The 57,671-nt window shown below is 69.6% G+C and carries 50 protein-coding genes, 2 tRNA genes and 1 pseudogene (2 of these 53 only partly in view); 30 read left to right on the top strand and 23 right to left on the bottom strand.

Annotated elements, in window-relative coordinates; genetic code table 11:
• Positions 1–995, bottom strand: the 5' portion of a protein-coding gene (locus AB0I53_RS00710; RefSeq protein ID WP_358594256.1) for an acyl-CoA dehydrogenase. Its footprint begins 931 nt before the window's first position; the window shows 995 of its 1,926 coding nt (coding positions 1–995); the start codon lies at positions 993–995; the stop codon falls past the left edge of the window.
• A gap of 241 nt (positions 996–1,236) precedes the next feature.
• Between AB0I53_RS00710 and AB0I53_RS00705 the strand changes: the two genes are divergently transcribed.
• Positions 1,237–1,779 (top strand): ester cyclase, encoded by a 543-nt coding sequence (locus tag AB0I53_RS00705; protein ID WP_358594253.1) that lies wholly within the window; start codon positions 1,237–1,239, stop codon positions 1,777–1,779.
• Between the two features lie 64 nt (positions 1,780–1,843).
• Here AB0I53_RS00705 and leuS read toward each other — a convergent pair whose 3' ends face one another.
• Positions 1,844–4,732 (bottom strand): leucine--tRNA ligase, encoded by a 2,889-nt coding sequence (gene leuS, locus AB0I53_RS00700; protein ID WP_358594250.1) that lies wholly within the window; start codon positions 4,730–4,732, stop codon positions 1,844–1,846.
• Between the two features lie 193 nt (positions 4,733–4,925).
• Positions 4,926–5,990 (bottom strand): esterase-like activity of phytase family protein, encoded by a 1,065-nt coding sequence (locus AB0I53_RS00695; protein ID WP_358594248.1) that lies wholly within the window; start codon positions 5,988–5,990, stop codon positions 4,926–4,928.
• Positions 5,991–6,056: 66 nt separating this feature from the next.
• On the opposite strand from AB0I53_RS00695, the gene AB0I53_RS00690 reads away from it, so the two are divergent.
• Together AB0I53_RS00690 and AB0I53_RS00685 are read left to right on the top strand one after the other, a co-directional pair.
• Positions 6,057–6,470 (top strand): SdpI family protein, encoded by a 414-nt coding sequence (locus AB0I53_RS00690; protein WP_358594245.1) that lies wholly within the window; start codon positions 6,057–6,059, stop codon positions 6,468–6,470.
• A gap of 64 nt (positions 6,471–6,534) precedes the next feature.
• Positions 6,535–7,500, top strand: coding sequence for a magnesium and cobalt transport protein CorA (locus AB0I53_RS00685; protein WP_358594242.1), 966 nt, complete (start codon positions 6,535–6,537; stop codon positions 7,498–7,500).
• A gap of 155 nt (positions 7,501–7,655) precedes the next feature.
• Here AB0I53_RS00685 and AB0I53_RS00680 read toward each other — a convergent pair whose 3' ends face one another.
• On the bottom strand, positions 7,656–8,231 hold the full coding sequence (locus AB0I53_RS00680) for a YqgE/AlgH family protein (RefSeq protein ID WP_358594239.1): 576 nt from the start codon (positions 8,229–8,231) through the stop codon (positions 7,656–7,658).
• Positions 8,232–8,434: 203 nt separating this feature from the next.
• A complete protein-coding gene (locus AB0I53_RS00675; protein ID WP_358594612.1) occupies positions 8,435–9,883 on the bottom strand; it encodes a CCA tRNA nucleotidyltransferase in 1,449 nt (482 codons plus the stop codon).
• Positions 9,884–10,144: 261 nt separating this feature from the next.
• Here AB0I53_RS00675 and AB0I53_RS00670 point away from each other — a divergent pair, with 261 nt between their 5' ends.
• The 9 genes from AB0I53_RS00670 (at position 10,145) to AB0I53_RS00630 (ending at position 21,425) form a co-directional block, all read left to right on the top strand.
• The gene (locus AB0I53_RS00670) at positions 10,145–10,702 is read left to right on the top strand and encodes an NUDIX hydrolase (protein WP_358594236.1); all 558 of its coding nucleotides are present in this window, start codon (positions 10,145–10,147) and stop codon (positions 10,700–10,702) included.
• Entirely contained in the window at positions 10,699–12,975 is a 2,277-nt protein-coding gene (locus AB0I53_RS00665; RefSeq protein ID WP_358594233.1) for a DUF6049 family protein, read from the top strand. The genes AB0I53_RS00670 and AB0I53_RS00665 overlap by 4 nt, the downstream gene beginning before the upstream one ends.
• 103 nt (positions 12,976–13,078) lie before the next feature.
• Complete coding sequence (gene murJ / locus AB0I53_RS00660; protein ID WP_358594230.1) at positions 13,079–14,944, top strand: murein biosynthesis integral membrane protein MurJ; 1,866 nt, start codon at positions 13,079–13,081, stop codon at positions 14,942–14,944.
• Between the two features lie 97 nt (positions 14,945–15,041).
• Entirely contained in the window at positions 15,042–16,616 is a 1,575-nt protein-coding gene (locus AB0I53_RS00655; RefSeq protein ID WP_358594227.1) for a protein kinase family protein, read from the top strand.
• Positions 16,617–16,812: 196 nt separating this feature from the next.
• Positions 16,813–17,421 carry an RNA polymerase sigma factor SigM gene (sigM, locus tag AB0I53_RS00650; RefSeq protein WP_358594224.1) on the top strand — a complete coding sequence of 203 codons (609 nt, stop codon included), beginning with the start codon at positions 16,813–16,815 and terminating at the stop codon, positions 17,419–17,421.
• Positions 17,418–18,233: a hypothetical protein gene (locus AB0I53_RS00645; RefSeq protein WP_358594222.1), complete on the top strand. Its 816-nt coding sequence runs from the start codon at positions 17,418–17,420 to the stop codon at positions 18,231–18,233. Before sigM ends, AB0I53_RS00645 begins: the two co-directional genes overlap by 4 nt.
• A 400-nt stretch (positions 18,234–18,633) precedes the next feature.
• On the top strand, positions 18,634–19,623 hold the full coding sequence (trxB, locus tag AB0I53_RS00640; protein ID WP_358594219.1) for a thioredoxin-disulfide reductase: 990 nt from the start codon (positions 18,634–18,636) through the stop codon (positions 19,621–19,623).
• Positions 19,624–19,658: 35 nt separating this feature from the next.
• On the top strand, positions 19,659–19,988 hold the full coding sequence (trxA, locus tag AB0I53_RS00635) for a thioredoxin (RefSeq protein WP_358594216.1): 330 nt from the start codon (positions 19,659–19,661) through the stop codon (positions 19,986–19,988).
• A 288-nt stretch (positions 19,989–20,276) separates the two neighbouring features.
• Positions 20,277–21,425, top strand: coding sequence for an N-acetylmuramoyl-L-alanine amidase (locus AB0I53_RS00630; protein WP_358594214.1), 1,149 nt, complete (start codon positions 20,277–20,279; stop codon positions 21,423–21,425).
• Between the two features lie 101 nt (positions 21,426–21,526).
• Here the strand turns inward: AB0I53_RS00630 and AB0I53_RS00625 are convergent, their stop codons facing one another.
• Positions 21,527–22,153 (bottom strand): GNAT family N-acetyltransferase, encoded by a 627-nt coding sequence (locus AB0I53_RS00625; RefSeq protein ID WP_358594211.1) that lies wholly within the window; start codon positions 22,151–22,153, stop codon positions 21,527–21,529.
• A 489-nt stretch (positions 22,154–22,642) separates the two neighbouring features.
• Between AB0I53_RS00625 and AB0I53_RS00620 the strand changes: the two genes are divergently transcribed.
• Positions 22,643–23,986: a PLP-dependent aminotransferase family protein gene (locus tag AB0I53_RS00620; RefSeq protein ID WP_358594208.1), complete on the top strand. Its 1,344-nt coding sequence runs from the start codon at positions 22,643–22,645 to the stop codon at positions 23,984–23,986.
• A gap of 192 nt (positions 23,987–24,178) precedes the next feature.
• Positions 24,179–25,129, top strand: coding sequence for a D-alanine--D-alanine ligase (locus AB0I53_RS00615; RefSeq protein WP_132479445.1), 951 nt, complete (start codon positions 24,179–24,181; stop codon positions 25,127–25,129).
• Between the two features lie 122 nt (positions 25,130–25,251).
• Here the strand turns inward: AB0I53_RS00615 and AB0I53_RS00610 are convergent, their stop codons facing one another.
• The 8 genes from AB0I53_RS00610 to rpmH form a co-directional block, all read right to left on the bottom strand.
• Complete coding sequence (locus AB0I53_RS00610; protein WP_358594205.1) at positions 25,252–26,256, bottom strand: ParB/RepB/Spo0J family partition protein; 1,005 nt, start codon at positions 26,254–26,256, stop codon at positions 25,252–25,254.
• Entirely contained in the window at positions 26,253–27,152 is a 900-nt protein-coding gene (locus AB0I53_RS00605; protein ID WP_358594609.1) for a ParA family protein, read from the bottom strand. The genes AB0I53_RS00610 and AB0I53_RS00605 overlap by 4 nt, the downstream gene beginning before the upstream one ends.
• Positions 27,153–27,253: 101 nt before the next feature.
• Entirely contained in the window at positions 27,254–27,952 is a 699-nt protein-coding gene (gene rsmG, locus AB0I53_RS00600; protein WP_358594202.1) for a 16S rRNA (guanine(527)-N(7))-methyltransferase RsmG, read from the bottom strand.
• Positions 27,953–28,272: 320 nt separating this feature from the next.
• Positions 28,273–28,857, bottom strand: a complete 585-nt coding sequence (locus tag AB0I53_RS00595; RefSeq protein ID WP_358594199.1) for a R3H domain-containing nucleic acid-binding protein — start codon at positions 28,855–28,857, stop codon at positions 28,273–28,275.
• A gap of 32 nt (positions 28,858–28,889) precedes the next feature.
• Positions 28,890–29,822 (bottom strand): membrane protein insertase YidC, encoded by a 933-nt coding sequence (yidC, locus tag AB0I53_RS00590; protein WP_358594196.1) that lies wholly within the window; start codon positions 29,820–29,822, stop codon positions 28,890–28,892.
• A gap of 5 nt (positions 29,823–29,827) precedes the next feature.
• Complete coding sequence (gene yidD, locus AB0I53_RS00585; protein WP_358594194.1) at positions 29,828–30,166, bottom strand: membrane protein insertion efficiency factor YidD; 339 nt, start codon at positions 30,164–30,166, stop codon at positions 29,828–29,830.
• On the bottom strand, positions 30,166–30,612 hold the full coding sequence (gene rnpA, locus AB0I53_RS00580; protein ID WP_358594191.1) for a ribonuclease P protein component: 447 nt from the start codon (positions 30,610–30,612) through the stop codon (positions 30,166–30,168). Before rnpA ends, yidD begins: the two co-directional genes overlap by 1 nt.
• 12 nt (positions 30,613–30,624) lie before the next feature.
• Entirely contained in the window at positions 30,625–30,768 is a 144-nt protein-coding gene (gene rpmH, locus AB0I53_RS00575; protein ID WP_083822226.1) for a 50S ribosomal protein L34, read from the bottom strand.
• 620 nt (positions 30,769–31,388) lie between these two features.
• Between rpmH and dnaA the strand changes: the two genes are divergently transcribed.
• The 12 genes and pseudogenes from dnaA (at position 31,389) to AB0I53_RS00515 (ending at position 47,083) form a co-directional block, all read left to right on the top strand.
• A complete protein-coding gene (gene dnaA / locus AB0I53_RS00570) occupies positions 31,389–33,095 on the top strand; it encodes a chromosomal replication initiator protein DnaA (protein WP_358594188.1) in 1,707 nt (568 codons plus the stop codon).
• A 1,359-nt stretch (positions 33,096–34,454) separates the two neighbouring features.
• Positions 34,455–35,579, top strand: coding sequence for a DNA polymerase III subunit beta (gene dnaN, locus AB0I53_RS00565; protein ID WP_358594186.1), 1,125 nt, complete (start codon positions 34,455–34,457; stop codon positions 35,577–35,579).
• 151 nt (positions 35,580–35,730) lie between these two features.
• Entirely contained in the window at positions 35,731–36,618 is an 888-nt protein-coding gene (gene gnd, locus AB0I53_RS00560) for a phosphogluconate dehydrogenase (NAD(+)-dependent, decarboxylating) (protein ID WP_358594183.1), read from the top strand.
• 268 nt (positions 36,619–36,886) lie between these two features.
• Positions 36,887–38,062 (top strand): DNA replication/repair protein RecF, encoded by a 1,176-nt coding sequence (gene recF, locus AB0I53_RS00555; RefSeq protein WP_358594181.1) that lies wholly within the window; start codon positions 36,887–36,889, stop codon positions 38,060–38,062.
• A gap of 106 nt (positions 38,063–38,168) precedes the next feature.
• Positions 38,169–38,735 (top strand): DciA family protein, encoded by a 567-nt coding sequence (locus AB0I53_RS00550; RefSeq protein ID WP_358594178.1) that lies wholly within the window; start codon positions 38,169–38,171, stop codon positions 38,733–38,735.
• Between the two features lie 362 nt (positions 38,736–39,097).
• A complete protein-coding gene (gene gyrB / locus AB0I53_RS00545) occupies positions 39,098–41,071 on the top strand; it encodes a DNA topoisomerase (ATP-hydrolyzing) subunit B (RefSeq protein ID WP_358594176.1) in 1,974 nt (657 codons plus the stop codon).
• A gap of 49 nt (positions 41,072–41,120) precedes the next feature.
• Positions 41,121–43,616: a DNA gyrase subunit A gene (gene gyrA, locus AB0I53_RS00540; RefSeq protein WP_358594173.1), complete on the top strand. Its 2,496-nt coding sequence runs from the start codon at positions 41,121–41,123 to the stop codon at positions 43,614–43,616.
• A gap of 54 nt (positions 43,617–43,670) precedes the next feature.
• Entirely contained in the window at positions 43,671–44,450 is a 780-nt protein-coding gene (locus AB0I53_RS00535) for a DUF3566 domain-containing protein (RefSeq protein ID WP_358594171.1), read from the top strand.
• 115 nt (positions 44,451–44,565) lie between these two features.
• A tRNA-Ile gene (locus AB0I53_RS00530) sits at positions 44,566–44,639 on the top strand.
• Between the two features lie 64 nt (positions 44,640–44,703).
• Positions 44,704–44,811, top strand: a pseudogene (locus AB0I53_RS00525) (DLW-39 family protein); the annotation flags it as partial.
• Positions 44,812–44,907: 96 nt separating this feature from the next.
• Positions 44,908–44,980 (top strand) — tRNA-Ala (locus AB0I53_RS00520).
• Positions 44,981–45,835: 855 nt separating this feature from the next.
• The gene (locus AB0I53_RS00515) at positions 45,836–47,083 is read left to right on the top strand and encodes an aromatic acid/H+ symport family MFS transporter (RefSeq protein WP_358594168.1); all 1,248 of its coding nucleotides are present in this window, start codon (positions 45,836–45,838) and stop codon (positions 47,081–47,083) included.
• A gap of 12 nt (positions 47,084–47,095) precedes the next feature.
• Here the strand turns inward: AB0I53_RS00515 and AB0I53_RS00510 are convergent, their stop codons facing one another.
• The 4 genes from AB0I53_RS00510 to AB0I53_RS00495 form a co-directional block, all read right to left on the bottom strand.
• Positions 47,096–47,641, bottom strand: a complete 546-nt coding sequence (locus AB0I53_RS00510) for a Clp protease N-terminal domain-containing protein (RefSeq protein ID WP_358594166.1) — start codon at positions 47,639–47,641, stop codon at positions 47,096–47,098.
• A 2-nt stretch (positions 47,642–47,643) separates the two neighbouring features.
• Positions 47,644–47,853: an HTH domain-containing protein gene (locus AB0I53_RS00505; RefSeq protein ID WP_358594164.1), complete on the bottom strand. Its 210-nt coding sequence runs from the start codon at positions 47,851–47,853 to the stop codon at positions 47,644–47,646.
• Between the two features lie 47 nt (positions 47,854–47,900).
• On the bottom strand, positions 47,901–48,395 hold the full coding sequence (locus AB0I53_RS00500; protein ID WP_358594161.1) for an SRPBCC family protein: 495 nt from the start codon (positions 48,393–48,395) through the stop codon (positions 47,901–47,903).
• A gap of 106 nt (positions 48,396–48,501) precedes the next feature.
• Positions 48,502–49,077, bottom strand: a complete 576-nt coding sequence (locus tag AB0I53_RS00495; RefSeq protein WP_358594158.1) for a hypothetical protein — start codon at positions 49,075–49,077, stop codon at positions 48,502–48,504.
• 140 nt (positions 49,078–49,217) lie between these two features.
• On the opposite strand from AB0I53_RS00495, the gene AB0I53_RS00490 reads away from it, so the two are divergent.
• Both AB0I53_RS00490 and AB0I53_RS00485 read left to right on the top strand, forming a co-directional pair.
• A complete protein-coding gene (locus tag AB0I53_RS00490; protein WP_358594155.1) occupies positions 49,218–49,766 on the top strand; it encodes a peptidylprolyl isomerase in 549 nt (182 codons plus the stop codon).
• A gap of 215 nt (positions 49,767–49,981) precedes the next feature.
• Positions 49,982–50,911 (top strand): rhomboid family intramembrane serine protease, encoded by a 930-nt coding sequence (locus tag AB0I53_RS00485; protein WP_358594152.1) that lies wholly within the window; start codon positions 49,982–49,984, stop codon positions 50,909–50,911.
• Positions 50,912–50,915: 4 nt separating this feature from the next.
• Here AB0I53_RS00485 and AB0I53_RS00480 read toward each other — a convergent pair whose 3' ends face one another.
• Positions 50,916–51,323 (bottom strand): PH domain-containing protein, encoded by a 408-nt coding sequence (locus AB0I53_RS00480; RefSeq protein WP_358594149.1) that lies wholly within the window; start codon positions 51,321–51,323, stop codon positions 50,916–50,918.
• Between the two features lie 167 nt (positions 51,324–51,490).
• Complete coding sequence (gene crgA / locus AB0I53_RS00475; protein WP_358594146.1) at positions 51,491–51,757, bottom strand: cell division protein CrgA; 267 nt, start codon at positions 51,755–51,757, stop codon at positions 51,491–51,493.
• A 183-nt stretch (positions 51,758–51,940) separates the two neighbouring features.
• Between crgA and AB0I53_RS00470 the strand changes: the two genes are divergently transcribed.
• Together AB0I53_RS00470 and AB0I53_RS00465 are read left to right on the top strand one after the other, a co-directional pair.
• Complete coding sequence (locus AB0I53_RS00470) at positions 51,941–52,768, top strand: class E sortase (protein WP_358594143.1); 828 nt, start codon at positions 51,941–51,943, stop codon at positions 52,766–52,768.
• Positions 52,769–53,179: 411 nt separating this feature from the next.
• A complete protein-coding gene (locus AB0I53_RS00465; protein WP_358594140.1) occupies positions 53,180–53,821 on the top strand; it encodes an aminodeoxychorismate/anthranilate synthase component II in 642 nt (213 codons plus the stop codon).
• 6 nt (positions 53,822–53,827) lie between these two features.
• On the opposite strand, the gene AB0I53_RS00460 is transcribed toward AB0I53_RS00465, so the two are convergent.
• The 3 genes from AB0I53_RS00460 to pknB form a co-directional block, all read right to left on the bottom strand.
• Complete coding sequence (locus tag AB0I53_RS00460) at positions 53,828–54,964, bottom strand: hypothetical protein (RefSeq protein WP_358594138.1); 1,137 nt, start codon at positions 54,962–54,964, stop codon at positions 53,828–53,830.
• Positions 54,961–56,382, bottom strand: a complete 1,422-nt coding sequence (locus tag AB0I53_RS00455; protein ID WP_358594135.1) for a hypothetical protein — start codon at positions 56,380–56,382, stop codon at positions 54,961–54,963. Before AB0I53_RS00455 ends, AB0I53_RS00460 begins: the two co-directional genes overlap by 4 nt.
• A gap of 232 nt (positions 56,383–56,614) precedes the next feature.
• A protein-coding gene (pknB, locus tag AB0I53_RS00450) for a Stk1 family PASTA domain-containing Ser/Thr kinase (protein WP_358594132.1) crosses the window boundary here: on the bottom strand, positions 56,615–57,671 show its 3' portion. 899 nt of this gene lie beyond the right edge of the window; 1,057 of the gene's 1,956 nt are visible here — the last part of the coding sequence; its start codon lies beyond the right edge, outside the window; its stop codon occupies positions 56,615–56,617.

Below are 57,671 nucleotides of genomic sequence, written 5' to 3'. Positions count from 1 at the left end.
AGCTTCCGCTGGTGCGCCAGGTAGTCCAGCACCACGGTCTCCTCGCCGGTGCCGGGCCGCTCGAACTGGCGGCGGGCGTCGCCGTAGCGCAGGGCGATCTCCAGCGCCAGCTTGGTCGCGCCGCCCGCGGTGCCTGCGACCGAGATCCGGCCGCGGATCAGGGTGCCGAGCATGGTGAAGAACCGCTTGCTCTTGCTGGCGATCGGGCTGCGGTAGGTGCCGTCCGGCTCGACGTCGCCGTAGCGGTTGAGCAGCGCCTCGCGCGGCACCCGCACCTGGTCGAAGCAGAGCCGGCCGTTGTCGACGCCGTTGAGGCCGGCCTTGCGACCGCAGTCCTCGATCCGCACGCCCGGCAAGGCCTGTCCGGCCTCGTCCCGGATCGGCACCAGCAGCGCGTGCACGCCGTGGCTCTCGCCGCCGGTGATCAGCTGCGCGAAGACCACCGCCAGCCGGCCGTCCCGCGCGGCGTTGCCGATGTACTCCTTGCGCGCCGACTCGTGCGGCGTGTGCACCACGAACTCCTGCGCCGCCGGGTCGTAGGTGGCGGTGGTGTGCAGGTTCTGCACGTCGGAGCCGTGGCCCGTCTCGGTCATCGCGAAGCAGCCCGGCAGGTCCAGGCTCATGATGTCGCGCAGGTAGCGCTCGTGGTGGCGCTCGGTGCCCAGCGCGACGACCGCCCCGCCGAACAGTCCCCATTGGACACCGGCCTTGACCATCAGCGACAGGTTGCCGGGCAGCATTTCCAGCGACACCACGGAACCGCCGGTGTCGCCGCGGCCGCCGTAGGCGACCGGGAAGCCGAGGTCGGTGATGCCGGACTTGGCCAGCAGGCGCAGCTGTTCGAGGGTCTGCGCGCGGTGGCTCTCGGTGTCGAGGCCGTCGGCCGGCGGCAGCGGGACGCCGTCGAGGGTCTCGCGGACCTGCCTGCGGACATCGGCCCAACGGCCGTCCAGCAGCGTCGCGAGCTCGCCTGCGTCGAATCCGGAGCAACACATCGCAGCCTCCACTCGTAGGTACCGGCTACTCCGAGCGTAGTTACTGACCAGTAACACTGCCATGTGACCTAGCCCTCCGCCCCCTCGGGTGCCACCGGCCTAGGTGAGCGTCCCGTTGGGGGAGTGCGCGGCGGCCGAACGCGGCAGAGGATCACAGGGGCGCCTGCACCGGCGACCACCGGATACACCCCGTTGCAGTTCGACACCCGCTGTTCTCACGAGGTTCAGGAGGTGCAGTTGCATGAGCTCGAACCCCGGCAAAGCCGACCTCGGCGCGATCTTCGACGAGCACTTGGCCGACGAGTTCGTCATGAAGGACGTCTCCGCGACGATGACGACGATGACCAAGAAGCCCGTGGTCAACCACGTGCCGACCACGGCGGGCGGCGCCGGCCGGGCAGCCGTTTCCCGGTTCTACCGCGACCACTTCATCGGCCAGTGGCCCGACGACATCGACATCACCCGGCTGTCGCGAACCGCCGACGCCGAGCGCGTGGTCGACGAGATGGTCATCACCTTCACCCACGACCGGGTCATCGACGCGCTGCTGCCCGGCGTCGCGCCGACCGGCCGCCGGGTGGAGATCGCCGCGGTGGCGGTGATCGGTTGCGAGAACGGCAAGGTCGCCTACGAGCACATCTACTGGGACCAGGCATCGCTGCTGGTCCAGGTCGGGCTCCTCGCCCGCGACGGCCTGCCGGTCACCGGCGCGGAGCAGGTCAAGACCCTGCTCAACGACGGGCCGCTGAACGTCCTGCAGCCCGCGAAGGCGAAGAGCAGGTGAGATCCCGCCGAAGGGCGCCTTTCCCGGGTGAACCGGCGAGAAGGCGCCCTTCGACCGAGCAGCGTCAGGCGACGACGTTGACCAGGCGGCCCGGGACGACGATGACCTTCCGCGGGTCCTTGCCGTCCAGCGCAGCGACGATCTTCTCGTCCGCCAGCGCGGTCGCCTTGACCGCGTCCTGATCCGCCGAGGCGGGCACCACGACCCGAGACCGCACCTTGCCGTTGACCTGGATCGGGTACTCCACGGTGTCCTCGACCAGGTACTGCTCGTCGGCCACCGGGAACGGGCCGTGCGCCAGGCTGTCGCCGTGGCCCAGCCGGGCCCACAGCTCCTCGGCCAGGTGCGGCGTCAGCGGCGCGACCATCAGCACCAGCGGCTCCACCATCGACCGCGGCGTGCCCGCCGCCGACGAGTACGCCTTGGTGATCCGGTTGTTGAACTCGATCAGCTTCGCCACCGCGGTGTTGAACCGCAGCGCCGAGTAGTCCTCCCGGACCCCGGCGATGGTCTTGTGCAGCGCGCGCAGAGTCTCGGCGTCCGGCTGCTCGTCGGTCAACCGCAGCTCACCGGTGTTCTCGTCGACGACGTTGCGCCACAACCGCTGCAGGAACCGGTGCGAACCCACGACGTCCTTGGTCGCCCACGGGCGCGAAGCCTCCAGCGGGCCCATCGCCATCTCGTACAGCCGCAGGGTGTCGGCGCCGTAGGAGTCGGCCATCTCGTCCGGGGAGACGGAGTTCTTCAGGCTCTTGCCCATCTTCCCGTACTCCCGCCGGACCTCCTGGCCCTGGTGGAAGTACTTGCCGTCGCGCTCCTCCACCTCGTCGGCCGGGACGTAGACGCCGCGCGAGTCGGTGTAGGCGTAGGCCTGGATGTAGCCCTGGTTGAACAGCCGCCGGTACGGCTCCTCCGCCGACAGGTGGCCCAGGTCGAACAGCACCTTCTGCCAGAACCGCGAGTACAGCAGGTGCAGCACCGCGTGCTCCATGCCACCGATGTACAGGTCCACGCCGCCCGGGTCGCTCGGGCCGTGCAGCTCCGGCCGCTTGCCCATCCAGTACTGCTCGTTGGCCGGGTCGACGAACCGCTCGGTGTTGTCCGGGTCGATGTAGCGCAGCTGGTACCAGCAGGAACCAGCCCACTGCGGCATCACGTTGGTGTCCCGCTCGTAGTGCTTCAGCCCGTCGCCCAGGTCCAGCTCGACGTTCGCCCACGCGGTGGCCTTGGCCAGCGGCGGCTCCGGCCTGCTGTCGGCGTCCTCCGGCTCGAAGGTGCGCGGCGAGTAGTCCTCGACCTCGGGCAGGACGACCGGCAGCTGGTCCTCGGGCAGCCCCAGCGGCAGGCCGTCCTCGCCGTAGACGATCGGGAACGGCTCGCCCCAGTAGCGCTGCCGGGCGAACAGCCAGTCGCGCAGCTTGTACTGCACGGTGCCGCGGCCGTGGCCGTGCTCCTCCAGCCAGGCGATGACGTTCTTCTTCGCGTCGTCCAGGCCCAGCCCGTTCAGGTCCAGGCCGACGGCCGGGTTCGCGGAGTTGATCCGCGGCCCCACGCCGGTGTAGGCGCCGCCCTCGAAGTCCTCCGACGGCTGCACGGTGCGGACGATCGGCAGGCCGAAGACCTCCGCGAACTCGTGGTCGCGGGTGTCCTCGCCGGGCACCGCCATGATCGCGCCGGTGCCGTAGCCCATCAGCACGTAGTCGGCGATGAACACCGGGATCTGCGCGCCGTTGACCGGGTTGGTCGCCCAGGCACCGGTGAAGACGCCGGTCTTCTCCTTGTTCTCCTGGCGGTCCAGGTCGGACTTCATCGACGCCGCCCGCCGGTACTGCGCGACCGCCTCCGCCGGGGTCGCCGCGCCGCCGGTCCAGCGGTCATCGACCTCCGCGGGCCACGCCGCCGCAGTCAGCTCGTCGACCAGCGGGTGCTCCGGGGCCAGCACCATGTAGGTCACGCCGAACAGCGTGTCCGGGCGGGTGGTGAAGACCTCGATGCGGTGCGCGGAACCGTCCAGCGGGAACACGACGTTCGCGCCCTGCGAGCGGCCGATCCAGTTCCGCTGCATGGCCTTGACCTGCTCCGACCAGTCCAGCCGGTCCAGGTCGTCGACCAGCCGGTCGGCGTAGGCGGTAATCCGCATCATCCACTGCTTCAGGTTGCGGCGGAACACCGGGAAGTTGCCGCGCTCGGTCAGGCCGTCGGCGGTGACCTCCTCGTTGGCCACCACGGTGCCCAGGCCCGGCGCCCAGTTGACCGGCGCTTCGGACACGTAGGCCAGGCGGTGGGAGTCGATGGTCTCGCGCTGCTCGGCGCGGCTCAGCTCCGCCCACGCGCGGCCGTCCGGAGTGGCGCGCTCGCCGCTGGCGAACTGCGCCTCCAGCTCGCTGATCGGCCGCGCCTTGCCCTTGCCGCCGTTCGCCTCGGCGTCGTACCAGGCGTTGAAGATCTGCAGGAAGATCCACTGCGTCCAGCGGTAGAACTCGATGTCGGTGGTGGCGACCCGGCGGCGCTCGTCGTGGCCCAGGCCCAGGCGGCGGATCTGCCCCAGGTAGCGCTCGATGTTCTGCTCGGTCGTGGTCCGCGGGTGCGTGCCGGTCTGCACCGCGTACTGCTCGGCGGGCAGGCCGAACGCGTCGAAGCCCATCGTGTGCAGCACGTTGCGGCCCAGCATCCGGTGGTAGCGGGCGTAGACGTCGGTGCCGATGAAGCCCAGCGGGTGGCCGACGTGCAGCCCGGCGCCGGAGGGGTACGGGAACATGTCCTGGACGAACAGCTTGTCCTCGGGGACGTCGCCCTTGAGTGACCCGACCGGGTTCGGCGCGTGGAACGTGCCGCGTTCCTCCCAGAGGCGCTGCCAACGCTGCTCGATCTCGGTCGCCGTGTCCGCCGTGTAGCGGAACTGCGGGACCTCTTCGGTAACGCCGGTCGTCGAGCCCTCTGCCTGGCCACTCATCGTGTTGCGTCCTTCCCTGCCTTCTCGCCCGAACGCGCGGGTCATGCGCCCTTAGTGTGCCGTCTCCTGAAAATGGAAAACCCCCCAGGCCCTGGTGGGCATGAGGGGTCGCCGCGTCGAAGCGTCGCTACCGGACGTTCAACGCGGCCTCGCAAGAAGCAGACGTGCGCTCACGAGTCCAGGGTAACGCACGTCACCTCACGGCCAGCGTGATGACCTGCGTGGTCTGGTTCGGGGCGAAGTTGTCGTCGCTGACCAGGACCAGGCTGCGGCGGCCGTCCGGCAGCCGCGGGCCCCAGGTCATGCCCTCGACGTTGTCGATCGTGCTCAGGCCCAGGTCGGCGAGGTCCACGACCAGCTCCTTGTGGACCGGGCGCACCTTCGCGTCCTGCAGCGACGAGAGGTGCTGCACGTCCGTCGCGCCGCGGGTGGTGATCCGGTAGATCCGGATCGAGTTGCCGACGCCGGTCACGAACGAGCGCTCCACCACCAGGTACCCGTCGCGGTCGGCCAGCAGCGCGCTGACCCCGTTGTTGGCGAAGCCGCCGGTCGGGGACTCGGCGAACACCGGGTCCAGCGGGTAGGCGTACTGGCCCTGCACCCAGCCGGACCTGGACTGCACGGTGATCCGGGACAGCGCGCCGTGCTCGGCGGTCGGCGACTCGCCGTCCTGCAGCAACGGCCCCTCCATCGCGGTGACCACCCGGCTGCCGCCGGCGGCGAAGGTCAGGCCCTCCAGCACCTCGTTCTGCTTCGGCCCGGTGGCCGGCTCCATCCGCAGGTTCTCCGGCAGCGGCAGCTCGTGGGAGAAGTGGCCGCCCGCGCCGACGCTGGAGATCGACGGATCGATCAGCTGCGCGGCGCGCTCACCCTCGCTGGTCCACCAGATCGTGTCGGACCACGGGTCCCACCGGACGTCCTCCGGGTCCACGGTGCCCTTCGGGTAGGTCGTGCCGTCCGGCCGCAGCAGCGGCTTGGTGCCGGTCAGCCGGAAGTCGGCGCCGTCGAAGCGGCCGGTGTAGAACCGCGCGGGCTGCCGATCGGAGCGATCATCGCTGATCAGCACCCATTCGCCGGTCCGCGGGTTGTAGTCGATGCCGGACAGCCCGCCGACCGTGGTGCCGTCGAACTCCATCGCGTGCGGCAGGGTCAGCTCGCCTACCAGGGCGACCTCGTCGGTCTTCGCCGCCGCCGGTGCCGCCGCGGCGACCAGCAGTGCGACGGCCAGCAGACCGGCCGGGACAATCTTCTTCGCCATGTGTGTCAGCACACCTGACCAGGGTGTCCGGCAGGTAGCGATCAGATGGCGGCTTACGCTGTCCGAGTGTTCGCTGTTCAGGTGATCCTCTGCGCGCTCCTGGTCCTGGGTGGGGCGGCGCTGCTGCTCCTCGGTTTCCGCGGACTGCGGGGCCAACTGGTCCGCAACCGCTACATCGGTGTCCGCACTCCCGCCGCCATGCGCAGCGAGGACGCGTTCGAGCTCGCCAACCGGGCCGCCGGGCCCGCGATGCTGGCCGGCGGCGCGATCGCGGTGCTCGCCGGCGCCTCGATGCCGATGCTGGCCGCCACCTCCAGCGTCGTGATGGTCGCGGTGTTCGGGCTGGTCGGCGCCTTCGCGCTGATGACCGTCGGCGGAGTGGTCGGCAACCGCGCCGCCGAGGCGATGCCCGCACCGGCGGCCGCCGCCGGCTGCGGTGGTTGCGCGGGCGGCTGCTGCGGCGTGCCCAAGCAGAGCTGAATCGCCGGCGAACACGGGCCGGTGCTGCGCCGAGGCGCGGCACGGCCGTGGCAACGTGACCGGCATGCTGAGGTGCACCCGCTTCCGCGACGGCCGCCCCGAGGACATCCCGGGCGGCGAAGCTCTCGACGCGCTGCGCGACGTGCCGGACGACGCCTTCGTCTGGCTTGAGGTGCCACCGGAGCGGTTCGACCTCCTGCACGAGGTGGCGCGGCTGCTGGAGCTGCCCGCGCTGGCCGTCGAGGACGCGGTGCGCGCGCACCAGCGCGCCAAGTTCGAGCGGTACCCGGGCTGCGAGTTCGTCGTCCTCAAGGTCCTCGGCTACGCGGAGGAGACCTCGACGGTCAGCACCTCGGAGCTGATGATGTTCCTGACCGAGCGGGTGCTGATCACGGTGCGGCACGGCGGCCAGGATCCGACCACCGAGGCCCATCGACGGGCCGCCGACCGGCCGGATCTCGTCGCGCTCGGCACGCGGGCGATGGTGTACCTGCTCACGGACGCGGTCGTCGATTCTTACCTGGCCATCGCGGCGGAACTCGGCGAGGACCTCATCGCGCTGGAGCAGCGGGTGTTCGCCCCGAACCGGGACGACCCGACCGAGGACCTGTACTCGCTGAAGCGCGAGGTGCTGGAGTTCCGCGACGCCGTCGAGCCGCTGCTGCCGGTGGCGCACCGACTGATCCGGCAGGACAACGGCGTGCCCGGGCTGCTCGGCCAGCACTTCCGCGACGTGGCCGACCACGTGTTGCGGGCCGGCCGCCAGGTCGGGTCCTACGACGAGCTGCTCAACTCGGTGCTCGCCGCCCAGTTCGCCCGGGCCGGGCTGTGGCAGAACGAGGACATGCGCAAGATCTCCGCGTGGGCGGCGATCGCGCTGATCCCGACCGTCGTCGGCGCGATCTACGGGATGAACTTCGAGAACATGCCGGAGCTGCACTGGGCCTTCGGCTACCCGCTGGCGCTGCTGTTGATGGTCTGCCTCTGCTGCGTCATCTACGCGTTGCTCCGCCGAAACCGCTGGCTCTGACTTGTCCACAGGAAGCTGTCCACAACTCTGTGGATAACTCTCAGATCTGGGGATAACTCACCCAGTACTCCACAGCTCCGACCACGTTCGTGGGCCGTGCGCACTTCGTGCTGCTATGGCGACACAAAGTACTCACGGGTACTGGCCAAGCAGAACTAGTTGAGTTTGACGTCGCCGGGGTGGGTCGCGAGGAAGGCCAGCGGCGGGCCCTGGCGGCGGAGCACCCGGCCCCAGAGCTCGGTGCCCGGATCGGCGATGACGTCGTCCGGCAGGGCCGGCACGACGATCCAGTCGCCGCGCTCGATCTCCCCGGCGAGCTGGCCGGGCTCCCAGCCGGCGTAGCCGGCGAAGAAGCGGAGGCCGCGGGCGCGGGGGACCAGTTCGGCGGGATCGCCGTCGAGATCGACCAGGCCGACCGGGCCGCGGACGCCGACCATGCCCGCGATCGCGCCGACGTCCTGGCCCGCGCGGAGCGTCGCCAGGCAGATCGCCGTGCGCTGCTCGACCGGCCCGCCGACGAACAGCGACTGCGGTTCGCTCGCGTGCTCGCCCCACTTCGGCAGCACGTCGTGCACCGCCACCTCGCTCGGCCGGTTCAGCACGACGCCCAGGGTGCCCTCGGCGCGGTGGTGGATCACGTAGACCACCGTCCGCCGGAAGTTCCGGTCCAGCAGCTGTGGGGCAGCGACGAGCAGCGTCCCCGGTTCCACGTCCGCGTCTGATCCCACCATCGCATGATCTCACTGGTTGCCCGCGCACGAACCACCCTGACCGAAACGAGGTCCGCCGACCCCGCCCAGCAGCTCCGATGTCGGCAGCAACAGCTGCTGAGCAATCATCGATCACACGGAGACGTACGCTTCACTATTAATATAACTCGCTGACCTGCGTAAATTCCCCACCAGTCAGGCGAGCGAGGCCTCACATCGATGCCTCAGGGAACCTCGATGCCCTGTTCGCGGGCCCAGTTGTACAGCTCCTCGACGGCCTCGTCGTGGGACATCGGGCCGCGGTCCAGGCGTAGCTCTTTCAGGTGTTTCCAGGCCTGGCCCACGACCGGCCCGGGCTCGATGCCGAGCAGCCGGATGATCTCGTTGCCGTCCAGGTCCGGCCGGACCTTCGCCAGGTCCTCCGCCTCGGCGATCCGCGCGATCCGCTCCTCCAGATCGTCGTAGGCCCGCTGCAGCGCCGACGCCTTGCGCTTGTTCCGGGTCGTGCAGTCCGCGCGCACCAGCTTGTGCAGCCGGGGCAGCAGCGGGCCAGCGTCGTTGACGTAGCGGCGCACCGCCGAGTCGGTCCACTGGCCATCGCTGTAGCCGTGGAAGCGCAGGTGCAGGAACACCAGATCGGCGACGTCCTTGATGACGTCCTTCGGGTACCGCAGCGCGCGCAGCCGCTTGCGGACCATCTTCGCGCCGACGACCTCGTGGTGGTGGAAGCTCACGCCGCCGCCCGACTCGAACCGGCGGGTGGCCGGCTTGCCGATGTCGTGCAGCAGCGCCGCCAGCCGCAGCACCAGGTCCGGCTCGCCCTCCGGATCGGCGGCCCGCTCCAGGTCGATCGCCTGGTCCAGCACGGTCAGCGAGTGCCGGTAGACGTCCTTGTGCTGGTGGTGCTCGTCGATCTCCAGCTTCATGGCCGGCACCTCGGGCAGCACGTGGTCGGCCAGCCCGGTCTCCACCAGCAGCTCGATGCCGCGCCGCGGGTACTCGCCGCACAGCAGCTTGGCCAGCTCGACCTGCACCCGCTCCGGGGTGATCCGGGTGATCTGGGTGGCCATGTCGGTCATCGCCGTCACCACCCGGTCGGCCGCGGTGAAGCCGAGCTGGGAGACGAAGCGGGCGGCTCGCAGCATCCGCAGCGGATCGTCGGCGAAGGAGTCCTCCGGCGCGGCCGGGGTGTCCAGCCGCCGCTCCGCCAGGTCGGCCATCCCGCCGTGCAGGTCGACGAACGTGCGGCCCGGCAACGCGATGGCCATCGCGTTCACGGTGAAGTCGCGGCGCACCAGGTCGCCCTCGATGGTGTCGCCGAAGGCCACGTCGGGATTGCGGCCCACCCGGTCGTAGATGTCCGCGCGGAACGTCGTGATCTCCACCGTCGTGCCGCGCCGGAACGCGCCGAGCGTGCCGAACTGGATCCCGGTGTCCCAGATCGTCTCCGCCCAGCCGGTCAGCAGCTCGCGGACCTGCTCCGGGCGGGCCTCGGTGGTGAAGTCCAGATCGGTGCCCAACCGGCCCAGCAGCGCGTCCCGCACGCTGCCGCCGACCAGGTACAGCCGGTGGCCCGCCGCGGCGAAGCGCTGCGCGAGCTCCTCGGCGACCGGTGCGACCTTCACCAACTCCACGACGGCGTTGCGCTGCGCTTGGCGCTCCCGAGCCTGCAGCTCGGCGGGCGTGGCGGAGTCGTGGTGCGGCGAGGAAGGGGACACGATGTACCAGGGTATCGGCTGCTCAGGAGGCCCCCACCGGCTACCTGCGGCATGCGCGCATGCGCACTGGGCCACTCCGGCGCCGGGCAAGCGGCGCAGCCGGTTGATCCGGCCGCGCGAGCGGGATCGCGGGAGGTCGTCGCGGGCGGCCCGCCCCGGCGGTTCGCCGAACGACCAGCTCCACTCGGAGGCGCTGATCGCACTACCATCGGCGGCATGCCCCCGTCGCCCGGCCGCTCCGGCGGTACCCAGCCGGGGCGTCGGAACCGGCGCCGGCGGCGCAGGCTGCGGACCGTCGACGAGACCTCGGCCGGTGGGCTGGTGGTGAACGGCGCCGAAGGCCTCGCTGCGATCATCGGGAGGCTGGACCGCAAGGGACGACTGCTCTGGTCGCTGCCGAAGGGCCACATCGAGGCGGGCGAGACCGCGGAGCAGACCGCGGTGCGCGAGGTCGCCGAGGAGACCGGCATCATCGGCCGGGTGGTGGCCCCGATCGGCACGATCGACTACTGGTTCGTCGCGGGCAACCGGCGCATACACAAGACCGTGCACCACTTCCTGCTGGATGCGGTGGGCGGAGAGCTTTCCGACGAGGACGTGGAGGTCACCGAGGTGGCGTGGGTGCCGCTTGGTGAACTGGACGAGGTACTGGCCTACGCCGACGAGCGTCGGCTGGTGCGCCGCGCGCTGAGCATGCGCGACGGCGAAGCGAACGACGCGGGTGAGCGGCTCGGGGCCCGGCCGGCACGAGGTAGCGGAACGGAGCCGGGGTGAGGTTTCTGCTTGCCGCGCTGGTCGCGGTGTTGCTGTGCGCGATAGTTCCGCTGGTCCCGGCGCCACCGGCGGCCGCGCAGGGCGAGTCCCCGACCCTGCTCGACGTGACCAAGATCACGCCTTCCGTGGTCGGCGCCGGTTCGCCCGGCGAGGTCGTCATCACCGGTCGGCTGACCAACACCAGCGATCACCAGATCAACAACGTCGAGGCCCGCGTCCAGCGCGGCAACGCGACCACCACCGAACCCGCGGTCCAGCGCGCGTTGCGCAACGACCCGGCCACCGTCACCGAGCCGTCGTTCACCCCGATCGCCGACCGGCTCGCGCCCGGCCAGCAGATCCCGGTCGAGCTCCGCATCCCGCTGACCGGCCCCAACTCCCTGCAGCTCAGCCAGCCCGGCGTGTACCCGCTGCTGGTCAACGTCAACGGCGCGCCCGGGGGCGGCGGCCGCGCGCGCATCGCCCAGGCCCAGTTCCTGCTGCCGGTGCTCGCCCCCCCGGGCGGCGAGCCGGTGCGGCCGGCGCGGCCGACCGAGACCAGCATGATGGTGCCGATCGTGGACTTCCCACGGTTGGAGCGGGAGGCCATCGGCGGCATGCGCGCGGTGCTGGTGGACGACCAGCTCTCCACCTCGCTCGCGCCCGGCGGCCGGCTCTACGACCTGGTTCAGGCGGTGACCGACCGCGCGGGTCCCGGCTCGCCGGTGGGCAACGCCCTGTGCTTCGCCGTCGACCCGGACCTGCTGATCACCGCCCGCGCCATGCAGCACGGCTACCTGGTGCGCCAGCCCGACGGCTCGCTGGTCGAGGGCATCGGCTCCGGCGCCGCCGACCTGTGGCTGAGCAAGCTGCGCGAGGCCACCAACGGGCGCTGCGTGACGGCGCTGCCCTACGCCGACGCCGACATCGTGGCGCTGGGCCGCGCCGGGCTGCCCGACCTGGTCAAGGGCGCGCTGGACGGCACCAGCCTGGTGCGCGACATCCTGCGCGTCGAACCGCGCGACCTGCTCTGGCCGATGGAGGGCGCGCTGGCCGATCCGGCTATCGGCAAGCTGCCCCGCACCGAGCTGATGGAGCCGCGGGCGCTGAACCTCCCCGCCGGATCGCTGTCGCCGGTCCGGGTGCGCGGCCAGGACATGGCCGCCGTCCCCATCGACCCGCTGCTGACCAGCGCGCTCGACCCGCTGCACGACACGGAGCTGAAGGTCACCGCGCTGTCGCCGCCGGAGAACGGGTCGCTGTCCGCCCAGAACGCGCTCGGCGCGCTGGCGTTCCGCGCGACGCAGGGCCAGGTGCCGGGCGCCACCTCGGTGCTGGCACCGCCGCGCCGCTGGAACCTCCGCGGCGACGACCTGCGCGCCCTGCTCGAGGGCATGCAGCAGCTGAACGAAGCCGGGCTGATCCGGCTGGCCCCGGTGCCCGAGCCGACCCCGGCCACGCTCCCGGAGGCCGACCTCGACTACCCGGTGGACACCGGCTCGGCGGAAATCCCGCAGCCGGTGCTCGAACAGCTCGCCGCGCAGAACTTCAAGGTCGGCGACCTGTTCGTGTCCTCGCAGGAGGAGCGGTCCAGCCCCGTCCAGGTCGGCGAGGTCACGACGCCGCTGCGCAACGGCCTGCTGCGCGGCGCCGCCAGCGCCTGGCGCGGCAACCCCGACGCCGCGCGCCAGTGGGTGGACCGGGCGTCCGCCGCGATCGGCGACGTGCTCGGGCAGGTCCGCATCGAGGAGTTCGGCGGCCAGATGGCGCGGATGGACACGGCCACCGCCCCGATCCCGGTGACCGTGGTCAACGACCTGCCGATCACGGTCGGCGTGGTGTTCCGCATCCCGCAGGTGCCCGGCGTCCAGGTCCAGCACGATTTCGGCGGCCCGGTCACCGTCCCGGCCAACGGGCGGCGGTCGATCTGGCTGCCGACCAACACGCAGCGGGCCGGCAAGTTCGCCATCGACGTGACCATCACCACCGAGGCCGGCACCCAGTTCGGCACCACCAAGCGGCTGCAGATCGAATCCAGCAACTACGGCGCCCTGATCCCGGTCCTCACCGGGATCGCGGCCGCGTTGCTGGTGCTGATGTCGGCGATGCGGATCATCAAGCGGGCCCTGGCCAGGCGCCGCAGGGCCGAGGCGGCGGCCGCCTCGTCCGACGCGGCGGAGCCGGTGGAGCCCGACGACTCCACCGACCCGGCGGAGTCGAACGGCGCACCGCAGGAAAGCACGCCCGAAACAGCCCAGATCGCCACCACCGACGGTGATCGGAACCGGAACTGAGATCCTGAGCGGGGTCGCGCCGTCACTCGTAGGTGTGGACCGCGATCGAACGACAGGACCGGTGCGTGCACTCGGTATGCCGAGGGGCGAAGGATTTGAGGCAGTGAACCGAGACAGGGATGCCGGGCGGTTCGGTGGTAACCCCGGGCCGCCCAGGCCCGCGCCGCGCCCCGCACCACGCCCCGACGAGCGCCAGACCGCACCGATCCGCCGCCCCGGCGCGGTGCCCCAGGCGCCGGGAATGCCGCGCGGCTGGCACGTCGCCGAGACCCAGCCGATCCCGACGGTGCCGCCGGAGCCCGGCATCGGCCAGGCCGCGGAGCAGGCCACCGAGCAGACGCAGGTGATCCGCCCGGTCTCGCCGGGCAAGCCGTCACTGCTCAAGGCCACCGGATCGATGGCCATCGCCACCCTGACCAGCCGGATCACCGGCTTCCTGTGGAAGCTGATGCTGGCCGTGGCGATCGGCATCGGGGTCGAGGCCGACTCGTTCAACGTGGCCAACACGATGCCGAACATGCTCTTCGAGCTGCTCATCGGCGGCGTGCTGACCAGCATCGTGGTGCCGGTGCTGGTGCGGGCCAAGAAGTCCGACGCCGACGGCGGTGAGCGGTTCGTCCAGACGTTGATGACGCTGGCCACGGTGGTCCTGGCGCTCGGCACGCTGGTGGCGATGGTCTGCACGCCGATCCTGACCTGGGCGCTGGTCACCGAGTCCGACGCCTCCAACCGGGACCTGGTCAGCGCCTTCGCGTACCTGCTGCTGCCGCAGATCTTCTTCTACGGCATCAGCGCGCTCGTCGGCGCGATCCTGCAGGCGAAGCAGATCTTCAGCCCGCCGGCCTGGGCGCCGGTGGTGAACAACCTGGTCGTGATCGCCACCATCGGCGTCTACGTGCTGCTGCCGGGCAAAATCACGGTCGACCCGGTGTCGATGACCGACGCGCACCTGCTCGTGCTGGGCATCGGTGTCACCTTCGGCGTGGTCTGCCAGGCCGCGGTGCAGGTGCCCGCGCTGCGCAAGACCGGGTTCCGGTTCCGCTGGCGGTGGGGCTGGGACTCGCGGTTGTCGGAGTTCGGCGGACTCGCGCTGTGGATGCTCGGCTACGTGGCGATCAGCCAGGTGGGGCTTTGGGCGATCACCCGGGTGGCCACCGGTGCCGCCGGGGGCGCCCTGTCGACCTACAACTACGCGTGGATGCTGCTGCAGCTGCCCTACGGCGTGATCGGCTTCTCGATCATGACCGCGATCCTGCCGCGGATGAGCGCCGCCGCCGCGGATGGAGATCACGCCAAGGTGATCGACGACCTGTCCCTGGGCAACCGACTGTCCACTGTGACCTTGTTGCCGATCAGTGCGATCATGACCGCGCTCGGCGTACCGCTGGCGGTAGCCCTTTTCGCGACGGTCAAGCCCGACCTGCTCGAACAGGCCAACACCCTCGGACTCGGCCTGGCCGTCTCCGCGTTCGGCGTGCTGCCCTACGCGCTGACCATGATGCAGATGCGCACGTTCAACGCGTTCAACGACGCGCGCACCCCGACCCTGATCATGGTCGTGATGACCGTCGCGAAGGTGCTGATGGCATTCGCGTTGCCCGCGGTGCTCGCACCCGAGGACGTGGTGTTCGGGCTGTGCTTCGTCAACTCGGTCACGTTCGTGGTCGGTTGGTTGGTGGGCGAAGCCTGGCTGCGGCACCGGCTCGGCGCGCTGGGCAGCCGACGTTTCCTTGTCACACTGGCAAAAACGTTAACGGCTTCGGTGCTGGGTGGACTCCTCGCCTGGGGGAGCACGCTCGGCGTGGACGCGCTGATCCCCGGACCCGCCGGCGCGGGCACTGGATGGTTGCAGCTGCTCGTCGGCACTTTGGTCGGCTTCGCGTTGATCTTCGGGCTGATGTCCTTGCTGCGAGTGACGGAACTCCAGCCTGCGATCGGGCGGCTCACCGGTTTGCTGCGTCGTCGCTGACTTCCGCGTCACGTACCCTCGTTGGCGAAGTCTCCTTCCGTGGGGAATAGGGGTGGCACGCAACCCCTTGCGGACCAGAAGGAGCGGGAGAGGGAAGGTGACCAGCAAACCCACCGAGCAGATCGCGGCGGAACGCGACGAGTCCGGCGACGAGGGTTCGACCGAGCAGGCGCTGACCCCTGGCCGCGTACTGGATCATGGCCGGTATCGGCTCCTTTCCCAGGTCGGTGTCGACGACCGCTGCAACGTGCAGCTGTGGCGGGCCAAAGACGGCGTGCTCGGACGCGATGTCGCGTTGACGATCTTGGTCGGCGACCGCTCGGACTCCGAGGCGGCGTCGAACGCGCGCCGGACCCTGGAACGCGCCATGCACGCCAGCACCTTCAACCACATGGGCGTCGCGCGGGTGCTCGACGTCGTCACGCAGTCCTCCAGCGACCCGACCGGCGTGCTCGGCATCGTGATCGCCGAGTGGACGCACGGCACGGATCTGCTCGACCTGGTCGCCGAGGGCCCGCTGCCGCCCGGCACCGCGGCCCGGCTGCTGCAGCCGCTGGCCGCCGCGGTCGAGGCGGCGCACCACGCCGGGCTGGTGCTCGGCGCCGACCACCCGCAGCGGATCCGGGTCACGTCGGACGGCGAGATCCGGATGGCCTTCCCCGGCCCGATGGCGCAGGCCACCTCCAGCGACGACGTGCGCGGCCTCGGCTCCGCGCTGTACCTGCTGCTCACCGGCCGCTGGGCACTCGGCCCCGCGCCTGAGGGCCTGCCCGCGGCCCCGACCGGCCCCGACGGCAACCTGGTCGCGCCGCGCACGCTGCGCCCGACCGTGCCGCTGGAGCTGTCCACGGTCGCGGTGCGCGCGCTCGGCAACCCGGACTCCACCGGCACCACCGGCGGCGTCCGCACCGGCGCCGCCGTGCTCCGAGTTCTGGAGCAGCACGCGACCTTCGAAACCACCAGCACGGTGGGGCAGAGCGGGCAGACCGCCGAGAGCAACGAGGTCTGGCGGCGCGAGGATCCCAAGCCGGACCAGGAAAAGCGCAAGAAGCTGATGATCAGCGTCGGCGTGCTCGCGGTGGCCACGCTGCTGGTGGTCGGCTGGATCGCGGCGTCCCTGATCGGCATGTTCACCGAGGCCAACCGTCCCAGCGGCGACGGCCAGATCATCGGCGAAACCGGCAACCACCCCGGCGGCCAGCAACCCGGCCAGCCCCCGGCGAATCTGATCAAGATCCCGGTCAACAACGCGACGCAGTTCAGCGGCAACGGTTCGCCGGACAACCCGGGCAGGCTCCGCAACATCATCGACGGCAACCCGGCCACCGATTGGGGAACCTCCCGCTACAACCAGCAGCTCGGCCCCGGCGGGATCAGCCCTGGAACGGGTGCCGTGCTGACCTTCGACCACGCCGCGGTGCCGCAGGAGATCCTGATCAATTCGGCGAGCGCCGGCACCGTCATCGAAATCCGGACGGTCGAGGGAACGCCGAGCGCGGACGGCGGCACGCTGCTGGGATCGGCGACGCTGGGCAACGGCGACACCCCGATCAAGCTGAACGCGAGCGCTCCGGTGCAGCAGATCCTGGTCGTGATCAAGCAGCTGATCTCCAAGGACGGCGGGTACGGCGCCCAGATCAACGAGATCACGGTCAACGGCACCGCAGGCTGAACGCACTTCGTCCCCGCACGCGGCCGTGCGGGGACGAAGCAGTGTCCGAGCTGCCGAGTTCGCCGCGTGCAGCCTTGAACGGCGCCTGCAAGAGCCCGGGCCGAACCCGTGGAGCAACGACGCCTGAGCACGGGAGATGCATCACTCGTCAGTGGGGCGGGTGTGCCGGTTCACACGAACAGTAAAGTGCTGTTCCGTGTCTGTCCCCGTCAGCTCGGACGCCGAACTCATAGCGGCGCATACCAACGGAGATCCACATGCGTTCTCCGAGCTCTTCCGCCGACATCGGGATCGGCTGTGGGCGGTTGCGCTGCGGACCATGCGCGATCACGAAGACGCCGCGGATGCGCTTCAGGACGCGATGATCTCGGCCTTCCGCAATGCCTCGTCGTTCCGCGCCGAATCCCAGGTGACCACCTGGCTGCACCGGATCGTGGTGAACGCCTGCCTCGACCGGATACGCCGCCGCCAGGCCCGGCCCACCGTCCCCTTTCCGGAAACCGGCCCCACCGAACCGGCGGTGCCGCGCGACGCGATCGCCGAACAGGACACCAGGATGGCCGTCCAGGAGGCGCTCGCCGAACTCCCCGAAGATCAACGCTCTGCGATCGTCCTGGTGGACGTGGAGGGATACTCCGTGGCGGAGACCGCGGTGATGTTGGGCGTTGCGGAGGGCACCGTCAAGAGCCGGTGCGCACGTGGTCGGGCCAAACTCGCCAAACTTCTGGGGCACCTGCGGAACCCAAGTGCAGATGCGAACGTCCCAGATGACGCGATGGCCATCCGTCGACGGGAGGGACGATGAGTGGTGAACAACGGCGCACGGGGGCGCCGCAGGGACCACCGTGGTCCCTGGACCTGCTGGCCGATCTGCACGCCGGGGTGCTGGACCAGCAGACCGCCGATCAACTGCGCGTCCAGGTCCAGGATGACCCGGAGGCACGGGAGATCCTGGCGGCGTTGGACGCCACCAGTTCCGATCTGGCGGCACTGCCGCCACTGACGATTCCGGACGACGTCGCGGCACGCATCGACGCCGCGTTGGACGACGAGGTCCGGGCCTGGGCCCAGGAGCAGAGCAGTGCTGCGGCACTCGCCGAGCCCGCGGCTCCGCAGCCCGCACCAGCCGCCGAACAGGGCGGTCAGGTGATCGACTTCGCGGCGGCCAAGCAGCGCCGCCGGCGGAAGTTCACGCTGGGCGCCGGACTGGTCGGCGTGGCCGCGGCGGCCGCCGCAGTGGTGTTCTCGGTCCTGCCGAACAGCACGAGCTCCGACAGCAACCAGGCGCAGCCCGGCGCGACGACCGGCAGACCCGCGCCGCTGGCGCTGCAGGGTGATCAGGTCACGCTGAACGGCGAGCAGTTCGGCGAGATCATGAACTCGGAGCAGTACAGCAGCGCGCTGGCCGATCCGCAGCGGCTCATCGGCTGCCTGCAGGCCAACGGCGTCACGGGCGGCAAGCCGCTCGGGGCGCGGGAGATCACGCTCAACGGGAACCCGGCCCAGCTGCTGATCCTGCCCGGGGGCGGCCTCGGCAAGTTCCGCCTCTTAGCGGTCGGACCGGACTGCGGCCCGGGCAACCCGGCCAAGATCTCGGACTCCACCTTCGGCGGCTGAGAACTGTTTCGGGCTCGTTTTGCGTGGCGGTGCGGGTAGCGGAACCTCAGACGCCGCCTGGCTGTGGGATCCCCGACTTACGTATGACCAAATACGCGGCATCGGGGCTGTCCTCGCCAGGCGACGTCTGAGAACCCGCGGCGGTGCAAGTTGCGTAGGTGGGCTAAACGCCTTCGGCGTTTCAAAGACGAAGGTCGAAGCCACGTGCTGGCGGCCGGGTGCTCGACCCGCGCCCGGCCGCAGAGCCGCGCCGGCTCCCGGTCCATGGGACGGGAGCCGGCTTCGCTGTGCCCTGCCGCACCGCGTCTCCGTGATCGGGAACAGACCCTAATAGGATCGCGTTGAGCCGGATACGGTCGCGCGCCGAGCGCGGCGGAGACGCTACGACGGAAGGGGCGCGGTGACTGACGACGTCCGCAACGTGATCATCGTGGGCTCTGGCCCTGCCGGGTACACCGCTGCGGTGTACGCCGCACGGGCGGAACTCGAACCACTCGTCTTCGAGGGCACCCAGTTCGGTGGCGCGTTGATGACCACCACCGAAGTGGAGAACTTCCCGGGCTTCCGGGAAGGGATCATGGGCCCCGACCTGATGCAGGAGATGCGGTCCCAGGCTGAGCGCTTCGGCGCCGAGCTGCGGGCCGAGGACGTCGAGCACCTCGATCTCGCGGGCGAGGTTAAGACCGTGCTCGCGAACGGCGTGGAGTACCGCGCCAAGGCCGTCATCCTGGCGATGGGCGCCGCCGCCCGCTACCTCGGCGTGCCCGGCGAGGAGCGGCTGCTCGGCCGCGGCGTCTCCGCCTGCGCCACCTGCGACGGGTTCTTCTTCCGCGACCAGGACATCGCCGTCATCGGCGGCGGTGACTCGGCGATGGAGGAGGCCACCTTCCTGACCCGCTTCGCCCGGTCGGTGACGATCATCCACCGCCGCGAGGAGTTCCGCGCCTCCAAGATCATGCTGGAGCGGGCCCGGGCCAACGAGAAGATCAAGTGGCTGACCAACAAGGCGGTCACCGAGGTCGTCGGCGACACCACCGTCAACGGTCTGAAGCTGCGCGACACGGTCACAGGCGAGACCTCCGAGCTGGACGTGAGCGGCATGTTCGTCGCCATCGGCCACGACCCGCGCAGTGAGCTGGTGCGCGACCAGGTCAACGTGGACGACGAGGGCTACTTGCAGGTCCAGCAGCCCACCACGCACACCGGCCTCCCGGGCGTGTTCGCCGCGGGCGACCTGGTGGACCACACCTACCGGCAGGCGATCACCGCCGCCGGTTCCGGCTGCTCCGCGGCCATGGACGCCGAGCGCTGGCTCGCCGAGCACGACGTGCCCCAGGCCGAGCTGGCCGCAGAGCTCGTCGGTGGCGGCTACGGGCCCTCGTCGAACTGACTCCAGGCAGCACCAAACCGATAGGGAGAAGGAACATGGCCGACACCAACACGGTGGTCGTGGACGAGAAGACGTTCAAGGAATTGGTCCTGGACAGCGACAAGCCGGTCCTGGTCGACTTCTGGGCCACTTGGTGCGGCCCGTGCAAGATGGTCGCCCCGGTGCTCGAGCAGATCGCCGGCGAGCACAAGGACAAGATCACCATCGCCAAGCTGGACATCGACGCCAACCCCAGCCTGCAGCGCGACTACCAGGTGATGTCGATCCCGACCCTGCTGCTGTTCGACAAGGGCCAGCCGGTCAAGCAGATCGTCGGTGCCAAGCCGAAGGCCGCGCTGGAGTCCGACCTGTCCGAATACCTGTGAAATCGGACTCCATCTGAGGCAACCGAATAACGCGGTCCCGCCGTCTCTCCGATAGGACAGTGACGGCGGGATCGTGTTTTCGCGCACTCAACGAGATCACCCACCCACGGACCGTTGTCGCACGTCCGCCCCGGTGGCCGTGGGCCGCAGCGCCGGGTCCCGGTACACAAGGCACAATGACCCGACGGGTCCGCCTTCCGGACCCGGCACGCAGAACAGGACCCCGGGTATCCCCGGCCATCCTTCGCGTCGGTGCCAAAACCGGCGCCTGAATCGAGCGAGGAGTGCATGCAGCTGCTCCACCGCGGTGACGTCGGTCCGGCCGTTGCCGAGATCAAGAACACTCTTGCGGCGTTGGGTCTGCTTCCGTCCAACGGTCGGACGGGACCGGTGATCTACGACGAAGCGGTGGAACAGGCGGTCCGGGTCTTCCAGCAACAACGCGGGCTGATCACCGACGGCGTCGTCGGCCCGGCGACCTACCGGGCGCTGACGGACGCGCGCTGGCGGCTCGGCGACCGCTCGCTGGCCTTCCTGGTGTCCAAGCCGATCAGCGGCGATGACGTCTTCGCGCTGCAGGAGCGGCTGCTGGAGCTCGGCTTCGACGCGGGTCGCCCGGACGGCATCTTCGGCCGGGAGACCGAGCAGGCGCTGCGCAGCTTCCAGCGGGACTACGGGCTGAACCCGGACGGCATCTGCGGGCCGGGCACGCTGCGGGCGCTCAAGCAGCTCGCGCCGAAGGTCCGCGGCGGGCGGCCGGTGTTCCTGCGCGAGCAGGAGAAGGTCCGGCGCGCCGGGCCGCGGCTGCGTGGAAAGCGCATCGTGATCGATCCGGGGCACGGCGGCGCGGACCGCGGGGTATGCCTGGGCAACGTGCACGAGGCCGACCTGACCTGGGACCTGGCCCGCCGGCTGGAAGGCCGGATGGTCGCCACCGGGATGGAAGCGCTGATCACCCGCGGCCCCAACGCCAGCCCGCCGGACGGCGACCGGGCCGGCTTCGCCAACGAGGCCGGCGCCGACATGTTCCTGTCGCTGCACATCGACGCCAACCGCTCGCCGCTGGCGGAGGGCGTGGCCAGCTTCCACTTCGGCACCGGCAACGGCACCACGTCTACGGTGGGCGAGGCCCTGGCGGGCTTCCTGCAGCGCGAGATCGTGGCCCGCACGGGGCTGCGGGACTGCCACACCCACCCGAAGACCTGGGACGTGCTGCGGCTGACCCGGATGCCCGCGGTGCGGATGGAGATCGGCTACCTGACCAACGCCCGGGACCGCAACCGGCTGCTGGACCCGGCGTTCCGGGATGTCGTGGCGGAGGGCCTGCTGGTCGCGGTGAAGCGGCTGTACCTGCTGGGCAAGGACGACCAGCCGACGGGCACCTTCACCTTCGACGACCTGCTGCGCCACGAGCTCGCTCGCGCCGAAGGCGCCTGACCGGCGACTTCAAGCTGTCCACGTCGTGAGGTCGTGAGCGGCCGTCGCCGCTCACGACACCGCGCGCCCGAATCGCCGAGCGGACTTGTCGACTTGCCGACTCAGGCGCCGCCGACCACCGGTTCGGCAGTCTTGATCGTCACCGAGCTCAGCAGCCGCTCCAGCGCCGCCTCCACGTCTTCCTTCCAGGAGATCGCGGTGCGCAGCTCCAGCCGCATCCGCGGCCACTTGGGGTGCTGGCGGACCGTCTTGAAGCCCACCTGCTGCAGGAACCCGGCCGGGATCACGCAGCCCGTGGTGGAGCCGGTCAGGTCACCGAAGGCCTCCACGGCCTTCACACCGCGCCGAGTCAGGTCCTTCGCCACGTTCTGCACCAGCACCCGTCCCAGGCCGCCATGCTCGTACTCAGGCAGCACGCGGAGGGCCGTGAGCAGCACGGCATCGGGGCTCACCGGGGCGGTGGGGAAGGCTCCGGCACGCGGCACGGCCGCGGGCGGGGCGTACATGGCGTAGCCCGCCGGAACCCCGTCCGCGTAGATGATGCGGCCGCAAGAGCCCCACTCCAGCAGCACGCTGGAGACCCAAGCTTCCTTCTCCAGTTCGGTCTCGCCGAACTCCTCGGCCTGCTCCCGGATGTGCGGCGCCAACTCCCAGAAAACGCATCGGCGACACCGCTGGGGCAGGTGGTCGAGGTTGTCCAGCGTGACGCCGACGACGCGTCGCGACACCTGACCTCCTGGAAACCCGCACGAACCCGCGCACTTCCGGCGGGAATGTCGCCAGGATAAGCCGCCGCGGGCCGGGACCGGAAGCGCCAGCGCTCACCGTCAGCGACCCGATGGGGTGAGATGGGTTACCGTCCGGTCGGTTTGGTGGCGTGAACCGGCACCGCCGCGACACCTACGCGAGATGCACTAAAGCGACGGCAGCCGCTTAGCCCGCCTACGCACGGGTTCTCAGACTGTGCCCGCCCCAAGGGGACTCTCGGGAGGACAGTCCCGACGCGACGTATTGGACATACGTGTGTCGCCAGGCGGCGGCCGTAACTCCCGCAGGGGGCCGCCGCCACCCGCACCGCCACGCAAAACGAGCCTGGAAATCCGCTCTTCTGCGAGGTGCTGGTTACATGGCAGGGGGTTCGTGGCGATAGGACCTATAGAATCGCCCGATCGTCCCCACGGGATGACCAGAGCGCACAACCGAAATCGGAGCGCGATATGTCGGATCACGGAAGCCAGCCGGCCAAGCCGGAACAGCCCAGCTCGCCCGAGAAGCCCGCACGCAACCTGGACGCGTACCGGGCGCACTACGCCGAGCGGACCGCTGGGATGACCGCCTCCGAGATCCGAGCTCTCTTCGCCGTCGCCAGCCGCCCCGAGGTGGTCTCCCTGGCCGGCGGTATGCCGAACCTCGCCGCGCTGCCGCTGGACTCGCTGGCCGCCGAGGTCGCCCGGCTGATCTCCGTCGACGGCCAGGTCGCGCTGCAGTACGGCTCCGCGCACGGCGTTCCGGAGCTGCGCGAGCAGATCTGCGAGGTCATGGCGCTGGAGGGGATCTCCGCCCACCCGGACGACGTGATGGTCACCGCGGGCTCCCAGATGGCCCTGGACATGGTCACCCGGATCTTCTGCGACCCGGGCGACGTCATCCTCGCCGAGGGCCCGTCCTACGTCGGCGCGCTCGGTTCCTTCGCCGCCTACCAGGCCGACGTCGTGCACGTCGCGATGGACGACGACGGCCTGCAGCCCGACGCGCTGCGCCAGGCCATCGCCAACGTGAACGCGCAGGGCAAGCGGATCAAGTTCCTCTACACCATCCCGAACTTCCACAACCCGGGCGGCATCACGCTGGCCCTGCCGCGGCGCGCCGAGATCCTGGAGATCTGCGCCCAGCACGGCATCCTCGTGGTGGAGGACAACCCGTACGGCCTGCTCGGCTTCGACGGCCAGCCGCACCCGGCGCTGCGCAGCATGGACGCGGACAACGTCGTCTACCTCGGTTCGTTCTCCAAGACCTTCGCCTCGGGTCTGCGCGTCGGCTGGGTGCTGGCGCCGCACGCGATCCGGGAGAAGCTGGTGCTGACCGCGGAGTCGGCCACGCTGTGCCCGCCCACGCTGAACCAGATGATCGTGTCCCGCTACCTGAGCACGCACGACTGGCAGGGGCAGATCAAGATCTTCCAGGAGCAGTACCGGGAGCGGCGCGACGCGATGCTCAGCGCGCTGGAGCAGTACATGCCCCCGGGTTGCACGTGGACGCGCCCGGACGGCGGGTTCTTCGTCTGGCTCACCGTGCCGGAAGGCGTGGACACCAAGGCGATGCTGCCGCGCGCGGTGACCCAGCGCGTCGCGTACGTGTCGGGCACCGGCTTCTACCGCGACGGGTTCGGCAGCCGGCAGATGCGGCTGTCGTTCTGCTACCCGACGCCGGAGCGGATCCGCGAGGGCGTGCGGCGGCTGGCCAACACGCTGACCGAGGAGATGGAGCTGGTCCGCACCTTCGGCACGGTGCCGCAGCGCAGCGTCCAAGGCCCGCAGGCTCCGTCGCCCGACACGGCGTAGAGTTTTCGCCGAATCCTGGTAGGAAAAGGGTTCGCTGGCTGGTTTGCGTAGGTGGTCCCGTAGCGGAACCTCAGACGCCGTCTCGGCTGCGGGATCCCCGACTTGTGCATGACCAGCAACGAGAAACAGTCCACTGTGCACCAGGAATCTCCTGAGCACAGTGGACTACTACTTTCCAGGGGTGTGTGCTGAGTGTCTGATCGCTGGGTTGCCGTGCTCGCCGGAGGGCTGTCGCACGAGCGCGAGGTGTCGTTGCGCTCCGGCCGTCGATTGTCCGCCGCGCTGCGCTCGGTCGGCGTGACCGTGGCGGAGTGGGATGCCGACGCCCGGCTGCTGTCCCGCATCGAGCAGGAGCGCCCCGACGCGGTCGTGGTCGCCCTGCACGGCGGGGAAGGGGAGAACGGCGCGGTGCAGGCCGTCCTGGACATGATCGGCGTCCCGTACGTCGGCACCGGCCCGCACGCGTGCCGCAGGGCGTGGGACAAGCCCACCGCCAAGGCCGAGCTGGCGCGCGCCGGACTGGCCACCCCGGACTGGGTGGCGCTGCCGCACGCCACCTTCCGCGAGCTCGGCGCGCAGGCGGTGCTGGACGCGCTCGTGGCGAAGCTCGGGCTGCCGTTGATGCTCAAGCCGGATCAGGGCGGGTCGGCGTTGGGCGCGCACGTAGTGCGCGACGCGGCCGAGCTCCCGTCGGCGATGGTGGGCGCGCTGTCCTACGGGGACGCGGTGCTCGTCGAGCAGTTCGTGGAGGGCACCGAGGTGGCGATCACCGTCATCGACGGGCCGGACGGACCGGAGGCGCTGCCCGCGGTGCAGATCGAACCGGCGGACGGCGTTTACGACTACACCGCCCGATACACCGCCGGGCTCACGAGCTACCGCGCTCCCGCCGAGGTTTCACCGGAGGCCGCCGCCGCTGCGGGCGAGTTGGCGATCGCCGCGCACCGGCTGCTCGGGCTGCGCGACGTCTCCCGGACGGACGCGATCATCGACCGCAACGGGACTCCGCACTTCCTGGAAGTCAACGTGTCGCCCGGGCTGACCGAGACCTCGCTGCTGCCGATGGCGGTCGAGGCCGCCGGCCGGTCGCTGGGGGAGGTCTTCGCGACTCTCGTCGAGCGGGCGATCGCGCGATCGCGGTGATTCGCCGTTTCACGTGAAACAAGAGGGCCGGTCTCATCGGAGACCGGCCCTCTTGTTTTTGGCCACCATAGGTGATTTTCAATCACTCAAAGTCATCGTCACCGTGACGAAAGACCCCGGTGTCATTGCTCGTCGATTCCACGGGCCTGATCACCCAAGATCAACTCTGCGACCCGTTCAAGATCGTCCACCGACCCGAACTCGACGACGATCCGCCCCTTCCGCCGGCCGCGCTCCACCTTGACCCTTGTGTCGAAGTGGTTCGACAGCCGGTCGGCCAACCTCTCGAAGCCGGGGGCCTGGATCGGCTTCTTCGCCGCCGCCTTCTCCTTCGCGGGCCCCTCCGACTTCCGGAGCGTCACCGCTTCCTCCGTCGCCCGGACCGACATGCCCTCCGCGACGATCCGCTTCGCGAGGTCCTCCTGGGCGCCGGCGTCCTCCAGGCTGAGCAGCGCGCGGGCGTGCCCGGCCGAGAGCACCCCGGCCGCCACCCGACGCTGCACCGCCATCGGCAGCCGCAGCAGCCGGATGGTGTTGGAGATGACCGGGCGACTGCGGCCGATCCGGTCGGCCAGCTCGTCATGCGTCACGCCGAACTCCTCCAGCAGCTGCTGGTAGGCGGACGCCTCTTCGAGCGGGTTGAGCTGAACCCGGTGGATGTTCTCCAGCAGCGCGTCCCGGAGCAGCTCGTCGTCCTGCGTCTTGCGGACGATCGCCGGGATGAACTCCAGCCCGGCCAGCTGCGAGGCGCGCCACCGGCGTTCGCCCATGATCAGCTCGAACTGATCTGCCTCGAGCTCGCGCACCACGATGGGCTGCATCAGACCGAACTCGCGGATGGAGTGCTGCAGCTCCTGCAGCGCCTCCTCGTCGAAGACCTGGCGCGGCTGCTTGGGGTTCGGCGTGATCGAGGAGATGGCGATCTCGCGGTAGACCGCGCCGGCCACGGTGCCGCCGGTTTCACGTGAAACCGGCTCCTCCTCCACCGGCTCGACGCTCGGGGCACCGCGGAGCACCGGGCTGCGCAGCGCGGCACCGTCGGCGCCCGCCGGGGGAGCGCCGGCCGGGGGACCGCTGGGGATCAGCGCGGCGATGCCGCGGCCGAGACCACCTCGACGCTCGGTCATGCTGTCTTCCTCTCGGCACCCCGCTCGGCGATCTCCCGAGCAGCGTCCAGGTAGCTCATCGACCCGCGCGAGCCCGGGTCGTACGTCAGCACCGTCTGACCGAAGCCAGGCGCCTCGGAGATCTTCACGCTGCGCGGAATGACGGTTCGAAGCGCCAGCTCGCCGAAGTGCCCGCGCACCTCGGCGGTCACCTGATCCGCCAGCTTGGTGCGTCCGTCGTACATCGTCAGCAGGATCGTCGAAACCCAGAGCGCCGGGTTCAAGTGCGCCTGCACCAGCTCGATGTTGCGGAGCAGCTGCCCCAGGCCCTCCAGCGCGTAGTACTCGCACTGGATCGGGATCAGTACCTCGTGCGCGGCGACCATCGCGTTCACCGTGAGCAGGCCCAGCGACGGCGGGCAGTCGATGAAGATGTAGTCGGGCGCGAACTGCTCCACCGCCTCGGAGTTCAGCGCCTCCTTCAGCCGGCCCTCGCGCGCCACCATCGTGACGAGCTCGATCTCCGAGCCCGCCAGGTCGATCGTCGCCGGCACGCACCACAGGTTCTTCGACTGGGTGCTCTGCGCAGCCGCATCGGCAATGCTGATCTCGCCGAGCAGCACCTCGTACACCGACGGCACGCCGGAGCGGTGCTCGACGCCCAGCGCGGTGCTCGCGTTGCCCTGCGGGTCGAGGTCGATGACGAGCACCTTGAGCCCGTGCAACGCGAGCCCGGCGGCGAGGTTCACCGTGCTCGTCGTCTTGCCGACGCCGCCCTTCTGGTTCGCCACGGTGATGATCCGCCGGCGCGTGGGGCGGGGGAGTTCCAGGGTCTCCGGGTGCAGCACCCGGGTCGCCCGCTGGGCCTCCTCCATGATCGGGGTCCAGCCGATGTCGTCCCTGCCGAAGCTACTCATCGACGAGTCGCCGCCAGTCGGCCCGGAGGGGAACCGCAGCCCGCCCATTGCACGCCCCTTCGTTTCACGTGAAACACGACCCGCTCCGTTTGACTCCGGATTCACCGTCCACGATCCTTTCTCGTTCGACGTGCACCGTCACGACGCCGACCGGACGCATTTCGGGCCGCCGAGACCCGCTCCACCACGACGACGGTCGTCGGCACTTCGAGCACGCCGACGCCGCACGAAACCACCTCGCCGGGGCCACCACCGACCGCGGCGATCGCCGCCGCATCCCGTTCGAGTTCCTCCGCCGCGCTCTCGCCCTTCATGGCGAGCAGCCGGCCGCCCGGCCGCAGCAGCGGGACGCACCACTTCGCGAGCCGTTCCATCGGTGCCACGGCGCGCGCGGTCACGGCGTCATGATCGGCCAGCCGTTCGCGCACCGGGCCCTCCTCGGCACGTCCACGCACCACCTCGACGGTGAGCGCCAACTCGGTGATGACTTCCTGCAACCACGTAACCCGTCGAGCCATCGGCTCCAACAGGGTCAGGCTGAGATCCGGGCGGGCGATCGCCAACGGGATGCCCGGCAGCCCCGCCCCAGAGCCTACGTCCAACACCCGGCAATTCGGTGGCAGCAACTCCGCAATGACCGCAGAGTTCAACAAATGTCTTTCCCAGAGCCGGTCCAACTCGCGCGGACCGATCAATCCGCGGCGGATTCCTTGCTCCTGGAGCATGTCGAAGAACCGTTCGGCCAACGCCACTCGCTCGCCGAACACGACCCTCGCCGCCGCCGGCGCACCTTCGGTCAAAGCATTCACCCCGATGTTTCACGTGGAACCAGGTGTTTGACCTAAGCCTGCCGGATTGCGCTCCGCAGCCAAGCATCAACCCACGTTTCACGTGAAACCCGCGTCGAGAATCGACTCGTCTTGGGTACCGGCGCGGGCAACCCGGCACCAGAGCCCCGAAATACCCCTCCCGCGATCTAAGCGTGTTTCACGTGGAACGCGGCCCGAACACGACAGTGCCCCCGCCGGTCCGAAGACCGCGGGGGCACCGAATCAACGCCGAGAAGGCTTCCGAGGTTCCGCTACCGGCACCGCCACGCCGGGCAAGCCTGGAAACCCTTCTAGCTCTTGAAGACGACGACCTTGCGGTTGGGCTCTTCGCCTTCGCTCTCGCTGTGCACACCGTCGACGGCCGCGACCGCGTCGTGGATGATCTTCCGCTCGAACGGCGTCATCGGGCGCAGCCGCGCCTCCTTGCCGCTCTCCAGCACGCCCTCCGCGGTCGAGCGCCCGAGCTCCGTCAGCTCCTGCCGGCGACCCGCCCGCCAGCCGGCGACGTCCAGCATCAGCCGGCTGCGGACGCCGGTCTCCTGCTGCACCGCGAGCCGCGTCAGCTCCTGCAGCGACTCCAGCACCTGACCGCGGCTGCCGACCAGCTTCTCCAGGTCTTCACCGCCGTCGATGCTCACCACCGCACGGCCGGCCTCCACGTCGAGGTCGATGTCCCCGTCGTAGTCCAGCAGGTCGAGCAGCCGCTCCAGGTAGTCACCCGCGATGTCGCCCTCCTGCACCAGGAGCGCCTCGGTGTTCGACACCTCGGACTTCTCGGCGGCCTCGGCGGTCTCCTCGGTCTCGGTGGCCTCAGTGGTCTCGTCGGTCTCGGGCTCGGCTGCCGACGGGCTCGACTCCTGCACGGTTTCGGACACTGGGTGTCTCCTCTCCAGGGTTCGCGACGAATTCAGCGGGACTCGCCCGGCTTGTCCGCGTCGCGAGAACGGTCTTCGATCACCCCGGGGATCTCACCGGGTTCGTCCTTGGCCACCGGGTCCGCAGTCCGCGTGGTGTCGGTCTCCACCGCGGTGGATTCGACGACCGCGGGCGCGCCGGCCAGCGCAGCCTCCTCGCGGTCGATCCGGCTGTACACCACCCGCTGCTGACCCAGCGTCCAGAAGTTGTTGGCCAGCCAGTAGATCAGAATGGCCAGCGGCAGGAACGGACCACCGATGATCGCGAACATCGGGAAGATCCACAACGTCATCCGGTTCATGATCGCCGTCTGCGGGTTCGCCGCGGCGTCGGCGGTCTGCCGCTGCACCGAGTGGCGCGCGGTGAAGTGCGTGGCGATCGCGGCGGCGATCATCAGCGGCACGCCGACCAGCATCATGTCCAGGCGGTCGGTGCCGAACGTCGCGAGCAACTCGGGGGCCTGGCTGATGGTGTTCGACAGCTTCGCGCCGAACAGGTCGGCCGCCACGAACGAGGCGACGTCGTCGGCGTTGAAGATGAAGTTCGACGGCGCGCCCGGCTTGAACCCGTTGAGGACGTGGAAGAGCCCGATGAACACCGGGACCTGAACCAGGATCGGCAGGCAACCGCTGAGCGGGTTGAAGCCCTGCTCGGCCTGCATCTTCTGCATCTCGGCGGCCAGCTTCTGCCGGTCATCGCCGTACTTGGCCTGCAGCTCGCGGATCTGCGGCGCGAACTCCTGCATCTTCTTCATCGATCGCACCTGGTGCACGAACGGTTTGAAGAGCAGGGCGCGCAGCGTGAAGACCAGGAAGATGACCGCCAGCGCCCAGGCGTAGCCGCTGGCCGGATCCAGCACGAAGCCGAACACCTTGTGCCAGAACCAAAGGATGGCCGACACCGGGTAGTAGATGAAGTCCAGCACGCGGGCTACTCCTCGGCAGGTTTCTCGGGTACGCGGCCACCAACAGGGTCGCCCGCCGCGGACCGCTCACGGGGCGGTGGAACCGGGTCCAAGCCTCCAGGGTGCCAGGGGCCGCAGCGCAGCAGCCTGCGCAGGGTCAACCAGCCGCCTCGGAACAGGCCGTGCACGGTGAGCGCCTCGACAGCGTAGGTGCTGCAACTCGGGTAGAACCGGCACGACGGCGGCAGCAGCGGGGAGATCACCTTGCGGTAGACGTGCACCGGACCGAGCAGCACCCAGGCGAGCGGACTCGGGCGCCGAGCGGGGGCGCGGAGCCTGTCGTCGTGCCGTTCGTCCGGAGCCATCACCTGGAACCCGTCGCCGGAACATCGGGGGCGAGGACGCGGAGCTTGCGCAGCGCCGCGTCTAGGTCCGCACCGAGTTCGCGGCTGGACGCATCTGCTGCGGGCGGCAAGGCGCGGACCACCACCAGTGTGCCAGCGGGCAACGCCGGTAGGAGGTCGCGCATCAGGTGCCGGAGGCGGCGGGTGACCCGGTGCCGGATCACGGCCGTGCCCACGGCCTTGCTCACGACAAAACCCACCCGGGTCGAGACATCCGATTTCCGGGTGGGTGCCGTATTCGCCTCGGCTTCCGGTAAGGCCTCGCCGGTGCGGTGCGGGCCGAGGTCCCGTGCCTGGTCCGGACGCAGCACGTGGACCACCAACCGGGACCGACCGGCCCGACGACCACGACGGACCACCAGGCGGAACTCCTGGTTCTTGGTCAGCCGGGCTGCCGCGGGAAGCACGGCCGGACGCGATCAGGCAGTCAGCTGCGCGCGACCCCGGCGACGGCGCGAGGCCACGATGGCCCGGCCGGCCCGAGTGCGCATGCGCAGCCGGAACCCGTGCTTCCTGGCACGGCGGCGGTTGTTCGGCTGGAAAGTGCGCTTGCCCTTGCTCACGGTCGGATCTCCCGGTTACTACAGGCACCGATGGCCACGGTGAACCACGGTTCGGTCAAGGTGTCCCTGTTTCACGAGCCGCAGTCGCCGGACGTGCGGCGATCGGCTGAACACCGAGCGGTGCACGGCGCCGGAATCTCGGCGCAGCGACATGCCCGCTCAGGAAGCGGGGGGACTGTACGAGGGTACGCACTGGCGACGGGGGGCGCTTAACCGGGGTCGTTATGCGAAGCGGCAGCCTGGCGGAATCCCGCGCGCCGGCGCCCAACAGGCTGCCACATCCCGATCTTCCCGGCATCTCCGGGACTCGCTTGTAAGCGTGGCGTGACCTTGTTAGCGTGCCCCCCTGCGATTCGCGGACCGGTGGTGGGAGCACCGGCCTCGGCGGGGACGCCCTGACCTGGATCGCAGCGGTACGACGGCCCCAGGGGGGATCACCGGAGCGGCCTGCCGTACCTTCATACACAAGTTGTGGACAACTCTGTGGACACCTGCTCGAACGGGTGTCCACAGCAGTCTGGCCCCACCGTCCCGTGACACCGACCGCGCCCGAGCATCGTGGGAGCCAGGCCCCGGGACCGCACCGGGGGCTGCGCGAGCGAGGGGAGGGGAGCAAGGCGGTGTCCGACCACCAAACCGATCTCGGTCGAGTTTGGGAAGAGGTGGTGCAGGAGCTGTCCTCCGGCACCCTTTCGCCCCAACAACGCGCCTGGATGCGGGTGACCCGGCCGATCGGGCTGCTGGACGGTACCGCGCTGCTCGCCGCGCCCAGTGATTTCGCCAAGGAAGCCATCGAGCGCGCACTGCGCGATCCGATCACCGATGCGCTGTCGCGCCGCCTCGGCCGCGCCGTGTCGCTGGCGGTGAAGGTGGACACCGCGGTTCCCGCGCCCACCCGGCCGGTCGCGGCGCCCGCGCCGGCCGACTCCTGGTCCGGCCGCGCCACTGCGCCCGGCACCGATCAGCCCACGCCCGGCTACGCCTCCGCGGGGGGCTTCGGCCGGGGCACCGACAACTTCGGCCACACCGCGCACACCGGCTCGATCCCTCCCGTCGAGGGGCGGCACGCCGCGCCGGACCCCGCGCCCGAGATCGACTTCCCGACCGCCGAGTTCAAGTGGCCGGGCGGCGAGGTGCCGCAGTCGCTGGAGGCCGACGAGCCGGATGCCGAGCCGGAAAGCGCGCCCGAGCCGGAAGTCGAGGAGAACGGCAACGAGATCTGGCCGACCTTCGGCCGGGGCGAGCCGCCGCAGGGCCAGCCGTTCACCGCGCCGAAGCACGCGCCGCCGACCTCGCAGACCAGGCTGAACGCGAAGTACACCTTCGACACGTTCGTCATCGGCTCCTCCAACCGGTTCGCGCACGCCGCCGCCGTCGCCGCGGCGGAAGCGCCGGCCCGCGCGTACAACCCGCTGTTCATCTGGGGCGAGTCCGGGCTCGGCAAGACGCACCTGCTGCACGCGGTCGGGCACTACACCCAGCGGCTGTTCCCCGGGATGCGCGTCCGCTACGTGTCCACCGAGGAATTCACCAACGACTTCATCAACTCGCTGCGCGACGACCGGCAGGTGGCGTTCCAGCGCCGGTACCGCGACGTCGACGTGCTGCTGGTGGACGACATCCAGTTCTTGGAGGGCAAGGAAGGCACCCAGGAGGAGTTCTTCCACACCTTCAACACCCTGCACAACTCGAACAAGCAGATCGTGGTGTCCTCGGACCGGCCGCCGAAAGGGCTGCGGACCCTGGAAGACCGGCTGCGCACCCGGTTCGAGTGGGGCCTGATCACCGACATCCAGCCGCCCGAGCTGGAGACGCGGATCGCCATCCTGCGCAAGAAAGCCGCCCAGGACCGGATGAACGCGCCGGCCGACGTGCTGGAGTTCATCGCGTCCCGGATCGAGCGCAACATCCGCGAGCTGGAGGGCGCGCTGATCCGGGTCACCGCGTTCGCGTCGCTGAACCGGCAGCCGGTCGACCTGCAGCTGGCCGAGATCGTGCTGCGCGACCTGATCCCGGACTCGCAGACCCCGGAGATCACCGCGCCGACGATCATGGCCGTGATCGCGGACTACTTCAGCGTGACCATCGACGACCTGTGCGGCCCGGGCAAGACCAAGGCACTGGCGCAGGCCCGGCAGATCGCGATGTACCTGTGCCGGGAGCTGACCGACTCGTCGCTGCCGAAGATCGGCCAGTACTTCGGCGGCCGCGACCACACCACGGTGATGTACGCGGACAAGAAGATCCGCAAGGAGATGGCGGAGCGGCGCCGCGTGTACGAGCACGTCCAGGAGCTGACCGCCCGCATCAAGCAGCAGTCCCGCTGATTTTTCGAAGAACCTCGCGCACGTCTCGCGATGACAGCGTGCGCGGGTGGTGAAAGACAGTTCCACCCATCGGCCGGGCCCTGTCCCCGTCGATCTGCTTCGCCGCGCTTGAAAACAGGCACGTCAAGAGGCCTGAGCCGCTCAGATGCCCTGTGCCGAGCTATCGCGCGGTTCCCGGTGTGATTCCCTTCAGCTCGCGCGGCAGATCTTTTTGTCGACCCACCCTGCCGCGAGCCACCCCCGTCAACAGAAAGCTCTCCGGCCGAGCGCCGTAGGGCATCAGTCCGGCGGCTCGTCGCCGAGCCCGGAGCGGGGCGCCGTCTGCGCGCGGATGGCAGGGCGACTCTCGGGCTGCTCCGGGGCGCGATGGCGACTCCGGGGTCCGCCGGGCGCGCCGAGATGTTTCTGTTGGGCCGCCCGGCTCGGATCAGACCGCTCTGGCAGAAAACTTCGGGGTTCCGCGCCGGGCTTCAGGGGCCGGGATCCGCGTGCATCGAGCGGCCGCCGGCCGCGCCGGGACAGCAAACCACCACGTTCCGGGGTTGATCAAGCGCGCTCCGCAGTCGCGGAAGAGATTGGCGCGCCGAACTTTTCTGAGGACCGGGGTGGTCTTCGCCTCACCCCTCCGGCAAAAAAGTCCACCGGAGCGCGATCTGTCCACAGATTTTCCATCCCCAGGCCTGACCTGGAGTTTTCCCCAATCCATCCACAAGCTGTGCACAAGCAGGAGCGGTCTGCCCACAGAGCGGAGCCGGGTTGACCACAACGCTCTCACAGCTTTGCCCACAACCTGATCGGTGGAGGGGCCCAAAACCGGCATGGGATGGGTACAACTGGGTCGACAACTGTGGATGGAACTGTGGACAACTGGGGATGGTTGTGGACTAACCGAGGTGGGCCAAAAGTTGTCCACCACCCGGTTGCCGTAGTCCCCGGTTACATCCCGTGTTCATCCACACCCGACCACGCCACCCGACCAGCCCAAACGGCACTTGTCCCCACAACTCACAGCCCTTACTACTACTGCTCTCATTTCTTCTCTTTGAAGAAAAAAGAAAAAGAGAAGAAGGCTCGGTGGATAAGTGGACAACTCGGCCCGGACCGCCAGGACGGGCTGACGAACTGCTCGGACCCGGATGCGGAGATCGCGTCGCACGCTCTACGGTGGAACTCCCGCAGAGGCCGCCGGCGCGAACTCCGGGTCGAGCTCGGGCCGAGCTTCGCGTGCACGGCGCTCGTGGGGGATCGCTTCGCCGCCGTTGCGGGGACGCGAAGCACACCGACCCGATGAGCTGCTTCGCTCCAGCTCGACACACAGTTCTCGGCAGCCGAGCCACGGCTGGAACCGAAAGGACATCCATGAAGATCCGCGTGGAACGTGACGGTCTCGCCGACGCCGTCGCCTGGGTCGCGCGCAGCCTGCCGTCGCGGCCACCGGTTCCGGTGCTGGGCGGAGTGCTGCTCGACGCGAGCTCCGGAGAGGCGCTGACCATCTCCGGGTTCGACTACGAGGTCTCGGCCCAGGTCACCATCGACGCCGCGATCGACAACAGCGGGCGCACCCTCGTTTCCGGGCGGCTGCTGGCCGACATCACCAAGGCGCTCCCGGCCCGTCCGGTGGAACTCACCGTCGACGGCTCCCGCGTCACCATCACCTGCGGCAGCTCCCGGTTCAGCCTGCCGACCATGCCGGTCGAGGACTACCCGGAACTGCCCGCGATGCCCGAGCACGCCGGTTCCGTCCCGGGCGATCTGTTCAGCGAGGCCGTCGGCCAGGTCGCGGTGGCGGCAGGCAAGGACGACACGCTGCCGATGCTCACCGGCATCCGGATGGAGATCAACAACGACAAGCTGACCATGGTCGCCACCGACCGGTTCCGCTTGGCGATGCGCGAGATCACCTGGGAGCCGGGCACCTCGATGGACGACACCTCGGTGCTCGTCCCGGCCAAGACGCTCGCCGACTCCGCGAAGACGCTGGGCACCGGCGGCAGCAAGGTGGAGATCTCGCTGGCCTCCGGCGACGGCCTGCTCGGGCTGTCCGGAACCGCGCGCCGCAACACGACCCGGCTGCTGGACGCGGAGTTCCCGAAGTACCGCCAGCTGCTGCCCGCCGAGAGCGCGGTGACCGCCAACGTCGACGTGGCCCCGCTGGTCGAGGCGATCAAGCGCGTGTCGCTGGTCGCCGAGCGCGGCACCCAGGTGCGCCTGGAGTTCTCCGACCGGCTGCTGCGGCTGACCGCCGGCGGCGACGACGAGGGCAGCGCCGAGGAAGAGCTCGCGATCGAGCTCTCCGGCGAGCCGCTGACCATCGCGTTCAACCCGGCCTACCTGCTCGACGGCCTCGGCGCGATGAAGACCGAACGCGCCCAGCTGCAGTTCACCACCGCCAACCGCCCCGCACTCGTCAAGCCGGTCGGCGAGGATGGCGAAGTGACGGAGGGCTACCTCTACCTCCTGATGCCGGTCCGCCTCCCGGGCTGACCTGGGTCACATCCGGCGCACTGCCCGGCCGGAGCCGCGGCCGCCGGTGGCTAGGCTCCGGTCGGATCGATTCAGCTGGTGAGGTCCAGCCCCGCGGCCGGCCATCCGCGCCGACCAACCAGTCGATACACAGCTCGCAGAGGGAGATCCGGTGCAACTCGGACTTGTCGGTCTCGGCCGAATGGGTTTCAACATGCGTGAGCGGCTGCGCGCCGCCGGCCACGACGTCGTCGGGTACGACCGCAACCCGGACGTCAGCGATGTCGCGTCGATCGCGGAGCTGGTGCAGAAGCTGGCCGGCCCGCGGATCGTCTGGATCATGGTTCCGCACGGCGACCCGACGCGTCAGACGGTCGAGGAGCTGGCCGGGCTGCTGTCCGCCGGTGACCTGGTGATCGAGGGCGGGAACTCGAAGTTCACCGACGACCAGGCCAACGCGGCGCTGCTCGCCGAGCACGGCATCAAGTACGTCGACGTCGGGGTTTCCGGCGGGGTGTGGGGCGCCAAGAACGGTTACGGCCTGATGGCCGGTGGCGACGCCGAGGACGTCGAGCGCGCCATGCCGATCTTCGACGCGCTGCGCCCGGAGGGGCCGCGCGAGGAGGGCTTCGCGCACGCCGGTCCGGTGGGTGCCGGGCACTACGCGAAGATGGTGCACAACGGCATCGAGTACGGCCTGATGCAGGCCTACGCCGAGGGCTTCGAGCTGCTGTCGGCGTCGGGCGTGGTCACCAACGTGCCGGAGACGATCAAGGCGTGGAGCCGCGGCACCGTGGTCCGCTCCTGGCTGCTGGACCTGCTGGTCCGCGCGCTGGAGGAGGACCCGGAGCTGACCGAACTGCGGGGCTACGTCAACGACTCCGGCGAGGGTCGGTGGACCGTCGAGGAGTCGATCAACAACGCGGTGCCCACCCCGGTGATCACCGCCTCGCTGTTCGCGCGGTTCGCCTCGCGGCAGGAGGACTCGCCGGCGATGAAGGCGGTCGCGGCGTTGCGCAACCAGTTCGGCGGCCACGCCGTGGAGAAGACCGAGGACTGATCGCGACATCGACGGGCGAGTTGATTTATCGACAAATCGACCCGCCGGAGTCGTGTTCGCGTTTCCGCAGGTCAGGTTCCGTGAACGTTTTGGGGTGCTATGACACCCCAAAACACTCACGGGCGCCTGCCAGGGAAAACCCTGCGCTAGGAGCAATGCTGTCCGCCCGTCGCCATGGCGATCTGTCGACAAGGCGATAAGGCGCCGAATCCACGGATTCGGCTACCGGGCGGACGACCGAACAGAGCTGCGAATAAGTTGGATCGTCGTGTACGTCCGTCATCTGCAAGTGACCGACTTCCGGTCCTGGCCGCACGCCGACCTGGCCCTGGAGCCGGGCATCACCGTGCTGGTCGGGGCCAACGGACAGGGCAAGACGAACCTGGTCGAGGCGATCGGGTACGTCGCGACCCTCGGCTCGCACCGCGTCTCCACCGATGCGCCGCTGGTCCGCGACGGCGCGGCGCGCGCCGTGGTGCGGGCCGCCGTGGTCAACAGCGGGCGTGAGCTGCTGGTCGAGCTGGAGATCACGCCGGGCAAGGCCAACCGGGCGCGGATCAACCGCGGCGCCGTCGCGAAACCGCGCGACGTGCTGGGCATCCTGCGCACCGTGCTGTTCGCGCCGGAAGACCTCTCGATCGTTCGCGGCGATCCGGGCGAGCGCCGCCGATTCCTGGACGACCTGCTGGTGGCGCGGTCGCCCCGGTACGCGGGTGTTCGCGCCGACTACGACCGGGTGCTCAAGCAGCGCAGCGCCCTGCTGAAGTCCGCAGGAGCGGCGCGCCGGGGCGGCGGCTCGGCGGACGTGCGGACGCTGGAGGTCTGGGACGGCCACCTGGCCCGCTGCGGCGCCGAGCTGCTGGCCGGCCGGCTCGACCTGGTCGCCTCCATCGCACCGCATGTGACCAGCGCATACGCCAACGTCGCGGCGACCGACGAGGCCACCTTGCCGTCCGGCAGGGTGGCCGACGTCCGCTACCGCAGCAGCCTCGGCGAATCGCTTCCCGCGGGATACGGCGCGCCGCTGGGCAAGGCCGCCGACCCGGCCGAACTCGAATCGGCCCTGCTCGCCGAGCTGGAGCGGGTCCGGCCGCAGGAGCTCGACCGCGGCGTGTCGTTGGTCGGGCCGCACCGCGACGACCTGGAACTGCTGCTCGGCGAGCTGCCCGCGAAGGGCTATGCCAGCCACGGAGAATCTTGGTCCTTCGTGCTGGCGTTGCGGCTGGCTTCCTACCACCTGCTCACCGAGGATGGCGCGGAGCCGGTGTTGATCCTGGACGACGTCTTCGCCGAGCTCGACCGCCGCCGCCGGGCCCGGCTGGCCGACCTGGTCGCCGGGGCCGAGCAGGTGCTGGTGACCGCGGCGGTGCCGGAGGACGTTCCGCCGGAACTCACCGGCGCCCGATTCGACGTCCGCGAAGGCGAGGTGCGACGTGCCGAGTAACCGTTCGCAGTCGTCAAGTAAACCCAGAGTGATCGCCGAGGTGGGTAAGGTCGCCGATTTGCCCACATCTGGGGATAACTCTGTGGATGGTGTGGATAACTCGGCGGTGTCAACACAGGTCCCGGGCGAGGCCGCGGTCACCGGATCGGTGGGACCGGTCGGGTCCGATGGCGCCGCGCTGTCCGGCCCGGATCTCGCCCGGGCCGCCCTGCAGGCCGCCCGCGAGCAGTCCGCCGCCCGCCGCCGAGACGGCAAGAAGAAGGGCGGCGTCGTCCGGACGCGCCGCCGTCGTGGCTGGTCGGGGCCGCGCCCCGACGACCGCGACCCGCAGCCGCTGGGGCGGCTGGCCGCGCGAATCGCCAACGAGCGCGGCTGGACCGAGCACCTCTCCGGCGGCCAAGTCTTCGCCAAGTGGGCCGCCCTGGTCGGCGGCGACGTCGCCGAGCACACCAAGCCGGTGGCGCTGAAGGACGGCGAGCTCACCGTCCAGGCCCAGTCCACCGCGTGGGCCACGCAGCTGCGCCTGCTCCAGCGCCAGATCCTGAAGCGGATCAGCGACGGCGTGGGCCGCGACGTGGTGCGCCGGATCAAGGTGCAGGGCCCGGCGGCGCCCAGCTGGCGACACGGCCCCCGGCACATTTCCGGACGGGGCCCGCGCGACACCTACGGCTAGTAGCCTCGCGGTACGCGCCAGGCCTCCGGGCGCGGCGGCAAGCGGCCGATCGCGGCAGAGATCCCTCGGCAGCCGCCCGCGGCTCTCGGATGGTGGATTGATTCGAGTTCTCCGCTCTGTGAGGAAGTCAGGGGTGTCCTTGCCCTACTTCTGTCACGGGGGGCCAGTAGAATCAGAAAAGGGTGTGGCCGATGCCTTCGAACGCCGTGACGTAGAGGCGCGCAGGCGCCGGCACGCATCAGGGTGCGGCCCCGACGGACGAGTCGCCCCGAAGTGGTCTGCGGTGCGGTGCGGGGAGCGAACGTTCCGGCACCGACCGATCACCCTGACAGCACAGTCGGCTCAAGGAGAAATCGAGGCCCGTGGCACCGAAGAAGAGCGATTACAACGCTTCATCCATCACCGTTCTTGAGGGCCTTGAGGCCGTCCGCAAGCGTCCCGGCATGTACATCGGTTCCACCGGTGAACGCGGTCTGCACCACCTGATCCAGGAGGTCGTGGACAACTCGGTCGACGAGGCGATGGCCGGTTACGCCACCAAGGTCGAGGTCACCCTCCTCGCCGATGGCGGCGTGCGCGTCGTCGACGACGGCCGTGGCATCCCTGTCGGCATGCACCCGGTGGAGAAGAAGCCGACCCTCGAGGTCGTGCTCACCGTGCTGCACGCGGGCGGCAAGTTCGGCGGCGACTCCTACGCGGTCTCGGGCGGTCTGCACGGCGTCGGCGTGTCCGTCGTCAACGCGCTGTCCACGGGGCTGGAGGCGGAGATCCACGTCGACGGCTACGTGTGGCGTCAGCGCTACAAGGACTCGAAGCCGGTCGCCGACGTCGAGCGCGGCGAGTCCACCGACCGGACCGGCACCACCATCACCTTCTGGGCCGACCCGACGATCTTCGAAACCACCAGGTACAACGCCGAGACGGTGGCCCGCCGCCTGCAGGAGATGGCCTTCCTGAACAAGGGCCTGACCATCGTCCTCCGCGACGAGCGCGCCGCCGAGGAAGACGAGGCCGGTGAAGACGCGGCCGGCACCGCCGCGCGCGCCACCGAGCGCACCTTCCACTACCCGGGCGGTCTCGAGGACTTCGTCCGGCACATCAACGCCACCAAGGAGCCGATCCACAAGAAGGTGGTGGCCTTCAACGCGTCCGGCAACGGCTCCGAGCTGGAAATCGCGATGCAGTGGAACTCCGGCTACAACCAGTCGGTCTACACCTTCGCGAACACCATCAACACCCACGAGGGCGGCACCCACGAGGAGGGCTTCCGGTCGGCGCTGACCCGCGTGGTCAACAGCTACGCCAAGGAAAAGAAGCTGCTCAAGGAGAAGGACGGCAGCCTCACCGGCGATGACGTCCGCGAGGGTCTCGCCGCGATCGTCTCGGTGAAGGTCCGCGAGCCGCAGTTCGAGGGCCAGACCAAGACCAAGCTGGGCAACACCGAGGTCAAGTCGTTCGTGCAGACCACCGCCTTCGAGTGGCTCACCGACTGGTTCGAGCGCAACCCCGCCGAGGCCAAGGTGATCGTCAACAAGGCGGTGTCCTCGGCGCAGGCGCGGATGGCCGCGCGCAAGGCCAAGGAACTGGTGCGGCGCAAGAGCGCGATGGACATCGGCGGCCTGCCGGGCAAGCTGAAGGACTGCCAGTCCAACAGCCCGGAGGAGTGCGAGCTCTACATCGTGGAGGGCGACTCCGCGGGCGGCTCCGCGAAGGAGGGCCGCGAGTCGCGGTTCCAGGCGATCCTGCCGCTGCGCGGCAAGATCATCAACGTGGAGAAGTCGCGGATCGACAAGGTCCTCAAGAACAACGAGGTCCAGGCGATCATCACCGCGCTGGGCACCGGCATCCACGACGAGTTCGACCTGTCCAAGCTGCGCTACCACAAGATCGTGCTGATGGCCGACGCCGACGTCGACGGCCAGCACATCCGCACCCTGCTGCTGACCCTGCTGTTCCGGTTCATGCGCCCGCTGATCGAGAACGGCCACGTGTTCCTCGCGCAGCCGCCGCTGTACAAGATCAAGTGGCCGCGGTCGGAGCCGGAGTACGCCTACAGCGACAAGGAGCGCAACGCGCTGCTGGAGCAGGGCGCCGCCGCGGGCCGCAAGCTGCCCAAGGACGACGGCATCCAGCGCTACAAGGGTCTCGGCGAGATGAACGCCGACGAGCTGTGGGAAACCACCATGAACCCGGAGACCCGGCTGCTGCTGCAGGTCTCGCTGGACGACGCGGCGACCGCGGACGAGCTGTTCAGCGTGCTGATGGGCGAAGACGTCGAAGCCCGGCGCTCGTTCATCACCCGCAACGCCAAGGACGTTCGTTTCCTCGACGTGTGACGCCACGCGCAGCTAAGCCCCCGAACTTCCCGGAAAGCGAAGGACGAGCATGACGGAAATCCTGCCGCCGGAACACGGCCGGATCGAGCCGGTCGACATCCAGCAGGAGATGCAGCGCTCATACATCGACTACGCGATGAGCGTCATCGTGGCCCGCGCGCTGCCAGACGTGCGCGACGGCCTCAAGCCGGTGCACCGGCGCGTGCTGTACGCGATGTACGACTCGGGCTTCCGCCCGGACCGCGGTTACGTGAAGTGCTCCCGCGTCGTCGGCGACGTGATGGGCAACTACCACCCGCACGGCGACTCGGCGATCTACGACACCCTGGTCCGCCTGGCCCAGCCGTGGTCGATGCGCCATCCCCTGATCGACGGCCAGGGCAACTTCGGCTCGCCCGGCAACGACCCGGCCGCGGCGATGCGGTACACCGAGTCGCGGCTGGCCCCGTTGGCGATGCACATGCTCGCCGACATCGAAGAGGACACCGTCGACTTCGCCGACAACTACGACGGCCGCACCCAGGAACCCACGGTGCTGCCGTCGCGGTTCCCGAACCTGCTGGTCAACGGCGGTGGCGGGATCGCGGTCGGGATGGCCACCAACATCCCGCCGCACAACCTGCGCGAGGTCGCCTCGGGCGTCGTCTGGGCGCTGGAGAACCCGGAGGCCACCGATGAGGAACTCCTCGAAGCGCTGATCGAGCGGATCAAGGGCCCGGACTTCCCGACCCGCGCCCTCATCCTCGGCACCAACTCGATCGCCGACGCCTACCGCACCGGTCGCGGCTCCATCAAGATGCGGGCCGTCGTCGACGTCGAAGAGGACAACAAGGGACGCACCACGCTGGTCGTCACCGAGCTGCCGTACCAGGTCAACCCGGACAACCTCATCGAGAACATCGCCTCGATGCACCGGGAGGGCAAGCTCACCGGCATCTCCGACATCGCCGACGAGTCCAACAGCCGGCGCGGCATGCGGATCGTGGTCACGCTCAAGCGGGACGCGATCCCGAAGGTGGTGCTGAACAACCTCTACAAGCACACCCAGCTGCAGACCACCTTCGGCGCCAACATGCTGTCCCTGGTCGACGGGGTGCCGCGCACCCTGCGGCTGGACCAGATCATCCGGTACTACGTCAAGCACCAGGTCGAGGTCATCGTCCGGCGCACCAAGTTCCGGCTGAGGAAGGCCGAGGAACGCGCCCACATCCTGCGCGGTCTGGTCAAGGCGCTGGACATGCTCGACGAGGTCATCGCGCTGATCCGCCGGTCGCCCACCGTCGACGACGCGCGCACCGGTTTGATCGAGCTGCTCGACGTCGACGAGATCCAGGCCAACGCGATCCTGGAGATGCAGCTGCGCCGCCTGGCCGCCCTGGAGCGGCAGAAGATCGTCGACCAGTTGGCCGAGATCGAGCGGGAGATCGAGGACCTCAAGGACATCCTCGCCAAGCCGGAGCGGCAGCGGCAGATCATCCGCGACGAGCTGATGGAGATCGTCGACAAGTACGGCGAGGACCGGCGCACGAAGATCATCCCGTTCGAGGGTGAGGTCTCCATGGAGGACCTCATCGCCGACGAGGACGTGGTCGTCACGATCACCCGCACCGGCTACGCCAAGCGGACCCGCACCGACCTGTACCGGGCGCAGAAGCGCGGCGGCAAGGGCGTGCAGGGCGCGCAGCTGAAGCAGGACGACATCGTGTCGCACTTCTTCGTGTGCTCCACGCACGACTGGATCCTGTTCTTCACCAACAAGGGCCGGGTCTACCGGGCGAAGGCCTACGAGCTGCCGGAGGCCAACCGCACCGCGCGCGGCCAGCACGTGGCGAACCTGCTGGCGTTCCAGCCGGACGAGCAGATCGCCCAGATCATGCAGATCAAGGACTACACCGCGGCGCCGTACCTGGTGCTGGCCACCCGCAACGGCCTGGTCAAGAAGTCCCGTCTGACCGACTTCGACTCCAACCGATCGGGTGGTTTGATCGGCGTCAACCTCAAGGACGACGACGAGCTGGTCGGCGCGGTGCTGTGCTCCGCCGAGGACGACCTGCTGCTGGTGTCCGCCGAGGGCCAGTCGATCCGGTTCCACGCCACCGACGATGCGCTGCGGCCGATGGGCCGGGCCACCTCGGGCGTGCTGGGCATGCGGTTCAACGCCGGTGACGAACTGCTGGCGATGGGCGTGGTCCGGGAAGACCGGTACGTGCTGGTGGCGACCGACGGCGGCTACGCGAAGCGCACCCCGATCGACGACTACCCGGTGCAGGGCCGCGGCGGAAAGGGCGTGCTGACTCTCCAGTACGACAACAGGCGTGGCAGGCTGGTGGGGGCTCTCATCGTCGAGATCGACGACGAACTCTATGCGATCACCTCGACCGGTGGGGTCATCCGGACCACCGCCAAGGAGGTGCGCAAGGCCGGCAGGCAGACGAAGGGGGTTCGTCTGATGAACCTGGACGAGGGGTCCGCGCTGGTGGCGATCGCGCGCAACGCTGACGAGGCCGCCGACCCGGACGCTGCGGGGCCGGACCAGCAGCAGTAAAACCGTGGGAGACCACGTCGCACACCGCCGCCGACGATCATCGAAGGATCGCTCGTGACACCTTCCGAGAAGCCGGAGCAGGCTGATCCGCAGCAGGATGCGGACGGGGCTTCGGTCAGCACCCAGACAGCCGACGACAGCACCGGGGGCGAGGGCACCGAGTCCGGCTCGGCCGCCAAACCGGACGCCGAAGGCAACGGGGAGGCCCTGCACGGCACCGAGGCGCCGCCACCGTGGCAACGCGCCTCGGCGACCGCGCCGGGCGAGGCCGGCACCCCGGTGGCGGCCGCCGTCCCCGGTTCGGACGCCGCTGACACGCAGAACATTCCGAAGCAGATGCAGGACCAGGAAACGGTGCGCACCAAGGTGCCGCCGGCCGCGCGGACGACCGTGTCGTTCACCGGCGGCGCAGCCGGTGCCGCCGGGACCGCCCGCACCTCGCCGACGGCCTCGGCGCGGCGGCCGAGCAGAGGCCCGCGGCGGGCCAGCCTGCAGGTGAAGCGGCTGGACCCGTGGTCGGTGCTGAAGCTCGCCCTGGTGCTCAGCGTGGCGCTGTTCTTCGTGTGGATGATCGCGGTCGCGGTGCTGTACGGCGTGCTCGACGGCATGGGCGTGTGGGATCAGCTCAACGGCACCTTCACCGAGCTGACCCAGCCCGACGACGCGGCCAGCGAGCCGCTGATCAGCGCCGGCCGGGTGTTCGGCGTCGCCTCCATCATCGGCGCGATCAACATCGTGCTGGTGACCGCGCTGGCGACGGTTGCCGCGTTCATCTACAACGTGGCGGCCGACTTCGCCGGCGGCGTCGAGGTCACCCTGTCCGAGCGGGAGTGAGCCGCTGACGTGGCGATTCCGGTCCTGTACCGGGATCGCCACGTCCGGCGAGATCCCAACGGGCACCCCCGTTTCGGGCGTCGGAAGGCGTCCTGTAGTGTTTGAAGCACACCAAGGGCCTATAGCTCAGGCGGTTAGAGCGCTTCGCTGATAACGAAGAGGTCGAAGGTTCAAGTCCTTCTAGGCCCACTGGTAATTTTTCTCAGTCCCGGGAACTTCTCGGGCTGGACGCCGTGCTAGGAGGCGACCGGAAGTGAAGAAGCTGCTCGCACTTGCCGCAGTTGCAGGGGTCGTGCTGTTCGTCATCCGGCGCAACCGGGCAGCCAAGGCCGAGGCCGACTTGTGGCGCGAAGCCACCGCCGAAGCCTGATCGCTTCTCCGGGCGCTTGAACCGGCCACCGAGCCGGTAGCCATCGCGCGTCACCGGTCAGCAGACCTGAGTGGGGCTGCGATAGCCGGGGACGTAGCTCAATTGGCAGAGCACCGCCTTTGCAAGGCGGGGGTTAGGGGTTCGATTCCCCTCGTCTCCACGCGTTGGTTCGGTGGAGTGTGCCCACGGTGAGCGTGGGCGTTTACTACCGCGTCATTATTTTGCGGGGGCCGAGCCCCCGCAGACCCCCACGGTGTGGGGGTTTCTTTTTGTCTGCTCCTTGCCTTCGGAGCGTTCCCGGCCTGCTCTCGGACCAGCCTTTTCGGGGTTTTCTCCGGCCTTCGGCCGTCGGAGCACTGGTCAGCTTTCTGTTGTGCCGTTAGAGCCGTTCGATGTCGTCCGCCTTCGGCTGCTGCGCGGGCCTCGTGCCGTTCGTTCCGCTGCGGGCTTTTGGTCAGCCTTCGGCTGTGTCGTGGGTACCGGCAGCCTTCGGCTGTCGTCCCTCTTTGTTCCGGGTTGTTGGTCAGCCTTCGGCTGTGTTGTCTTGTTGTCAGCCTTCGGCTGTGTTGTCTTGTTGTCAGCCTTCGGCTGTGACCGCTCGTGCTCGTGCTGGTTCTGTGCTGGTTCCGTGGTGCTTCCGGGGCTGCTCCTTGCGCGGCTCCTGGTGTCGCCGGCTTCTTGGTGGCGTGCCTTCTCCTGGGGCCTGCTCTGTTGCCCCGTGCCCTGTGTGTGCCCGGTGCCCTCTGCCCTCCGTCCTCTGCGGGTTCTTCTTTTTGGGTTTGTCCTCTTTGGACATTTGGTTTCGTTGGGCTTGGTTTCGTTGGGGTTTTGGTTCCGGGTTTCGTGGGGTTTGGTTTTCGCGGTTGTTACCTGGGGTTTCGTCTTCTTTTGGGGGTTGGGATTCGGGTGACGGTTTTGCTTGGGTTCCGTCCAGTGGAAGGTGTTGTCGTTGGTCGGGCATTTGAGCGGGGAGCATTCGCGCATTCCGGTTCTGCGATGGTGCAGTGGAGGTGGCATGTCGAGCCAGGTTGACGCCGGGCGGGCCCGTTGGGTTCTGCCCCTGTGTTGGACCGCCGTTTTGCTGGACGGGTTCGACCTGGTCGTGCTCGGCAGCGTGTTGCCCGTGCTGCTGGATGCCAAGCAGTGGGGGCTCACCGCCGCCAGTGCTTCCGTTGTTTCCACCGTTGGGCTGGTGGGCATGACCATCGGCGCCTTGGCCATCGGCACCATCACCGACGTCGTCGGCCGGCGGAAGGCGCTGATCTTCGCCGTTGCCGGCTTCTCCGTGTTCACCGCGCTGTGCGCGCTCGCGCCTTCCGTCTTCGTCTTCGGGCTGCTGCGGTTCCTCGCCGGGCTCGGGCTCGGCGGGTGCCTGCCGACCGCCATCGCGCTGGTCACCGAGTACGCCCGGGCGGGCAAGGGCGGCAGCGCCACCACCACGATCATGACCGGCTACCACGTCGGCGCCGTGCTCACCGCGCTGCTCGGCATCGCCGTGCTCCCGAGCCTCGGGTGGCGCGCGATGTTCGTGATCGGGGCCGCGCCCGCGCTGGTGCTCGTTCCCCTGATGCTGCGCTACCTGCCGGAATCGGCTTCCTTCCTGCGTTCCGCCGCTCCGGAGCGCAAGCTCAGCGGCGGTGCCAGCGCGGTCGCCTCGCTGTTCCGCGGCGGGTTCACCCGCGCCACGCTCGCCTTCTGGGTCACCTCGTTCATGGGATTGCTGCTGGTCTACGGGCTCAACACCTGGTTGCCGCAGATCATGAAGTCCGCCGGTTATCCGCTGGGCGCCGCGCTGGGGCTGCTGCTGACGCTGAACATCGGTGCCGTGATCGGGCTGGTCGTCGCCGGCGCGGTGGCCGACCGGGTGGGACTGCGGCCTTCGACGATCGGCTGGTTCGCGGCCTCGGCGGTGTTCCTCGCCGCGCTGAGCATCAAGCTGCCCGGCATCGGCGTGTACGTGGCGGTGCTCATCGCGGGCTGCTTCGTGTTCAGCTCGCAGGTGCTCGTCTACGCCTACATCGGGCGCGTGTACCCGGCGGAGAACCGGGCGACCGGGCTCGGCTGGTCGGCCGGGATCGGCCGCATCGGTGCGATCTGCGGTCCGCTGCTCGGCGGCGCGATGCTCACCGCCGGCATCGCGTACCCGTGGGGCTTCTACGCCTTCGCGGTGGTCGGCGTGCTGGGCGCGATCGGCGCTGCTGCGGTCGGCCGCCCGGCGGCCGAGGAGGAATCGCGGGCCGAGCCGGCCGAGCAGGCGTCGTAGCGTTCCCGAAGTTCAGGCCGCGCTGCGCAGCGACGCGCGGACGCTGCGGTAGGTCATGCCGTGGAGTTCGAGCAGCTCCGCGGCGACTCCCTTGCCGAGCAGCAGCGCGAGCAGGAGGTGTTCATCGCCGATGCGGCGGTCGCCGAGCTCGACGGCCTCGCGCAGTGTGGCTTCGAGCAGGCGCTTGCCGCCGGTGCTGAACGGGATGTGCGACTTGAAGAAGCGCCGCCGTCGGCGGGGCCGGTCGGCGAGGGCATCCGCGCCGAGGGAGCGCTCGATGCTGGCGACGACGTCGTGCACGTCGATGCCCAGTTCGCGGAGCGCTTCCGCGTCGGATGCGCTCAGGCCGCCGAACCGCCGCGCCTGCCGGTAGGCCGTCGTGACGGCATCGCGCCGCACCTCGTGCGCGGCCAGCAGGCTCCCAGCCGCGGTGGTCGGGTCGTCGACGAGCGCGAGCAGCAGGTGCTCATCGGTGACCTCCGGGGCACCGTGCTGCTCGGCTTCGTGCACCGCGCGGACCACCGCCTGCCGGGTCGCCGGGGCGAACTTCTCGAACATGATCAGGACCTCCCGTGTTTCTTGTGCACGGCCTGCCGGGAAACGCCGAGCTCCGCGGCGATTTCCTGCCACGACCAGCCCTGGTTGCGAGCGTTGCGGACCTGGACTGCTTCCAGCTTTTCGAGCAGCTTCCGCAGCGCCGCCACGGCTCGCAGGCCGATTCGCGGATCGCGGCTGCTCGCCGCGGAGGCGAGTTCCGTCGCTTCTGCCATGCTGTCAACTTATGTTGACAAGCGGGAGGTGTCAACTATGGTTGACGTCAGCGCTCGGCGGCGTCCCGGATCGCGTCGACGGTCTGCTGCATGGCCTGCTGCAGCCGAGTCCGGCGGAACTCGTAGAAGGTGGCGCCGCGCTCGGCCGGCAGGCTCTCCTTGATCGACACCAGTCGGCTGGGCGGCTGCTTCATCTGGAAGCGCTGGGTCAGGGTGCAGCCGTCGCCGTCGGGCTCGATCTCGAACGACCACAGCGAGTTGTCCGGCGTCGGCTGGTAGCTCAGCACCGCCCAGGCGAACCGGCGGCCGGGCTCGGCCGCGGTCACCTCGCACTCGGTCGTCCAGACGTCGTCGCGGTGCCGGTTGTGGCCCTTGAAGGTGGCGCCGGCGGTGCCCGGCTCGCCGGACGCCCACTCGCCGCCGATGCACTCCGGGCTCCACTCGCCCATCCGCGTGATGTCGCTGGCGACGCGGTAGACCTCGTCCGGCGTGGCGGACACGTGCGTCGAGGCGTGCAGGTCGTAACTCGTGGGTTCACTCATGCCAGCATCGTGACCACCGAACCGGCCGACCAGAACGTGATGTGTGACACGCCCGAAAGAAAGGAGGCCGGACCCGATGGGCCCGGCCTCCTGCGCGCGTGCGAGGTCAGCGGGATCGTTCCGGCGTGATGTGCGACTGGCCGTCGGTCTGGGCGGGCACGTCGGGGCGGTCCGCGCGGTGGCGGGCCTGGGTGTCGCGCCTGGGGAAGCCGTCGTTGGCCTCCGCGATCGGCAGCTCCTCCGGACGGCGGGAGAATGCCACCGCCACGGCGGCACCGAGGCCGGCCAGCACCAGCAGCACCCACGGCCACTTGCGCCGCCCCTTCGGCTTGCCCGGGTCGATGCGCGCGGCCAGTTCCTTGCGGGCCGCGATGGTGTTCTTGGCGAGCTGCTTGCGGGACTGCTCGGTCTTCTTCTCCCACTGCTTGCGCGCCTTGCGGCCGCGCTTGGCGAGTTCCTTGCGGGACATCCCGGTGGCCCGCTGGGCGATGCGCTCCTGCAACTCGTCGGCGGAGTAGCCGTGGTTGGCTAGTTCCTGCTCGGCGAGGGAGGCGGCCTGCTTGGACAGCGCCACCCCGACTTCGCCGGCGCGTTTCGCGCCGTGGCGGGCGGACTTCAAGCCCGTCCCGACCGCCTTGCCCACGCTTTCGCCAGCTCGGGCCATCGCCTTCACCTCGTCCATCGTGTGCCTCCTCGGCCCGGCGTTCGCCGGTCGACTTCGTCGGCCCACGCCCGCGGCGTGGGCACCGCCTGGCAGGCGGCGATCAGCCCCATACTGCACCCAGACACGAGGTTCGGCCTCTTCGATGGCAGGATGGTCTGGTGGCTGAAGACAACGGATCGCTCGTTGGGACGACGGTGACCGCGACCCTGCACACTTCGCAGGGCGACATCCGGATCAACCTGTTCCCCGACAAGGCGCCCAAGACAGTGGCCAATTTCGTGGGCCTCGCCGAAGGAACCAAGGAGTACACCGAACCCAACGCCAAGGGTGAGCGCTCCGGGCCGTTCTACGACGGGGTGATCTTCCACCGCGTCATCTCCGGCTTCATGATCCAGACCGGGGACCCGACCGGCACCGGCCGTGGTGGCCCGGGCTACAAGTTCGGCGACGAGTTCCACCCCGAGCTGCAGTTCACCAAGCCGTACCTGCTGGCGATGGCGAACGCCGGGCCGAACACCAACGGCTCGCAGTTCTTCATCACGGTGGGTGCCACCGCCTGGCTGAACTACAAGCACTCCATCTTCGGCGAGGTCGCCGACCAGGAGTCGCGCAACGTCGTCGACGCGATCGGGAACACCGCGACCGGCCAGCAGGACCGCCCGGTCAACGACATCGTCATCGAGAAGGTCTCGATCGAACGCGGCTGAAACCCGGCCCATTAGGCTTGCTTTTGAAAGCGGCGGTAGCCGCTTGCGGTGTGGGACTCGGCTTGCACCGCCGTGGGTCATCAGGCGTCTTCTCGCCAGGACAGCCCCCGGCGGTGACTGTCGGGGATCCCTCGGCGAGACGACGCCTGAGGTCTTGCTGCCCGCACCGCTGCCCGAGCCATTCGAAGCGGTCTTGACCGGAGAGCAGGTCTGACGTGACTGTTCCGCCCGGATCTCAGCCTGGGGCGGATGGGGCTCCGCCGCAGCTGCCGACCTGCGTCCGGCACCCCGACCGTCCCACCGGGCTGCGCTGCACCCGGTGCGATCGGCCGTCGTGCCCGGAATGCCTGCGTGACGCCGCCGTCGGCCAGCAGTGCGTCGACTGCGTTGCGCAGGGGCAGCGCGGCATGCGGCAGCCGGTGACAGTGGCCGGTGCCCGGCTGCCCGCGAAGCCGATCCTGGTGCCGGTGCTGATCGCGATCAACGTGGCGGTCTTCGCGCTCACCGCGGTGCAGGCCGGCAGCATCCCCGGGAACTCCTCGTCCGCGCTGTTCACCGACTTCGCGCTGTGGCCGATCCTGGTCGCGGGCGGGCAGTGGTGGCGCCTGATCAGTGCCGGATTCCTGCACATCGGGCTGCTCCACCTGGCGATGAACATGATCGCGCTGTGGGTGATCGGCCGGGATCTGGAGCTCCTGCTGGGGCGGCTGCGGTTCGGCGCGGTGTACCTGTTGTCGCTGCTCGGCGGCAGTACCGCGGTTTTCCTGCTCGGCGAAGAGGTGCGGGCGGTGGCCGGCGCGTCCGGCGCGGTGTACGGCCTGATGGGCGGCATCGCGATCGCCGCGCTGCGGCTGAAGGTCAGCCTGCGGCCGGTGCTGGTGGTGATCGCGCTCAACATCGCGGCCAGCGTGGTGATCCCGGGCATTTCCCTGCTGGGGCACATCGGCGGCCTCGTCGTCGGCGTGATCGCGACCGCTGCGCTGGTCTACGCCCCGCGCGAGCGGCAGGTGTTGATCCAGGCGGGTGCGCTCGCGGCGCTGCTGGTGGTGCTGATCGCGATGCTGGTGACGCGCGATCTGCAGTTCGGCAACGTGGTGTGCTTCGGCTCCGGCGAGGAAACCCGCTGCGGCCAGCTCGGTTCCTGACGGGTCAGCGGCGCAGACCGCGGAGCTCGTCCGCGACTTCCTGCGGATCGGCGCCGAGGTCGAGCCTGGTCAGCACGATCAGTTGCGGGTCCGCGTCGAGTTCCAGGGTCTGCACCGTGCGGCCGAGGCGACGATCCTGCCGGACCCGGATCGTCACCGCGGGCCAGGCCCAGTGCCGCCGACCCAGCAACGTCCGCACCGTGATGCCCTCGACGTCCGCGTGCAGTCGCGGTCGGCAGATGCTGCCGTGCGCGGAGGCGGCGGCCAGCGCCAGCACCAGCACGCCGATGAACAGCCGGTCGACCGCCTGCTCGGCGACGAGCCACCACAGCGCCGCGGCCGCGGCGAGCACCCAGCCGCAGGCGACCAGCCCGATCGGCGTCGACCACTGCCGAGATCCGCTCGCATCCACCGTTATCCACCCGCTACCGATGAGTTATCCACAGGAGTTATCCCCACTGGGGATGAGTTACACCTATGTTGTTCGCTGACCGAACGTCAAGAGGTCGACGAGATGAGTGAGGTCCGAAGGGATTGACCCCTTCGGACCTCGACCACGCACCGCTTCTGTGCTAGCGGTCAGCGCCAACGCATAGTCATCAGCAGGCCGACGATCATGAACGCGAATCCGACGGCGAAGTTCCACCCGCCCAGGTCGACCATGAACGGGATCTTGTCGCCGGCGATGTAGTTGATCACCAGCCAGAGCAGCCCGATCACCATCATCCCCAACATCACGATGACGTAGATCGGGTGCGACGGGCCGACCACCTTCGCCTTCACCGGCGTGCGGCGATCGGTCACCGGGGTGGGGGAGTCCTTCTTGCGGACCTTGGACTTCGGCATGGTGTCCTCGCCAGGTGATGCGGCATCGTGCGCCGTGTGCTCGGGCGGTCACCGCACCTCGAGCTCCGGCGCCCGAGGGCGCGCGCAACTTCTCGCGATGCGGCTCGTTTTCCAGCTACCACGTTAACGTAATCACAGCGTTGATCTACCCCGTGGTCCCAGCCGTGACCGGAGAGGAACACCGTGGCTTCGTCGGAGCTGATGGTGGCGCCACCCCCGGAGAGCCGGCCCGCACGGCTGCGCACGGCGCTGCACGTTCTCGGCGAACTGCTGATCATCGCGGGACTGGTGTTGCTGCTGTTCGTCTTCTACGCCGTGTACGTCACGGACTGGTTCACCGCGCGCAGGCAGGCCGAGGCCACCGATCAGCTGCAGGTCCAGTGGCAGCACCCGCCGCCGGTGGCGGAGCCGCCAGCACCGGTCGTCGGCGCCGGGTTCGCGCAGCTGCACATCCCGGCATTCGGGCCGGACTTCCGGTTCGTCGTGCTGGAGGGCACCGACGCGAAGACGCTGGCCGCCGGGCCCGGGCACTACGTCGGCACGGCGTGGCCCGGTGAGCAGGGCAACTTCTCCGTCGCCGGACACCGGATCGGCAAGGGCGCGCCGTTCAACGACCTCGACCGGCTGCGCTCCTGCGACGCGCTGGTCGTCGAGACCGCGACGCACTGGTACGTCTACCGCGTGCTCCCGATTGCCGACGAGGTCGCGGGCTGGAACGGGCACGGGGCGGACCCGAAGTGCTCGGGCGTGGCGCCCATCGGCGGGCCGTACGAGCAGGCGGTCGGCCGGGGCATCGTCCTCCCGGAGCAGGGCGAGGTGATCTTCCCGGTGTCCGGGCAGCCGCCGGAGCTGCTGCCGCGCGACCGGCAGACCCGGCTGATCACCCTCACCACCTGCCACCCGGAGTTCTCCGCCAAGCAGCGGCTGATCGTGCACGGCGTGCTGGCCAAGCAGTACCCCAAGGACCCCGCGCATCCCGGGCTGCGTCCCGCCGAGCTGGAGGAACGCTGATGTACGGGTGGATCTGGCGACACCTGCCGGGCGGGACCGCAGCGAAGGCCGCACAGGCCGCGCTGCTGGCCGCGGTCGTCGTCGCGCTGCTTGTTCCCGCAGATCGAACCGATGCTGCCGTTCAACGATGTCACGACCAGGTGAAAAGCCAGCCCGGGTGGCCGTGCTTGGCTCTTCCTTGTCTTTGAAGCGGCGCCAGCCGCTTAGCCCGCCTACGCAGCTTGCACCGCCGCAGGTTCTCAGACTGTGCCCGCCCCAAGGGGGCTCTCGGCGAGGACAGCCCCGACGCGACGTATTGGACATACGTGTGTCGCCAGGCGGCGGCCGTAACTCCCGCAGGGGGGCCGCTACCTGCACCGCCAAGCAAAACGAGCCTGGAAACAGATTTTGCCACCCGCGTACCCTGGCGGGGTGCGTGTACTCGTCGTCGATAACTACGACAGCTTCGTCTACAACCTCGTGCAGTACCTCGCGCAGTTGGGCGCGGACTGCGTCGTGCGCCGCAACGACGTCGTCACCGACGACGACGTTGCCGCCGCCGACGGCGTCCTGCTCAGCCCTGGTCCGGGGACGCCGGATCGCGCCGGGCGCACGATGGAGCTGATCGAGCGCTGCTCCGCCGAGCGCAAGCCGGTGTTCGGCGTGTGCCTCGGGCACCAGGCCGTCGGCGCCGTGTGGGGCGGGGTCGTCGAGCGGGCGCCGGAGCTGCTGCACGGCAAGGTCAGCGAGATCCACCACTCCGGGACCGGCGTGTTCGCCGGGCTGCCGGAGCCGTTCATCGCGACCCGCTACCACTCGCTGATCGTCCGCGCGGACACCATCCCGGACGACTTCGAGATCACCGCGAAGACCGCGACCGGCATCGTGATGGGCATGCGGCACCGGGAGCTCCCGGTGGAGAGCGTCCAGTTCCACCCCGAGTCGGTGCTCACCGACGGCGGCCACCGGATGCTGGCGAACTGGATGGCCTCGGCCGGTCACTCGGTGGACGAGCACCTGGTCGCCGAGCTCGAACAGGGCATGCGCCAGGTCGCCGCCGCCGCCCGGCGCTGACCCGAATCAAGCCCGGGCGCGCTTGCGGTAGCCGTCCAGGACGTCCTGGCGGAGCAGCGCGCCGAAGCCCGCGGCCTCCAGCCGCAGACCCAGTTGGGCCTCGTCGAGGCCGAGCTCGGTCGCGGTGCGCCCCAGGTGCCAGTCGTTGGCGGCCAGCCGGCTGAGCAGGTGACCTCGGCGGACCTGGTTCTCCGAGAGCCGGAACGTCTTGAGGTACGCGGTCCGGCCCCGGTCGTCGGTGATGGCCTCGCCGATGTGGTTCTCCTGCTTGAGGCGGAACGGCGGCAGGAACCGGGAGAGCGTGAAGCGACCCATCCGGTAGACCGTCTGCCACGTGCGATCCTGCTCCAGCAGGCCGGTGGCCATGGTCGTGTCGTGGAAGTCCGCCCAGGAGCGTTCCTGCTCGTCGACCGCCGCGCGCAGGTCGGCCAGGGAGCGGATCCGCGCGTCGGCGATGTCGGCCCGGAAGTCCTGCACCGGCGGCATCAGCATCGCGTACTGGTAGATCAGCTCGCCGTACAAGTCCTGCAGCAGCGTCGGGTGGAGCGCGCGGTAGTCGTCGGGATGCGGAACCACGAACGCGGCGGCGAGCGCGTCGGCGACGTAGAGCAGCACACCGCACTGGCCGGGGTGGATCTCGAAAACCCGCAGCGCATCGTCGAGCCCGGCCACGGCGGCACCCATGTACGCCGCCTCCACGCGAGGGGAGAGCCCCTGCCGGATCGCGCGCTGCGACCACTCCTCCCAGGCGATCGACGGCCCGCCGAAGTGCAGCGACAGGAAGCCCTCCAACGCCAGGTGCAGGGGGAGGAACCGCAGCCGGTCGGGGTCTTCGCGGCGGGCCATCTTGCGGTGGAAGCGCAGGCCCATCGTGGCGGCCGGCGGCTGGTTCTCGGTGAGCTGCGTGCCGTAGGCGGCGGCCGGAGTGCCGTCGCCGGTCCACGTGGCGACGAAGCCGTGCGGGACGTAGGAGATGTAGGTCCGCCGCGGGCCGACCTCGACCACTCCCGCCACATCGCCGTACAGCTGCGGATGCAGGCGGAGGTCGTCGACGGGTTCCGCGCGCACCAGCGGTACCAGGCGGACGGCGCCCCAGACCTGGGAGGGGCGGGTGTCCAGGCCGGTCAGGTCCGGGTCGGTCATCGCGCCCGCTCCCGCATCCGGGCCGCGCGGGTGTCCAGGTAGCCGGTCAGCTCGGCCAGGCCGGTGCGGCCCTCCGCGAACTGGGCGAGCTCCACCAGCGCGGGGAGGTCCTCGGCGTCGCGGACGCCCACGGCGGGCACGGCCGTCGACACGCGGCGCACGTCGAAACCGGTCGCGTCGTACACCGGGTTCAGGTGCACGACGCTGGTGCGGTGGTTCGGGTCGAGCCGGGTGCGCCAGATGCGGAGCACCTCGTCGGCCAGCCCCGGCGGCGCGTTGTCCCATCCGTCGGAGACGATCACCAGGCGCTCGGGGCCGGTGTCCAGCGCGTCCAGGATCCGCCGGCCCAGGGGCATCGGCCCGTGGGGACGGGCCAGCAGCGCGTCGGTCCGGCCCGAGGCCCACAGCCCGGTGTAGTCGGCGGCGAGGGCCGCGAGGAGGTAGTGGCAGGCCAGGGCCACCGCGAGCGGCCGACGGCGCTTCTGCCCCGAACCGGATGCGGAGAAGCTGTCGTCCAGGACGGCGGTGACCTTGCCCCAGCTTCCCTGGTGGGAGCCGGCCACCCGGCCGGCGGCCGCCGCCAGGGCGCGGGCCAGCTCGCCGCGTCGGTGGATCCGGTCCTCGACCGGCAGGGAGAGCACGTAGGAGGCCAACCGCGTCAGCGGCATCCCGGCCAGGTCCGCCTGGACGGCGGCCCCGTTCTTGCGCGCGGACTCCTGCAGCCGCAGGGTTTCCAGGCGGGTCATCCGCGGCGCTATGCGCTGCAGGAAGACGTCCCGAGGGATGCCGCGCCGGGCGGCGAAGCCTGCCGCGGCCGTGAAGGGCAGCTCGTACAGGGCCGCCTGCTCGTAGTGCGCGCGGCGCCACGTCTCCAGGATCGGCGTCGCGTACTGCGGGCGGGTCAGCGGCGCGAACACGAAGGTGCCCAGCTCGTCGCCGGCCGGGACCAGGTGCGCGTGCCGGAGGGTCCGCTTTAGCCCGTTGCGGTACTTCACGGCGTCGAAGGCCAGGTCAGGGCGGGCGGACAACCAGTCGCGCATGATCGCGCGGGTCCGGCGGTTGTTCACCTTCGCCCGGCGCAGTGCGCCGAACAGCCCGTACACGCGCTGCGGCGGCAGCATCGCCAGCCGGCCCGCGATCAGCCGGCCCTCGCTGCGCCGCTGGTCGGCAGTGGCCTCGCCAGCGGTCTCCAGCAGCCGCCGGATGATGAGGGCCGCGTTGTGGTCGTTGATGTCGAGCGCGAGGACGCCTGCGTACAGGTCGCGGTAGCTCCCCAGCATGTACTCGCGGAGGAAGTCCAAGGACAGCCGCTGCTCGTCGGCGTCGGTGTGGAACTCGCGCTGGCCGGTGGACGTGATCGCCGCGTTTACGAAGAGAAGCACGTCCTCGGCCGCGAGGAGGTCCGCGCGCGAATCCATCCGGCTCTCTCTTCGTGGGTGTGGGAGCCGACCGGGGAATGGGGGCACGAGCTGCGAATCATTGCTTCAGAGGCACGTTCCGGAAGTCGCGCCGGAGTCCCGCGGTCGGCTTCCGGATGCTAACAAGATCTTGCGGGGCGTCCCACGGAATTTCCGCCGCCAAGCACCGGAAACGAAGAAGGGCACCTGCTACCGGTCATACCGGCAAAGGTGCCCTTCCTCGTCGAAGAGGTCAGTCGAACGGTGGGATGAGGCCGCCGTGGTTGGGAGTGCTGGTGGTCGGGCTGGTGGTGTAGTCGCCCACGTACAGCGTCACCGACTGGTCCTTGCCCACCTTCTGCCCGGCGGACGGCGACGAGCTGACCACCTTGCCGTCCAGGTTCTTGTCCGCAGTCGGCTGGTCGGTCTCGATGATGCTGCCGTTCCAGCCGCGGTCCCGCAGGGCCTGCTCGGCCTCGCTGGGCGTCATGCCGACCAGCGACGGCATGCTGATCTGCCCGCCGTTGGACACCACCAGGACGACCTCGGAGTTCGGCTTCGCCTTGCTGCCGCCCGACGGGGACTGCTCCAGCACGGTGCCCAGCGGCTGGTCGGAGTCGCGGTCCTGCTTGGTGACCTTGAACCCGGCACCGACCAGGTAGGCCTTCGCCGTGTCGAAGGGCATGCCGACCACGTTCCGGACGTCGAGCAGCTGGGGTTCCTTGCCGATCACGACGGAGATCGTGGTGCCCTGGGTGACGGTCTCGCCTCGCCGGTCCCAGTCAATGACCTTGCCGACCTGCTTGGGGTCGTCGGTCTCGCGGTACTCCGGCGTCAGCCCCTGCTTGAGCCCGGCCTCCTCCAGCCGTTGCGAGGCGTCGTTGATGCTCAGGCCGGTCAGGTCCGGCACCAGCACGCTGGCCGGCCCGGTCCCGGCGCAGAGCTTGATCGGCTGGTTCTCCTTGACGATCTGCGAGCCCGCCGGCGGGCTCTGGCTGACGACCTTGTTGATGTCGTCGACGCTGGACGGGGCCAGGCACCAGGTGAGCCGCCACTGCTTGGAATCGGCCTCAGCCTGCGCCGCCGCCCGGGTCATGGAGATGAAGCTCGGCGCCGCTTCCGTCTTCGGCTCCGAGGTGAATGCCCAGGTCGCCAGCCAGGCGGCGAGCGCGAACACGAGCACGCAGGCCGCCGTGACCAGCGCGATCATCCGGTGCTTGCGGCGCTTGCGGTCGCCTTCGGTGTCGACCTCGTCCGGTTCCCGCTCGACCGACCGGTGGCGGCCCGGCGTCATCAGCTCGGTCGCAGAG

It is taken from the genome of Saccharopolyspora sp. NPDC050389 (genome assembly GCF_040655595.1).
Taxonomy (GTDB): domain Bacteria; phylum Actinomycetota; class Actinomycetes; order Mycobacteriales; family Pseudonocardiaceae; genus Saccharopolyspora.
Note: the sequence above shows the minus strand (reverse complement) of the source record. Positions and strands in the feature narration are given on the sequence as shown.

Bases quoted from the DNA above. Each gene is read 5' to 3' on its own strand.
- AB0I53_RS00705 (WP_358594253.1), top strand. From the start codon at position 1,237: ATGAGCTCGAACCCCGGCAAAGCCGACCTCGGCGCGATCTTCGACGAG.
- leuS (WP_358594250.1), bottom strand. From the start codon at position 4,732: ATGAGTGGCCAGGCAGAGGGCTCGACGACCGGCGTTACCGAAGAGGTC.
- AB0I53_RS00695 (WP_358594248.1), bottom strand. From the start codon at position 5,990: ATGGCGAAGAAGATTGTCCCGGCCGGTCTGCTGGCCGTCGCACTGCTG.
- AB0I53_RS00685 (WP_358594242.1), top strand. From the start codon at position 6,535: ATGCTGAGGTGCACCCGCTTCCGCGACGGCCGCCCCGAGGACATCCCG.
- AB0I53_RS00680 (WP_358594239.1), bottom strand. From the start codon at position 8,231: ATGGTGGGATCAGACGCGGACGTGGAACCGGGGACGCTGCTCGTCGCT.
- AB0I53_RS00670 (WP_358594236.1), top strand. From the start codon at position 10,145: ATGCCCCCGTCGCCCGGCCGCTCCGGCGGTACCCAGCCGGGGCGTCGG.
- AB0I53_RS00645 (WP_358594222.1), top strand. From the start codon at position 17,418: ATGAGTGGTGAACAACGGCGCACGGGGGCGCCGCAGGGACCACCGTGG.
- trxA (WP_358594216.1), top strand. From the start codon at position 19,659: ATGGCCGACACCAACACGGTGGTCGTGGACGAGAAGACGTTCAAGGAA.
- AB0I53_RS00630 (WP_358594214.1), top strand. From the start codon at position 20,277: ATGCAGCTGCTCCACCGCGGTGACGTCGGTCCGGCCGTTGCCGAGATC.
- AB0I53_RS00620 (WP_358594208.1), top strand. From the start codon at position 22,643: ATGTCGGATCACGGAAGCCAGCCGGCCAAGCCGGAACAGCCCAGCTCG.
- AB0I53_RS00610 (WP_358594205.1), bottom strand. From the start codon at position 26,256: ATGACCGAGCGTCGAGGTGGTCTCGGCCGCGGCATCGCCGCGCTGATC.
- AB0I53_RS00605 (WP_358594609.1), bottom strand. From the start codon at position 27,152: ATGAGTAGCTTCGGCAGGGACGACATCGGCTGGACCCCGATCATGGAG.
- yidD (WP_358594194.1), bottom strand. From the start codon at position 30,166: ATGGCTCCGGACGAACGGCACGACGACAGGCTCCGCGCCCCCGCTCGG.
- dnaN (WP_358594186.1), top strand. From the start codon at position 34,455: ATGAAGATCCGCGTGGAACGTGACGGTCTCGCCGACGCCGTCGCCTGG.
- gyrA (WP_358594173.1), top strand. From the start codon at position 41,121: ATGACGGAAATCCTGCCGCCGGAACACGGCCGGATCGAGCCGGTCGAC.
- AB0I53_RS00515 (WP_358594168.1), top strand. From the start codon at position 45,836: ATGTCGAGCCAGGTTGACGCCGGGCGGGCCCGTTGGGTTCTGCCCCTG.
- AB0I53_RS00510 (WP_358594166.1), bottom strand. From the start codon at position 47,641: ATGTTCGAGAAGTTCGCCCCGGCGACCCGGCAGGCGGTGGTCCGCGCG.
- AB0I53_RS00505 (WP_358594164.1), bottom strand. From the start codon at position 47,853: ATGGCAGAAGCGACGGAACTCGCCTCCGCGGCGAGCAGCCGCGATCCG.
- AB0I53_RS00500 (WP_358594161.1), bottom strand. From the start codon at position 48,395: ATGAGTGAACCCACGAGTTACGACCTGCACGCCTCGACGCACGTGTCC.
- AB0I53_RS00495 (WP_358594158.1), bottom strand. From the start codon at position 49,077: ATGGACGAGGTGAAGGCGATGGCCCGAGCTGGCGAAAGCGTGGGCAAG.
- crgA (WP_358594146.1), bottom strand. From the start codon at position 51,757: ATGCCGAAGTCCAAGGTCCGCAAGAAGGACTCCCCCACCCCGGTGACC.
- AB0I53_RS00460 (WP_358594138.1), bottom strand. From the start codon at position 54,964: ATGACCGACCCGGACCTGACCGGCCTGGACACCCGCCCCTCCCAGGTC.
- AB0I53_RS00455 (WP_358594135.1), bottom strand. From the start codon at position 56,382: ATGGATTCGCGCGCGGACCTCCTCGCGGCCGAGGACGTGCTTCTCTTC.